Source organism: Streptomyces sp. NPDC005263, assembly GCF_042872365.1.
GTDB lineage: Bacteria > Actinomycetota > Actinomycetes > Streptomycetales > Streptomycetaceae > Streptomyces.
Genome location: NZ_JBIAKJ010000012.1, coordinates 1 through 57671, shown reverse-complemented (window position 1 = coordinate 57671; position 57671 = coordinate 1). Strand labels below are relative to the sequence as shown.

The window sequence follows — 57671 nt, the reverse complement described above, 5'->3', positions numbered from 1 at the left end:
TGCGGTTGCCGGCCGCGTCGTAGCCGAAGCTCGTGGTGATCGACGTGGTGGCGTCGACCGGCTGGATCTCCTGCGTGACGGTGCCGGCCGCGTCGTAGGTGAAGCGGCTGGTGTGACCGTTCGCGTCGGTGGCGGCGGTGAGGTTGCCGACGCCGTCGTAACTCTGCGAGGTCTCCCACAGCTTGTTGCCGAGCGCGTCGTAGCCGCGGGTGGCGGCCGGGTCGCCGGAGGCGTTGTAGTCGGTCTGCGTCGTGGTGCCGTCCGCCAGGGTGGTCTTCTGCGGGTTGCCCTCGAAGTCGTACGTGTAGCCGGTGGTGTTGCCCGCCCCGTCGATGACCGAGGTGACGTCGCCGGCCCTGTTGTAGCCGTACGTCGTCGTCACGCCGCCCGGCGAGGTGCTCGACGCGGCGTGCGCGCCGTACGGGTTGCCGGTGGTCACCGCGTAGGAGGTGGTCGACGTCAGCGTCCTCGTCGACGGGTAGCGCTCCAGGGTCGTCTGCGTCAGCTGGCGGCCCAGGTAGTCGTACGTCGCCTGCGCCTGCGCGCCGGTGGCGTCCGTGGAGGACAGTGTCTCGCCGTTGGCGTCGTAGACGGCGTGCGTCTTGGTGCCGTCGGGCGCGGTGATCTGGGCGACGTTGCCCATCTGGTCGTAGAGGTACGAGGTGGTCCTGCCGCCCGGCGTGGTGACCGAGGTCTGGTTGCCCTCGCTGTCGTACGTCCACACGGTGGTGCCCGCGTCGGGTGCCAAGGCGCCCGCCGGGGTGTACGGCGGCAGGGTCTCGGAGACCTTGTCGCCCTCGGCGTCGTACACCGTCGAGGTGACCAGGCCGTTGGGGTCCTGCTCCTCGACGGCCTCGCCGAAGGTGTTGAAGCCGCTGGTGGTGACCGGGCGCACGGTGGCGGCGGTCGTGCCGTCCGGTTCGGCCTGGACGGCGGGCGCGGTGGTGACCGCGAGGTTGCCCGCCTCGTCGTAGGCGTACTCGGTGGTGTGCTGCTCGGCGTCCGTCATGGACGTCGGCAGGCCGCGCTTGTCGTAGGTGTACTTCGTGGTCTGCTCGTCCGAGGAGCCGACCGTGCCGCCGCTGCGGCCCTTGCCGTACAACGAGGAGATCTCGGAGGTCGACAGGGCCCGCTGGTAGGTCTGGACGTTGCCGACCGACCCGTCGACGACGTTGCCGACCGTGCCGTCGGCCTGCTTCGCGCCGCCGATGGACAGCGGCCCGGAGCCCGTCCACGGCGTGGCGTTGGTGGCCGAGCCCGCCTGCGCGCCGTTGACGTACAGCTTCATCGCCCCGGTCGTGGAGTCGAAGACGCCGACCAGATGCGTCCAGGTGTTCAGTGTCGGCGCCGCGGACGCGGAGGCGGTGGCGTAGGTCGGGGAGGCGACGTCCCCGCTGGGAGAGATGAAGCGGTAGACGCCGGTGCTGGAGGCGTACTGCAGGTAGAACGACGATCTCGTGGTGCCGCCCTGCGCCACGAAGGTGCGGTAGGTGGAGGTGTCGGCGAGGTTCACCCACGCCGAGACGGTGTAGGAGGCGCTGGTGTCCAGGACCGGGCTGTCGGTGGCGACGACGTCACCGGTGCCGGTGGCGGAGCCGGCGAACTTGGCCGCGTCGTCCGTCCAGGTCACACCGGGGCCCGCGGTCGCGGTGCTGCCGGTGCCGGAGGAGTCCGTGACCGACCTGCCGGAGGACTGGTTCAGCTTCCACCAGCCCGCCGGGTGACCGGAGGCGTCCCCGTACAGCGTCTCGCTGAGCAGGTTGCCCATGTCGTCGTAGGTGTTGGTGGTGGTGCGGTCGTAGCCGGAGGTGTCGTGGTCGTTCTCGGAGGCGATCTGGTCGTCCGGGGTGTACGACACCGCGGTCACGCGGTCCACGCCGGTCGGGTCGAGTTCGGTGGAGGTGGTGCGGGAGGCCGCGTCGACCTTGTACTTGGTGACCGTCTCGCCGTTGTCGGTGGTGGACTGCTGCAGGTTGCCGGCCGCGTCGTAGGTGTCCGACTCCAGCACGTAGGTGCTCTTGCCGTCGGCGCTGGACCGCTTCACCGTCGCGGTCAGACCGTCGTCGGTGTAGGTGTACGACGTGGTGTTGCCCATGGCGTCGGTGACCGACGCCAGCCGCCCGGCCGGGTCGTAGGCCCGGGAGGACTCGGTCAGCAGGGCCGCCGTCTGCGGGTTGACCGGGTCACCGGTGTACATCAGGCCCTGCGTGAGCAGGTTGCCGTTGTCGTCGTAGGTGTACCGGGTCTCGTTGCCGGCGCTGGTGACCTCCTTGGTCTTGTTGCCGGAGGTGTCGTACGAGTACGTCGTCGTGTTGCCGGCCGGGGCGCCCTCGGCGGCGTTGGCGTCCGCCTCCGTCAGTACGCGGTCGTAGGGGTCGTAGCTCCACGTCTGGGTGCGGGCCTGGTCGCCGCCGCTCGCGTCGGACACGGTCTGCGAGGTGACGTTGCCGTCCTCGTCGTAGACCGAGGTGGTGACGGCGCCGTGCGTGGCGCCGGTGACGCGGTCGGTGAGCTGCGGGTCGTGCTCCTCGACGACCTGACCTGCGGCGTCGTAGGTGTACGACGTCACCAGGCCACCGGGGTAGGTGTCGGAGATCACCTTCTGGCTGAGGACCTGGCCAAGACCGTCGTAGGTGTACGAGGCCTTCAGCCCGACGGCGTCGGTGGTGGCGGCCACGTCGCCGTTCTTGAGGTACGACACCTGGTTGACCGCGCCGCCCGGGCTGACCGTCTTCACCGGCAGGCCCTTGGGCACCACGCCGCCGTCGGCGGACGGATAGGTGCTGGTGCCGTCGCTGTAGACGGTCGTGGTGGTGCGGCCGTCGGGGAAGCCGGGCACGGCCGGGCCGGTGATCGCCGTCTGGTTGCCCGCCGTGTCGTACGTGTACGACGTCAGGTAGGTGGTGTCGGTGGCCGAAGCCGACCGGCCGTCACGCTCGGTCAGCAGCTGGTCGTTGCGCGGGTCGGCGGTGGTCAGCTGGGCGGTGGTGTCGTCCGGGTAGTACGTGTAGTACTCGGTGTTGCACTTGTTCGCGGCCTGGTCCTGGCAGGACGTCGAGGAGACCACGTTGCCGCGCACGTCGTGACCGGTGACGGTCATCGCCCCGTTGGGATCGGTCACCGTGTGCTCGAAACCGGCGGAGTCGTAGCCGAAGCTGGTCTTGTAGCCGAGGCCGTCGGTCTGGGTCAGCGCGCGGTTGCCGTTGGTGACGTCATAGGTGTACGTCAGCGTCGAGTTGGTCGGCGAGGTGACCTTGACCGTCTCCACGGGCAGCAGGCCGGTGGAGTTCTTCGCGGCCTCGTACTGCTGGGCGACGTCCGCCGCGGACAGCTGGGAGCGGTAGAGGGCGACCTCGGCGATGGAGCCCTTGAAGTAGGTCGCGTAGCCGGTGCCGCTGGTCGAGCTGGTGTGGGACTCGTCCGGCCAGTTGCCGCCGTTGAACCCGGCGCCGACGTAGGTGTACGGCTGCCCCGACATCGCGGCGGTGCCGGTCTGCGTGCCGACCAGGGTGCCGTCGAGGTACAGCGTCTGGCTGGTGGCGCCGGCCGACAGCACCACGTGGTGCCACTGACCGTCGGTGACGGCCGCGGCGGAGACGAGGGGCTTGGTGGAGCCGCCGGAGAAGTAGTACTCGCCGTGCAGCTTGCCGCTGCTGCCCACGTACAGCACGGGTGTGTAACTCGTCGTGGTCGTGGCGCCCAGCGGGTCCTTGCTCGCGCCGAGCAGGACGCCGTTCGCGGTCGTGGTCTTGAACCACAGGCTCGTCGACTCCGGACCCGAGCTCGGCACCGAGCCGTTCGGCAGGGTCAGCGTGGAGCTGGTGCCGGAGAAGGTGGCGGCCTTCTGGTCGCTGAAGGGGCCGGCGGTACCGAGCGTCACCGCGCTGTAGGCGCCGTTGCCGCCGCGCACCTGGTCGACGGCCGTGGTCGCGCCCGCGGCCTCGTTCAGCCGGAAGTACTCGGAGGGCGCCCCGCCGAGAACCGCGCCGCGGTAGGTGTCGCTGGAGCCGGCGACGGACGGCGTGCCCATCTTCCACACGCCGCCGTTCTCGTCGGTGAGCTGCGTCAGCGCGGTGGTGTTGGCGTCGTACGACATGGTCGCGTACGTCTTGCCGGACGGCCGGGTGACGGAGGTGAGCAGGCTGGTGCTGTGGGTGCCGTAGGTGTAGAGGGCCTTGACGTCGGCGGCGACCAGCGGGCGGCTGTACCAGCCGGCGTTGGCGATGGAGCCGTTGAAGTAGGTGGCCTTGGCGTCCTTCCCGCTGTTCGGCTCGTCGGGCCAGCTGTCGCCGAGGAAGCCGGTGCCGAGGTAGTTGAAGGACTGGTTCTTGCCGAAGGCGACCGCGCTCTGGATGGAGATGGTGCCGGTGCGCGAGCCCACCTTGGCGCTGTCCAGGTACAGGGTCTGCGAGTTGCCGGCCGCGGACAGCACCACGTGGTGCCACTTGCCGTCGGCCACGGACGCCGAGGACACGATCGGGTTGACGCCGCCGCTGTACCAGAACTCGGCGTTCAGCTTGCCGTCGGTGCCGACGTAGACGGACGGCGTGTAGAAGCCGGCCGCCTGCCCGGAGCCGATCGGCTGGGAGGCGTAGGAGTAGAGCACGCCCGGGCCCGCCGAGGTCTTGAACCACAGCGAGATCGCGCCCGAGTCGGTGTCGTTGCCGAGGTCCTTCGGCAGCGCGATGTCGGAGGAGGTGCCGTTGAAGCCGGCCGCCTTCGCGGAGGAGCCGGTCAGCGGGCCGCTCTGGCCGAGGGTGACGTTCTCGTACGTCGCGTTGGTGGTGCCCTGGTTACCGAGGACCGCGTCCTTGGCGGTGGTGCCGGAGGTCTCCGACAGCGGCCAGAAGGTGTGCGGGTCGAGGTCGAGGGCCGCGTTCTGGTAGCCGGAGCCGGTGGTGTAGCCGTAGGTGGTGCACTTGGTGGCGGACAGCGGCGCGCACACCTTGGTCAGCTGGTCGCCGGTGTAGCCGTAGGTCCACGTCTGCACGGTCGCGGTGTCGCCCGGCGTGACCGGGTCGGTGGCCACGGTCGCCACGTGCGCGGCCAGCGCGCCGGAGGGGGTGTTCCAGGTCAGGTTCAGGGAGCGCCCGGAGACCGCGGAGGCCATCTTGGTGACGTGGCCGCCGGCCCAGGTGAGGTTCACCGAGCGGCCGTTGGCGTCGGTGACCGCGGTCAGGCCGTAGGCGCCGGAGCCCAGGGACTGGGTGAAGGTGTAGACGGTGTCGTCCTTGTCGGTCAGCGTGTAGCCGCCGGTGACCGTCTTGAAGGTGGCGAAGCGTCCGTTGCCGGAGGTGAAGGAGCCGTCGCCGTTCTTGCCGTAGCCGACCTGCGAACCGTCGGGGTAGGTGACCTGGACGCTGGCGACCGCGCCGGAGGCGGTGTACTGCTCGGTGGCCCTGGAGTCGAAGATGCTGGACCAGCCGGAGCCGAAGGCGCCCGTCCAGCGCGGGTCGCGGGAGTTGTAGTCACGGTCGACGTCCAGCGACGGGCCGACGGTGGAGATCGAGGCGTCGGTGTCGGAGGTCGTGTAGTTGCCGATGGCCGCGTCGAAGCCGTGGTCGCTGCTGTTCTGCGACAGGCCGGAGGTGATCACGGTCTGCGGCACCTGCACGGACAGCTCGTACGGCGTGGCCGGCGAGTACAGGTTGGTGGCGGAGTCGTACGCCTGGACGGTCCAGGAGTAGGTCTTGCCCCAGGCGAGCTTGCCGGCGGGCGTGATCCAGTCGCCGGTGGAGACCAGACCGGAGTCGGCGACCTTGGTGCCGCTCGCGTCGTAGACCCGGAACAGGTACTGGTTGGCGCTGCCGCTGGTGGAGTTGGCGCCGCCCGCCCAGGCCGTGAACTCCGGCGTGGTGGTGCCCACCACGGCGTTGTCGGCGGGGAACTGCTCGTACAGCTGCGGGGCGGTGTTGCCGGTGTAGGTGACCTCGATCCACGGGCCCTTGTTCGGGTCGTTGAAGGAGCCGAACTGCTTCCAGTGCAGGTTGTCGCTGGTCGAGGCGTACACCGCCAGGCCGTTGTCGGCGCTCGCGCCGCTGAACCAGCCCTGGATCGCGGACGTCGACAGCGGGACGTTCACCCAGTCGCCGACGCTGCGGTCGGCGCCGGTGTTGGCGCAGGCGTTGGGCACGCTCGGGGTGGCGTTGCCGATCGAGGAGCCCTTGGAGGGGCCCGGGTAGCTGGTGACGGACTCCGGAGTCCAGGCGCTGGTCACCAGGGCGACGTCGAACCGCTCGGGGGTGCAGGTGGCGGCCCAGGTGTCGAACAGGTGCAGGGACGCGGAGGTGACGGTGGCCTTGCTGCCGTCCCAGGCGGTGTCCCAGTGGTTGACGAAGCTGTTGGCCGCGTGGGTGCCGGAGTCGTAGGAGCCGACCTTGACGGTCTGCTCGTAGGAGTGGTCGATGTTGTTGCCGGACCCGGACTCCGCGTAGGTGGTGGTCCAGCCGTCCTGGACGGTCGGGTCGACGGTGACCGGGAAGATGCGCGCACCGCTGTGCAGCCAGGCGCTGTCCAGGGTCACCCGCAGCGCGTAGCCGTCCTCGGTGCGGACCAGTTCGGTGGTGACGTCGTGGGTGGTGGCCGGGTCACCGGAGCGGCGGTTCACCTTCGAGTCGTACGCGTACGCCGGAGGGATGCGCTCGACGGTCTTGCCGGCCGAGTCCCGCAGGTCGATCCAGCCGTTGTCGCGCTGGACGGGCGTGAGGCCCTTGAGGCTGAGGGGGAAGGTCCAGGTGTTGCCGGCGTCCGCGGAGTGCAGGACGACGGACTCCTTGACGCCGGTCGCGGTGGGGGCGACCGCGAGGTCGGTGTCGTCGAGGACGTTCGCGTACGTGACGGTCGAGCCGTCTGCGGTGCCCTGGACGGGGGCGGCGCCCTGCAGGGCGTAGGCGACGCGGTGGTTCTCGTCAGATGTGAGGGAAGCGAGGAGGGGATCGGTGGCGTCGGCGGCGAAGTCGACGGCGAGGGAGTTGGCCTTCTCGTGCCAGCGCCCGTCCGGACCGGCCCGCACGTCGACGTCGATCGGCGCCCATCTCCCCTTGCCGACCTGGTAGTTGACGGGGGTCGGGGATATTCGGCGGGTGACGGAGCCGTCGGCGTTGTCGAAGACGGTCTCATTGCGCGCGGACTTGGCGGCGCTGCGCTTGCTGGTCTTGGCGTTGAAGCGGGCGGCGACGGCGCTGCGTCCCTTGTGCACGGTGGCCTTGTGCGCGTGGTACCCGGGCAGTTCGCCCTTGCCCTTGCCGGGGGCGTGGCCCTTGCCGCGGTGGGCCGCGGTCGCCGAGGCGGGCACCTGGTGGCGGTGGCCGGCGGCCATGCCGGACTGCTGGTGGGGCAGCTTGCCCCAGTGCGGGTCGGTGAACCACGACGCCAGCGAGGCCAGGCTCATGCTCGGCAGCTCGACGCGGCCCAGCTCCCTTCCCTCGGCGACGGCCTGATCGGTCGTCAGCATCAGGACGAGGGTGGTGAGCACGAGCCCGGCGACACCGCGCAGCGCGCGGCGGGTGCGGTGGGGGCGGCGTACGGAGCGCGCGCGATTGGGCGGCCGGTGGGGCAGCACGGCTTGGTCTCCATGTGAAGAGAAATTGACAATAAGCCTGCCGATCTTGCCATATGTGAAGATCTCATGAATGCACGAGAGAGGTGATCTTGCGCAGTTCTTGACTGCACGTCACCGAATCCGACCGCTTTACCGGTGTCTGCACCTTTGCGATTTGGAAGATTCTTTGCCAGCGCCGGAGCGCGCTCGCTGCCCCCAGCCGACACCCGGCCCCGTTCGGCGTCACAAGGGATGCCGCATCCACACGTTCGGCTCGACGTACACGGCGTACCCCCGCTCCGGCTCGCACCGCACCGGCACCAGCGCCCCGGGCACCTCGATGTCGCCCGCCGTGTCGAAGGCCAGTCCGGTCCAGCGGCGCCACTCCTCCAGCGAGCCGGACACCGTCATGGAGGCCGGTGCCACGGACTCGACGGTGGCGCCGGCCCGGGCGTGGACGCGTAGCCACGGGTCGTGCGGGAGCCCGTCGGGGCGTACCCGGTGGGCGTACTCCTCGATCGGGGTGTGCGGTTCCAGGTGCTTGGCGTTGGGGCGGACCGGGGCGACGACCTCGTGGAAGCCCTGGGCCCGGGCGTTGTCGCGCATCGCCGACAGCATGCGTCCGGACAGTCCGCGGCCCTGGAGCCCGGGAGTGACGGTGATGGAGATCGCGCTGACCGTGTCGGGCCGCACGCCGCGGCGCAGGTCGGTGAAGGCCCACAGGAGCACCTGGTCCCAGCCCCGGGCGGGCAGTTCGCGGCGGCCCTCGACCTCGAGGGCGAACGGCACGCTGTGGGCCTGCGCCACGACCTCGCCGCGCGCGTCCTCCGCGAACAGCACGTGCTGCGGCAGTTCCGTGGCGATCCGCCCGAAGTGGGAGTCGGCCACGGCGTCCTGGCTCACGAACTCCGGCCAACTGCTGGCCATCGCGTTGACCCGCTCGTACATGTCCGGGCGTTCGGCGAGGCTCGACACCTTCAGTTCCATACGGTCACCGTAGGTCGGGTGCGGGACGGGGGCATCGGATTTCCCGCGCCCTGATCCCAACGGCCGCTTGTCTTGGGCTGGTTGGTGTCCGCAGATCGTGTCGGCGTAGGTTGGCGGCATGCTGGAGGGGGCGAGGACCACGGGGAAGACACCGGGCAGGACGACCGGGAACGCCACGACGGAGGCCGCATCTGACGCCACGTCGGGGACCACCACCGCGGCGGCGGCGTCGAAGTCGCCGGGACTGGCCCGGTCCTCGTTGCTCATGGCGGCGGGCACCGTCGTGTCGCGGGCGACGGGGCTGATCCGTACGGTGCTCCAGGCCGCGGCGCTCGGCACCGGACTGCTGGCGACCACGTACAACACCGCGAACACCGTGCCCACCAGCCTCTACACGCTGCTCATCGGCGGAGCGCTGAACGCGGTCCTGGTACCGCAGCTGGTCCGGGCCCGCGCCACGCACCCGGACGGCGGGCGGGCCTACGAACAGCGCCTGGTGACGCTCGTCCTGACCGTGCTGGGTGTCGGGACGGCGCTGGCGGTGTGGGCGGCGCCGCAGATCGTCAGCGTGTACGTCCGGGACACACCCGACACCCACCAGTCCTTCGCACTGACGGTGGTCTTCGCCCGGTTCCTGCTGCCGCAGATCTTCTTCTACGGCGTGTTCGCCATCGTCGGTCAAGTCCTCAACGCCCGGGAGAAGTTCGGGGCGATGATGTGGACGCCGGTCCTCAACAACGCCGTACTGATCGGCATGTTCGCCGCCTATCTGGGGCTGATGGGCGCGCCGGGCGGCGTGGGGGACATCACCGCGGGGCAGGTGCGGCTGCTCGGCATCGGGACCACCGCCGGCATCGCCGTGCAGGCCCTGGCGTTGGTTCCGTTCGCCCGGGCCGCCGGGTTCCGGTTCCGGCCGCGGTTCGACTGGCGTGGCACCGGCCTCGGCTCGGGCATCCACGCGGCCAAGTGGACGCTGTTGTTCGTGCTGGCCAACCAGGTCTCCCTGACGGTCGTGACCAACTTCGCCAACAGCGCCGACCAGGAGCTGCCGGATGCGAGCGTCGGCTACACCGCCTACACCTACGCGCAGACCATCTGGATGCTCCCCCAGTCCATCGTCACCGTCTCCCTGGTGACCGCGCTGCTGCCGCGGATGAGCCGGGCCGTGGCCGAGGGCCGGATCGGGGATCTACGGGCGGATCTGTCGCGGGCCCTGCGGGTCAGCGGTGTCGTCATCGTGCCCGCCGGTTTCCTCTTCGTCGCGCTCGGGCCGCAGCTCGCCGCGCTGCTGTTCGCGCACGGAGCCGCCGACCCCGAGCCGCTGGGGCAGATGTTGCAGGCGTTCGGGCTCGGTCTGATTCCGTTCTCCGCGCAGTATCTGCTGCTGCGGGGTTTCTACGCCTTCGAGGACACCCGTACTCCGTTCCTCATGGCCTGCTGGATCGCCGCGGTGAACATCGCTCTGGCCACGGTGTGCCAGGTGGTGCTGCCCGTGCGGTGGGCGGTGACCGGCATGGCCGGCGCCTACGCGCTGTCGTACCTGGCCGGACTCACCCTGACCGCACGGCTGCTGCGCCGCAAGGTCGGTGGCCGTCTCGACGACGGGGCCCTGCGTCGCAGCTACGCGAAGCTGCTGTGCGCCGCCGGTCTCGCCGCCGCGCTGGGCTGGGCCGCCGCGCACGCGTGTGCTGCCTCCACCGATCCGGGCACCTGGTCCACCGCGCTCGCCCTCGTGGCGGGGACGGTCACCATGGCACTGGCCTACCTCGGTCTGGCCCGCCTGCTGCGGGTCAGTGAGCTGCGGCGGCTGCCCGGCCTGCGGTGAGTGTCACCGGCCGACCGCCGAAGCCCGCGGCACCGCACCCGTGGTCGCGCGGTCGTCGTCTCACCCGTCGCACTGCTTCAGCATCATCTGCCGGTCCGGTGCGGTCACCGGCAGCTCGTACTTGACGGCGACCTGCGCGAAGCGGACGACGTAGGCGCACCGGATCTGCTTGCTCGGCGGGAGCCAGGACGCGGGGCCGGAGTCACCCTTGGACGAGTTCGCGCGGCCCTCGGCGGGGATGAGGTTGAGCGGGTCGTTGGCCAGTTGTTTGCGTTTCTCCTCCGACCAGCGCGAGGAGCCCATCTGCCAGCTGTAGGAGAGCGGCACCACGTGGTCTATCTGCACCTCGGTGGCCTTCTGCTTGCGCCACTGGATGGTCGTACCGGTGTACGGGTCGTGCAGGGTCATGGCGACGACCACGCAGTCGGAGCCGGAGCGGAAACGCAGACTCCGGCCGTCGCGTTTGAGGAGGTCGTTGCGGGTGTCGCAGCCGTTCCTCGCCAGGGGCACCCCGTCGGCCGTGTCCATCCAGGCGTAGCCGAACTCGTCCCGGTCGTAGCCCGTCTTGGGGCCGCGGCCCTTGGTGCGCAGGCTCTCGATGAGCTTGCGGGCGGTGGCCTCGTCGGTGTCGCCGGCGACGGGTGCCAGGCCCGGCTTCGTGCCGTCCGGATTCTTCAGTGGGCTGACGGATCGCCCGTCCGGCGCGGGTGCCGGCGCGCCGCTCTCCGGTGTGGGGCCACTCGTGTCGAGGCCTTCGCATCCGGCGACCAGCGTCACGGCGGCGCACGCGGCCAGTCCGGTCATGACGGCGGAACGCGGCCCGCCCCTCAGACGCATCATGATGCGCCCCTCCCCTGCCTTCCGGTTCCGCCTCCGCACGGGCGGTTCTCGGTGATTCACGGTAGCGGCCAAGAGGTCCAGACCATACCGGGCCTAAATGGGCATTCCTCAGGTGTCGGGCGTATCGTCGACTGCGAGTCGTCTCCGGAAGGAGCTCCGGATGGGCATCTTCGACAGATTCAAGAGCCAGGCGAAGGGCAGCAAGGGCAAGGACATGTCCGACGCCGCGGAACGCAAGACCAACGAGAAGACGGGCAACAAGTACGAGCGCCAGGTCGACGACGCGCAGCAGCGCATCGAGGACCAGGCAGGCATGGATCGCGACCGGCCCGAGCAGCCGTAGGGACGGGGAGACTCAACGGGCGCCATGGCGACTGTCCTCGCCGGAGACGGCGGCTGACCGGTCCACGCATCCACCACGGATGGGAGGCCGCCCGCGGAGGCTCACCTCCTGCGGGCGGCTTCGCCGTTCACGCCTTCCCGATTCCCAGCACGCGGCACCCGCCCACCCACGCTGTTCCGCGCCCTCTGACGTCCCTGAGCGGCCGCACTTGACCTTGACACCGGCGGCAGGGTTCGACCATCACCCCCATGAACACCAACACGCCGCCGAGCAACCCCGATGGCAGCCCCAACCCGCCTCGAACCGTCCTCGTCACCGGCGCCGGCACCGGAATCGGCCGGGCCACCGCCCGCGCCTTCGCCGCGCAGGGCGCGCACGTCGTCGCCGTGGGCCGACGCGAGGCGCCGCTCGCGGAGACCGCCGCGTACGACGAAGCCCGCATCACTCCGCTCGCCATGGACATCACGGCCGACAACGGCCCCGAGACGATCGTCCGTGCGGCGCGGGAGCGATACGGCCGTCTCGACGTCCTGGTCAACAACGCCGCGATCATTACCACCGAGTCCCTGCGCACGTACACGCGCGGGTCGGCGCACGCCCAGCTCGCGACGAACCTGGTCGCCCCCGTACTGCTCACCCAGGCCGCGCTCCCAGCGCTGGAGGAGTGCCGCGGTGTCATCGTGAACGTGACGACGTCGGTCGGCCAGCGCGGCTGGCCCGGCAACTCTCTGTACGCGGCGGGGAAGACGGCCCTGGAGACACTCACCCGCAGCTGGGGGGTGGAACTGGCCCCGCACGGCATCCGCGTCGCCGCCGTGGCCCCCGGCGCCATCGAGACCCCGATCGCGGACCACTCCGGCTACACGCCCGAGCAGCGTGCCGCGATCCGTAAGTGGCAGCTCGACCACACCCCACTCGGCCGGGTGGGCCGTCCCGAGGAAGTCGCCTGGTCGATCATCCAACTCGCCTCGCCCCAGGCCTCGTTCATCACCGGAGTGGTCCTGCCGGTGGACGGCGGAGCCGTCGTCACATGAGACTGGCCGTCATGTCACAGCCCCTCCCACAGCCCCGCATGCGGATGCGGATCGGTGAGCTGGCCGGGGAGACCGGCACGACACCGCGCGCCCTGCGCCACTACGAGCAGGCGGGGCTCATCACCTCCGAGCGTGCCGCGAACGGCTATCGGCTCTACGTTCCCGCCACGACCGTCCGCGTCCGCAACATCCGCCGCCTCCTGGACGCCGGCCTCACCCTCGACGACGTACAGGTGTTCCTGTCCTGCCTGGACGGCGATGTCACCGCCGGGCCGCCCTCCGACCAGGCCCTGCGCGTCGTCGCCGAGCGCCTCGCCGTGCTGGAGCAGCGCATCGCCGCCCAGACCGCCGTACGCGACAGGCTGACGGCGGCGCTGCGCCAGGCCACCGGCGCACGGGCACGTCCGGTGGCCTGATCTCCTTGCGAGGGATGCCTCCGCCCCAGGGCAGGAAACCTACGTCCCAGACCAGGAAACCTACGTCCCAGGCCAGGGAGTCCAGCCCTACGACCCCAGGATCGACGTCAGGAACTCCCCCACCCAGCCGAGCAGTTCCCGCCCGACCAGCGGCTTGCCGCCGACCTTCGCGGTCTTCGGGCGGGGGACCAGCACCTGGTGTGCGGCCGGTTTGATGACGGTGCCCGGGTACAGGCGCTTGAGCCTGAGTTCCTGGGACTCGCGCAACTCGACCGCCGCGAAGCGGATGTTGGTGCCCTGCAGGACGATCTCGCCGACGCCGCACGCACGGGCCAGCATCCGCAGGCCCGCCACCAGAAGCAGGTTCTCCACCGGTTCGGGCAGCTTGCCGTAGCGGTCGACGAGTTCCTCGCGTACGGCCTTGACGTCCTCCTCGGAGTTGACCGAGGCGATCGACCGGTACGCCTGGAGGCGCAGCCGCTCGCCGGGGGCGTAGTCGTGCGGGACGTGCGCGTCGACCGGGAGCTCGATCTTGACCTCCAGCGGCGGCTCCTCCTCCACACCGCCCTCCAGGGAGGCGCGGTAGTCCGCGACCGCCTCGCCGACCATGCGCACGTACAGGTCGAAGCCGACGCCCGCGATGTGGCCGGACTGTTCGCCGCCCAGCAGGTTGCCCGCGCCGCGGATCTCCAGGTCCTTCATCGCCACGTACATGCCCGCGCCCATCTCCGTGTGCTGGGCGATGGTCGCGAGCCGTTCGTGCGCGGTCTCGGTCAGCGGCTTCTCCGGCGGGTAGAGGAAGTACGCGTACCCCCGCTCGCGGCCTCGGCCGACGCGGCCCCGCAGCTGGTGCAGCTGGGAGAGGCCGAAGTTGTCGCCGCGCTCCACGATCAGGGTGTTCGCGTTGGAGATGTCGATCCCGGACTCGACGATCGTGGTCGAGACGAGGACATCGAACTTCTTCTCCCAGAAGTCGACCACCACCTGCTCCAGGGCCGTTTCCGACATCTGGCCGTGGGCGGTCGCGATGCGGGCCTCGGGGACGATCTCGCGCAGGCGGGCCGCGGCGCGGTCGATCGACTCCACCCGGTTGTGGATGTAGAAGACCTGGCCCTCGCGCAGCAGCTCACGCCGGATGGCCGCGCCGATCTGCCGCTCCTCGTACGGTCCGACGAAGGTCAGCACGGGGTGCCGCTCCTCCGGCGGGGTGGTGATGGTGGACATCTCGCGGATGCCGGTGACCGCCATCTCCAGGGTCCTGGGGATCGGGGTGGCGGACATGGTGAGGACGTCCACGTTGGCGCGGAGCTTCTTCAGCTGCTCCTTGTGCTCGACGCCGAAGCGCTGCTCCTCGTCGACGATGACCAGGCCGAGGTCCTTGAACTTGGTCTCCGAGGAGAACAGGCGGTGGGTGCCGATGACGATGTCCACCGAGCTGTCCTTGAGGCCCTCCAGGACAGCCTTCGCCTCCGTGTCGGTCTGGAAACGGGAAAGGGCCTTCACGTTCACGGGGAACTGCGAGTAGCGCTCGGAGAACGTCCCGAAGTGCTGCTGGACCAGCAGGGTCGTCGGGACCAGCACGGCGACCTGCTTGCCGTCCTGGACGGCCTTGAAGGCGGCCCTGACCGCGATCTCCGTCTTGCCGTAGCCGACGTCGCCGCAGATCAGGCGGTCCATCGGGACCGTCTTCTCCATGTCCTCCTTGACCTCGGCGATGGTGGTGAGCTGGTCGGGGGTCTCCGCGTACGGGAAGGCGTCCTCCAGCTCGCGCTGCCAGGGGGTGTCCGCCGCGAAGGCGTGCCCGGGGGCGGCCATCCGCGCGCTGTACAGCCTGATCAGGTCGGCCGCGATCTCCTTGACGGCCTTCTTCGCGCGGGCCTTCGTCTTCGTCCAGTCGGCGCCGCCCAGCCGGTGCAGGGTGGGGGCCTCGCCGCCGACGTACTTGGTGATCTGCTCCAGCTGGTCGGTGGGGATGTAGAGGCGGTCGCCGGGCTGCCCGCGCTTGGCGGGGGCGTACTCCACGACCAGGTACTCGCGGGTCGCGCCCTGCACGGTCCGCTGCACCATCTCGATGTAGCGGCCCACGCCGTGGTTCTCGTGGACGATGTAGTCGCCCGCTTCCAGGGTGAGCGGGTCGATGGTCTTGCGGCGGCGGGCGGGCATCCGGGCGCCGTCCTTGCCGGCCGCCTTCTGGCCGGACAGGTCGGTCTCAGTCAGGACGGCCAGCTTCAGCGCCGGGTCCACGAAGCCGTACTCGATCGAACCGCACGCCACGTGCACGACGGACGGCTCGATCTGCCCGAGTTCCGCGTCCAGGCGGGCCGCGATGCCCTCGCCGCCGAGCACCTCCACGGTGCGGGCGGCCGGGCCGTGCGCCTCGGTCACGAAGACCGTGCGCCAGCCGTCGGCCAGCCAGCCCTTGGTGTCGGCGAGAGCCTTGGCGGTGTCGCCGCGGTAGGTCTCCGGGGCGTGCATGCCCAGCTTCAGGGTGTCCCCGTCCGGGACGTCCAGTTCGAGGTCTGCCGCGAACGGCGACACCGACCACCACATCATGTCCAGCTCGCGCGCCCGGTCCCGGATGTCCGCGATGGACCACAGGGAGGCCGCGCCGACGTCGATGGGGGCCTCGCCGCCGCCGGCGGTGGCCGCCCAGGACGCCTGCAGGAACTCCTGGCTGGTGGCCACGAGGTCCGCGGCGCGGGTGCGGACCCGTTCCGGATCGCAGACGACGGCCATGGCGCCCTTGGGCAGCACGTCGAGGAGGAGTTCCATGTCGTCCACCAGGACGGGTGCCAGGGACTCCATGCCCTCGACCGCGATCCCCTCGGCGATCTTGCCGAGCAGTTCGCCGAGCTCCGGGTGCTGTTCGGCGAGGTCCCGCGCGCGGGCGCGGACGTCGTCGGTCAGCAGGAGTTCGCGGCAGGGCGGGGCCCACAGGCCGTGTTCGGCGATCTCCAGGGAGCGCTGGTCGGCGACCTTGAAGTAGCGGATCTCCTCCACCTCGTCGCCCCAGAACTCGATGCGCAGGGGGTGTTCCTCGGTGGGCGGGAACACATCGAGGATGCCTCCGCGGACGGCGAACTCGCCGCGCTTCTCGACCAGCTCCACGCGGGCGTACGCGGCGGCGGCGAGGGCCTCGACGACCTGGCCGAGGTCGGCGGTCCGACCGGTCCTCAAAGCGACCGGTTCCAGGTCACCGAGGCCCTTGACCTGCGGCTGGAGCACGGAGCGTACGGGCGCCACGACGACGGAGACCGGGCCGGTGTCGGGGTCGTCGGGGCGGGGGTGGGCGAGGCGGCGCAGCACGGCCAGGCGGCGGCCCACGGTGTCGCTGCGGGGGCTGAGGCGCTCGTGCGGGAGGGTCTCCCAGGACGGGAAGTCCACGACGCCCTCCGGGGGGAGCAGCGAGCGCAGGGCGGCGGCGAGGTCCTCCGCCTCACGGCCGGTCGCCGTCACCGCGAGGACCGGGCGGCCGGACTCGCGGGCCAGGGCGGCGACCGCGAGGGGGCGGGCCGCGGGGGGGCCTACCAGGTCGACGTGCATGCGGTTGCCGTCTGCGGCCGCGGTGATCGCTTCCGCGAGGGCGGTGTCCTTGACGACGGCGTCGAGCAGACCGTGCAGGCTCATTCGGGGGCGGCTTTCGTCCGGGGGTGGGCAACGCGAATCGCCCGACGCGAGTTAGGGGCCGGGGGGTATCCAGCGTACGACGGCGCCAGCGCGGGCGTCGGGGGCTGTGGACAACCTTCGGGGTGGGTGGGTTTCTCGCCCCCGCCGCCCCTGCCCGTCCCGTCCTCCAGGGGCGCTGCCCCTTCGACCCCGCCTGGGGCTGTGCCCCAGACCCCCTGCTGCCTGAACGGCCTTGTCCTCAAACGCCGGACGGGCTGAAATGCGGACCGGCTCGCCCCAGACCCCCTCGGTCTTAACGGCTTGTCCTCAAACGCCGGACGGGCTGAGAGGGTCGCACTCACGCCCAGTAACCTTCTGCCCACACCCCGCCCCGATTCATGAGGCCACTATGCCGGTTCCCGCACTGCCGTCCGTGTCCCCGCAGCCCCTCATAGCGGAGCCGGTCCCGCATCCCCCGCGTGACCGGCTTGTTGCTCCCTCCCGGCGGGATCCGTGGCTGTTGGCCGGGGTGCTCTTCCTCGGGTACGCGGCCGTGTCGCTGAGCCGGTACCGGCATATGACCAGCCGGTCCTGGGACCTGGGGATCTTCGAGCAGGCGGTCCGGGCGTACGCGCATCTGCGGGTGCCGGTCGCGGATCTCAAGGGGCCGGGGTCCGACATCCTGGGCGACCACTTCAGCCCGGTGACCGCGCTGCTCGCCCCGGTGTACCGGCTCTTCCCGTCCCCCGTGACCCTCCTTGTGGCGCAGGCCGCCCTGTTCGCGGTGTCCGCGGTGCCGGTCACCCGGGCCGCCGGGGCGCTGCTGGGGCGGCGGCGGGGGCTCGCGCTCGGGCTCGCGTACGGGCTGTCCTGGGGGCTTCAGCGGGCGGTCGACTTCGACTTCCACGAGATCTGCTTCGCGGTCCCGCTGATCGCCTGGTCCCTGGAGGCCGTGCTCGCCGGGCGGTGGTGGCGCGCCCTGTGCTGGGCCGTTCCGCTCGTCCTGGTGAAGGAGGACCTGGGGGTGACGCTGGCGGCGATCGCGGTGGTGGTCGCGATACGCGCCCGGCCTACGTCCTCGCGAACCGCGTGGTACGCGCTCGGGGTCGCCGTACTCGGGCTGGCCGCCAGCGTCCTCACGCTCACCCTGGTCATACCGGCCTTCAACACCACCGGGGCGTACGGCTACTGGGACAAGGTCGGCGGCTCGGGCGGCGGCGGTCCCTTCGACGGCCTCGACACGAAACTCCGTACGCTCGGCTGGCTGTTGATCCCCACCAGTGGACTGCTCGCCCTGCGTTCCCCGCTCCTCCTGGTCGCCGTGCCGACGCTGGGCTGGCGGTTCCTGTCCTCCGACTCGAACTACTGGGGCACGGACTGGCACTACAGCGCCGTCCTCATGCCGGTCGTCACCCTCGCGCTCGCCGACGCCCTGGCCGCCGTACGGTACAGCCCGCGTCCCCGGCTGCGGTCGTACGCCCATCACCTGCCCACCGCCGTCGTCGCGGCCGCGCTGGCGCTGACCACCAGCCTGCCGTTGTCCGCGTTGACCGAGTCGGACGCCTATCGCAAGCCGGCCGGGGTGAAGGCCGTCGAGCGGATGCTGGCGCGGATTCCGGACGGGGCGAGCGTGGAGGCGAACATCGGTCCGATCAGCCGGCTCACCTCGCGGTGCCGGGTGTTCTGGGTCGGCAACACCCGCGGGATCAACCCGGACTTCATCGCCGTGGACAACAACAGGAAGTGGCTGAAAGACGTCGACGACTACGCCCGGAAGCTGCACCCCCACGCGACCTACACCGTCGAGGACGCCACCCACGGGTACATCCTGATGAAGCGGGAGACCGCGGGCGGACCGTGACGTGCCGTCGGGCCCGGCGCCGGAGGCAGCAACCTCCCACACCGGGCCCGACATCCCCCGTTCCCCCGTTCCCCCGTCCCCGTCCGCGATGGCTATTCGGTCGCGATCGCGTTCAGGACGTTCATCCGGCCCGCCCGGAAGGCCGGGACCAGCGCGGCGAACAGGCCCACGAAGGCGGAGCCGATGAAGACGCCGATGATCGTCGGCCAGGGGATCTCAAGGACGTTCAGGCCCTCCAGGGCGAGCAGCTTCTGGGCCGTCGCGCCCCAGCCCATGCCCAGGCCGAGGCCCAGCAGGGCGCCGAAGAGGGCGATCACCACCGACTCCATGCGGATCATGCGGCGCAGCTGGCGGCGGGAGAGGCCGATGGCCCGCATCAGGCCGATCTCCCTGGTCCGCTCGACCACCGACAGCGCCAGGGTGTTCACCACTCCCAGGATCGCCACGATGATCGCCAGGGCGAGCAGGCCGTAGACCATGTTCAGGAGCTGGCCGATCTGGTCCTTCAGTTCCTGCTTGTAGTCGGTCTGGTCGCGGACCTGGTACTGCGGGTAGGCGTGCATCGACTTCTTCAGCGCCGCGTACGCCTGCTCCGCCTGACCGTCCTTGGCCTTGGCGAACATGATCATGTTGGGCGGGATCTGGCCCGCCGGGACGTACATCCGCATCGTGTCGATGCTGATGTAGCGCGCGCCCTGGTCGATGGCGGTGTCGTCGTCCGTGATGGCCGCGACCTTGAGCTTCGCCGTCCTGCCGCCCTTGAAGGCGACGGAGATGGTGTCGCCGACGTGCACACCGTGCTTGTCGGCGTAGTCGGAGCCGACCGCCATGGCGTTCTTGCCGTAGGCGGCGGACAGGTCACCGGCCGTGGTCGGGCGGCGCAGGTCCTGGGCGTACGTCGGGTCGGCGGCCGTCACTCCGGAGTCGTCGGTCTTGCCGTCGGGCGAGGTCAGGGTGGCCTCGAGGTCCTTGTAGCGGGTGACGTGGGCCAGGCCCGGGGTGTTCTGCATGGCCTTCTCGGCCTGCGGGACGATCCGCTGGTTGCCCTGGACGATGAAGTCCGCGCCGACCGACTTGTCGAGTTCGCTGGTGGCCGAGGCGACCATGGAGGAGCCGACCACCGACAGGCAGGCCACCAGGGCCAGGCCGATCATCAGGGCCGCGCCGGTGGCGCCGGTGCGGCGCGGGTTGCGCAGGGCGTTGCGCTCGGCCAGCCTTCCGACCGGGCCGAAGGCCCGCAGCAGCACCGCGCTGATCGCCCGGACGACACCGCCGGCCAGCAGCGGGCCGATGACGACGAAGCCGATCAGGGACAGCACCACACCGGCGCCGAGCATCAGCGCGCCGTCGCTCGCCTTGTCGGCGGCGGCCGCCATGAACAGGGCGGCGGCACCGGCGGCCGTCAGCACCAGCCCGATCACGCCGCGCACCAGGCCGGCCCTGCCGTCGGCCGGCGTGCCCGCGTCGCGCAGCGCGGCCATCGGGGAGACCTTGCCCGCCCGGCGGGCCGGCAGGTAGGCGGCGAGGACGGTGACCACGACGCCCAGGACCACACCGGCGACCGGGGTGGTCGCCTTCACGGTCAGGTCGTCGGTGGAGAGGTTCATGCCGGCCGCCGACATCAGCTTCATCAGGCCGATGGCGATGCCGACTCCGGCGCCCACGCCCAGGATCGAGCCGACGACACCGAGCAGCAGCGCCTCGACCAGGACCGAGCGGTTGACCTGCTTGCGGGAGGAGCCGATCGCCCGCATCAGGCCGATCTCCCGGGTGCGCTGGGCGACCAGCATGGAGAAGGTGTTGATGATCAGGAAGATGCCGACCAGGAACGCGATCCCGGCGAAGCCGAGCATGGCGTACTTGATGACGTTCATGAACTCGCCGACGTCCTTGCGGTTCTCGTCGGCGTTCTCCTTGGCCGTCTGGATCTTGTACGTGCCGTCCAGGGCCTGGGTGACGTGCTGCTTGAGCTGTGCGTCGGCGACTCCGGACTCGGCGTCCACGTAGATCTGGGTGAACCGGCCGGTGGCGCCGAGGAGTTCACGCTGGGCGGTGGCCGTGTCGAAGTAGAAGACGGAGGCACCGGGGTTGGTCACCTTGAAGGTGGCGATGCCGACGATCTTCGCCTTGAAGTCGCCGGTCTGCGCGATGGTGCGCAGTTCGTCGCCCATCTTCAGGTCGTGCTTGTCGGCGGTGTCGGCGTCGACCATCACCTCGGTCGGGCCCCGCGGGGCGTGTCCGGAGGTGATCTCCATGGACCGCAGGTCGCTCCTGGTCCAGTTTCCGGCGATCGTCGGGGCGCCGCTGGTGGACCCCATGTTGTCGTTGTCGCGGTCGACGACGGTCACGTTCATCGAACTGACCGCGCCCTCCGCCGACTTGACGCCGTCCGCCTTCTCGACCTGCGTCAGCAGGGAGGCCGGCAGGGACTCGGGCTTGCCGTTCTGCGGGGTGTCGTCGCTCTTGGCCTCCTTGGGGGAGACCGTGACGTCGGACGCGGTCGTCGCGAAGAGCTTGTCGAACGTCGTGTTCATGGTGTCGGTGAAGACGAGCGTGCCGCAGACGAAGGCGACCGACAGCAGGACCGCCACCGCCGACAGGGCCATGCGTCCCTTGTGCGCGAAGAAGTTGCGCATCGAGGTCTTCAGGACGGTCATGACGTGCGCCCCCGGGCGTCGAAGTCCTTCATGCGGTCCAGGACGGCGTCCGCGGTCGGCTTGTGCATCTCGTCGACGATCCGGCCGTCGGCGAGGTACAGCACCCGGTCCGCGTACGAGGCGGCCACCGGGTCGTGGGTGACCATCACGATGGTCTGGCCCAGTTCGTCCACCGACCGGCGCAGGAAGCCCAACACCTCTGATCCGGCACGGGAGTCGAGGTTTCCGGTGGGCTCGTCCCCGAAGATGATCTCGGGTCGGGCGGCCAGCGCCCGGGCCACCGCGACCCGCTGCTGCTGGCCTCCGGACAGCTGGGTGGGCCGGTGCTTGAGCCGGTCGGAGAGCCCGACGGTGTCGACGACCCGGCCCAGCCAGGCCTGGTCCGGCTTGCGGCCCGCGATGTCCATGGGAAGCGTGATGTTCTCCAGCGCGTTCAGCGTGGGCAGCAGGTTGAACGCCTGGAAGATGAACCCGATCCGGTCCCGGCGCAGTTGGGTGAGCTTCTTGTCCTTCAGGCCGGTGATCTCGGTGTCGTCCAGGTAGATCTGTCCGGACGTGACGGTGTCGAGACCGGCGAGGCAGTGCATCAGGGTGGACTTGCCGGACCCCGAGGGGCCCATGATCGCGGTGAACTGGCCGCGGGCGATGTCCACGTCGACGGTGTCGAGCGCGACGACACGGGTCTCGCCGGTGCCGTAGGCCTTCACGACCTGCCGCGCCCGCGCGGCAACGGCCGTACGCCCTCCAGTGCCCCCGTGCCTGGGAATGGTCACAGCCGATGTCACGGTATGTCTCCTAAGTCGGTCAGTGCGAGTCGGTGTTCAGCCACGGGTCGAGCGGTGGGTGAACGTGCGGTGCAGCAGGTGGAGCGCGGGATGAAGTGCTGACGTCGATGAGTCTGGCCCCCGGAGGGGGCCCGGCGCGCTGGTGCTCAGCGCAGTCTTTCCCTGAGGAAAACCCCACCCCCGCCGGTGTGGTGAACCGCCCCCCAGCGGCATAGAGCCAGGTTATGGACGCGCCCGTGCCGTCTCATCCTCCGGCGGTACGAACCCTCCCCGAGCCGTAGTACGGAGGTCCCCCTAGGGGGCCTCCACCGAGGGGTGGATGCGCTCTCGGGGTCGGCTCCACCCTCCGGCCCACCCAGGCTCCACCCTGCCGTGGCGTGAGGGTCAAGCCCTCCCGCGATCTCGGGCGGGATGGGAAGCTGTCCCGCGGCAGATAGATGCAGGGGGAAGGAATCCGCGTGGGCGATACGAGACCGGCGATACGCGAAGCCGGGCGGGACACCGCACCCGACCGGCGCGGCGCGGTCGTCGCCGCCCTGATGCTCGCGATGGCGCTGGCCGCCCTCGACGCCACCATCGTCTCCACGGCCGTACCGCAGATCGTCGGCGACCTCGGCGGCTTCTCGGTGTTCTCCTGGCTGTTCTCCGGCTACCTGCTCGCGGTGACGGTGACCCTGCCGGTGTACGGGAAGCTCTCCGACACTTTCGGCCGCAAACCGGTGCTGGTCGCGGGCGCGGTCCTGTTCCTGGTGGGCTCCCTGCTGTGCGCGCTGGCCTGGAACATGGGCGCGCTGATCGCGTTCCGGGTCGTGCAGGGCCTGGGCGGCGGCGCCCTCCAGGGCACGGTGCAGACCCTCGCCGCCGACCTGTACCCCCTCAAGGACCGCCCGAAGATCCAGTCCAAGCTGTCCACGGTGTGGGCGGTGTCGGCGGTCGCGGGGCCCGGGGTCGGCGGGCTGCTGGCGGCGTACGCGGACTGGCGCTGGATCTTCCTGGTGAACCTGCCGATCGGGGCGGTGGCCCTGTGGCTGATCGTCCGGTACCTGCACGAGCCGGAGCGGGAGACGCGGGCCCGCGCGCGGGTGGACTGGGCGGGCGCGCTGGCCGTGTTCGCGTGCGGCGGGGTGCTGCTGACCGCCCTGGTGCAGGGCGGGGTGGCGTGGCCGTGGCTGTCGGGGCCCTCGCTCGCCCTGTTCGGGGCGGGGCTCGCGCTGGCCGGGCTGGTCGTCGTCATCGAACGCCGGGCCGCCGAGCCGATCATCCCCGGGTGGGTGTGGCGCCGCCGGACGATCGCCGCGGTCAACCTCGCCCTCGGCGCGCTGGGCCTGCTGATGGTGGCGCCGAGCGTGTTCCTTCCGACGTACGCGCAGTCGGTGCTGGGACTGACGCCGGTGGCCGCCGGGTTCGTGCTGTCCGTGTGGACGCTGAGCTGGCCCGTCTCGGCCGCCCTCAGTCAGCACGTGTACCGGCGTATCGGCTTCCGCAACACGGCGATGCTGGGCATCGGCACGGCGACGCTGCTCCTGTTCGCCTTCCCCTTCCTGCCGTATCCCGGTGAGGCCTGGCAGCCGGCCCTGCTGATGCTGCTGCTCGGCGGCGCGCTCGGCCTCTTCCAGCTTCCGCTCCTGGTGGGCGTCCAGTCGACGGTCGGCTGGGCGGAACGCGGCACGACGACGGCGTCCGTGCTGTTCTGCCGGCAGACCGGCCAGACGGTGGGCGCTGCGCTGTTCGGGGCGGTCGCCAACGGTGTGCTCGCGTCGCGGCTCGGCGGCGCCGGCGACCTGGACTCGGTGACGCGCGCCCTGGACGGGGACCACGCGCCCGAGGCCACCCGCCGGGCCGTCGCGGACGCGGTGCACGCCGTCTACCTGGGCGCGTCCTGCGCGGCGGCGGTGGCGTTCCTGGTGCTGCTGTTCCTGGCGCCGCGCAGGTTCCCGGTACTCAAGGACTGACGTGCCAGAAGTGTCAGGGCAGCCGTACGGAGACCTCGGGGTTGTCCGGTGACGGTCCGTCCAGCAACGGCTGGGCGATGCCCTTCAGCTGCTGGTCGAAGAAGGCGGCGAGGTACGCGCGCGTGAGGGCCTCCCCGCGTTCGAAGGGAAGCGACGCGGTGTCGGGGATGCCGACCAGCTCGGCGAGCAGGGGTACGTCCGTGAAGGAGCCGTGGTCGGCTCCTTCCACCGTCAGCCAGCGTTTCCAGCCGTCCAGGTGGGCCCACCCCTCGTTCCAGGTCTTGTCGGTGGTCCTGTCCTTCGCGCCGAACATCAGGAAGGGGCGGCCGTCGAGGCCGTTGCCGGGAACGGGCGCGAACATGGTGCCGTCCATGTTCGCCCCGGCCCGCACGCGGGAGTCGGCGGCCATGGTGGCGACGGCGGAGGCGCCCCCGATGGAGTGCCCGGCCATGCCGATCCGCCGCGGGTCGATCATGCGGGCGTGCCGCCAGGCGGGGTGACGGCCGGTCAGCCGGTCGAGCACGAAGGACACGTCCACCGCCCGGCTCTCGGCGACGGCCCGGAGGCCGAGCTCGGGCAGCTTGTCGCATATCGCACAGGGCAGGGTGGTGCCGTCGGGCAGGGTCGTCCCGGCGTTCTCGTAGGGGTGGTCGACCAGCGCGACGACGTATCCCCGGCTCGCCAGGTCCTCGGCGAGGCCGGTGAGCGTGGCACGCGGGAAGGTGAACCCGGGTGAGAGCACCAGCAGGGGGAACCGGCCGCCCAGGGGGCGCGCGCCGGGGTGCGACCAGGTGCGGACGCCGCTGATCACCTCGGGCGGGACGGTGACGTCCGGAGCCCTCAGTTCCAGCAGGAGGCGGGCCTCCTCGGTGGTCATGTACGGCGCCGTCGGGCCGGCTGTGCCGCGCCGAGCGGGGTAGTACATCGACACCATCAGCTGCCGCGCGCCGGCGGCGGGCACCCAGGGGTCGGGACGGTCGGCGTCGACGAGGTGGAGCGAGTCGCGACCGACGGCGTACGGGCCGGTGGGACGGGGGAGCTGGGCCGACGCGGAGACGGACGCGGTGGAGGCCGTCGAGTTCGCTGTGGTCGCGGAGGCGGCACCGGCCAACGGCAGGGTCAGGGTGAGCGCGAGCACGGCGGTCGCGGCCGTGGCTAAGCGGCGTGATCTGGTCATACCGAGGACGCTAGGCCGCGGGACACGGGCCTGACATCACCCCTCGGTCTCGTCAGCACGTGGTCCCGTAGTCCTACGGGACCCCTTACCTCAGACCGACGGCCGAGCGTCCCGTCCACCCCCTCGGTCCACCCCCGGTCCGCCGCCCCCCCCGTCCGCAGCCTCCGCGCCCGCCCGCAAACACCCACGACACCCGCCCTCGCCGTGCGTACCCTGACCCCCATGCCGAACCTGGAACGCCTGCGGGCCGATCACGCGGACGCGCTGCTCGCCTTCGAGCGGGCCAACCGCGGCTACTTCGCACGGTCCATCCCGGATCGCGGGGACGCGTACTTCGAGGAGTTCGCCGCCCGGCACAAGGCCCTCCTCGCCGAACAGGACGCCGGGCTCTGCCACTTCCACGTCCTGGTGGACGAGGACGGCGAGTTGGTCGGCCGGGTCAACCTGGTGGACGTGGCCGCCGGATGCGCCGAACTCGGTTACCGCGTCGGCGAGTCGGCGGCGGGGCACGGGGTCGCGACGGCGGCCGTCCGGGACGTGTGCCGGCTGGCGGGGACGGCGTACGGCCTGGTCTCCCTCACCGCGCGGGCCACCCTCGACAACCCGGCGTCGCGCACCGTCCTGGAGCGCAACGGGTTCACCGAGACCGGGCCGATCACCCTCAACGGCCGCCCGGGCGTCCGCTACCTGCGCACCGGACTCACCGACTGACTCCCTCGGCCCCCTCACTCCAGCGCGGCCCGCCCCGTGAGCGCCGTCAGGCTGTTGCGTACGTGGTCCATCTCCGTCCGCAGCTCGTCCCACCGGTCGCCGTGGTCGCGCAGCACCTGTTCCGTCTCCCGGGCGATCCGCTCCTCCAGCACCCGGGCCTCCGCGATCACCTCGGTCGCCCGCGCCCGCGCCTCGTCCGGCAGCCGTCGCGCCAACAGCTCCGCGTCGGCGTACGCCTGCTTCGCCTCGGACAGCGCGGCCTCGGCCCGCGCCCCCCGCTCCACGGTCCGGGCCGCCAGCGCGGCCAACTGCTCCGCGGCCTCCCGCTCGGCGTCGGCCCACCGCCGGGCGTGCTCCTTCTCCTGTTCGCCGAGCAACCCGTCGGTGCGCTGCCGCAGCTCCCGCACCGCGGACAGCGCCTCCGCGCGCTCCTCCTTCACTTCACGCCGGGCGCCGGTCCAGATCTCCTCAGCCGCGGCGCGCGCCGCCAGCAGCCGTTGCCGGGCGCGTTCCTCGGCCTCGGCGCGTACGGAGTCGGCCTGCGCCTGCGCGGCCTCGCGCACGCCGTCCACCCGCGCCCGCGCCTCCTCCACCAGGCGCCGCGCCTCCTGCCGCGCGCCCTCCCGCAACGCCGCGGCCTGCTCCTGCCCGAGTTCGAAGAGCCGCCGCGCGTTCTCACCGAGCGTCTCGTAGGTCTGCGGGGCGAGCGCCGCCACGGTCTCCCGCAGCTCGGCCACCTGCGCCTCCATCTGCTTGGCGAGCACGGTCAGCCGGGCGGCGCGTTCCCAGGCCGCGTCCCGGTCCCGGGAGAGGGCATCGGCGTACGCGTCGACCTGCTCGGGACGGTAGCCGCGCCCTCGTCCGGCCACGAACCCCCGTGCCGAGACCGATGCGCTGCTCATCCTGGACCCCTCTCCGCCGAACGGATGCGACATGATGATTTCGCGCACATCTTGATATATCGGACGTAAGTGTTCATAACGCGACACTCCGAGGGCGGGTTACGGCCGCACACCGCACACATGAGCGACAGGTGCGCACACGGTCGGCAGGCGCGCACACAAAAGGGCCGGACCCGGTCACTCGACCGGGTCCGGCCCTCTCCCGACGCGGTGCGCGTCAGCGTCGTCGCGTCACAGCAGTCCGTCCCACATCTGCTCCAGCAGCACGGACCACCAGCTCTCCGGCGAACCGAGCGCCGCCGGATCGAGGGAGGCCAACTGGGCCTGGAAGTCCACGCTCCACCGGCCCGCCTGCTCCTGGTTCAGCCCGAACCTGAGCCGCCACATCCGCCCCAGCAGCGCCAGGCACCGCTGGAACTCCGGCAGCCCCGTGTTCACGAACTGCGGCGGTACGGGAGCGCCGCCCGGCCCCGCCTCCACGGGCACGGCCACGATGTTCGCCGTGCCGTACTGCACGCAGATCGCCTTGCCGAAGTCACTGCCCATGACGAGGTACGAGCCCGCGTCCGCGGACGGCTGCACCCCGCGCTCGGCCGCCAACTCCGCCAGCGTCGGCACCGGCCGGCCCGGCTGGGCCTGCGCCCAGAAGAACGGTCCCATGTCCGTCGGCAGGCCCGCCACCACCAGCGAGTGCGCCACCACCGGCGGCACACCCTGCCGGGACACCGCGCCCTGCTCGAACCGGAACAGCCCCGGCCCGAACGCCCCGGCCAGCTCCTGCGCCACGCCCTCCGGCGGAATCGGCGGCGCCGGCTGCACCTGCGGCAGCGCGGCGCGAACCGGAGCGGGACGGGCGGGACCGTCGGCCACCTGGTGCAACTCGCCCTGGTGCGCGATCAGTTGCCGCATGCCCTGCTGTCGGCTCGCGTGATCCGTGCCGTACGGGGCGATGCTCGCGAGCCGGGCCTGCGGCCACTGCTCCCGGATCATCCGCGCGCAGTACGCACCCGGCAGCTCGCACGACTCCAACTCCGTGTGCAGCTCCAGTACCTGGTCCGGCGGCACGTTCATGGCCCGCAGCTCGTGGAAGATCTGCCACTCCGGGTGCGGTGTCCCCGGCGCCGAACGCCGGATCAGCTGCTGCTCGGAACCGTCCTGCGCGCGGTAGCGCAGAACGGCCTGGTACCCGGGCCCGACCGTCGGCTGCCCCTGCGGCGGATAGCCGTACGCCTGCTGCCCGGCCCCCGGCGGGGGCGGCGGCATTGCGCCGGGCGGCGGAGGCGGCATGGCGCCCGGCGGGGGCGGCGGCGGCATCGCACCCGGCGGCGGCATGGCGCCCGGCGGCGGAGGCGGTGGCATCGCACCCGGCGGCGGCATCGCGCCGGGCGGCATCGGCTGGGGCGCGCCCGGCGGCATCGGCTGGGAGACGCCGGGCGGTGCCATGCCCGGGGCACCCGGGCCGCCGGGAGCACCGGGAGGCGGTGGCGGGGGTGCGCCGGGTGCGCCTGCCGGGGGCCCGGACAGCACGGTCTCCGCGTGGTGCACAGCCCCGCGCGGGCCTCCGGATGAGCCCTGGGCAGCGGGGGCACCCGGGTGCTGGGGCGCGCCGGGCGCCCCGGGAGGCTGCGGCGCGCCAGGGGCGCCCGGAGCACCGGGCGGGTGGGGCGCACCGGGCGGCGCGCCCGCGCCGGGGCCGGTCCGGCTCGGGTCGGCGAGCATCGTGGCGGCCTGGTGGACACCGCCGGGAGGCGTCCCGCCGGGCGCCCCCGGAGCACCGGGAGCCCCCGGCGCGCCCGGAGCGGGAGGTACCGGGGGAGCCCCCGGCCCTGCGGCGGGCGGCCCCTCGGGACCGTCGGGACCGTCAGGACCGAGCGCCGACACGAGTTGCGTAGGCACATACCCGCCCGCCGCCGGACCCGCCGGACCCGCAGGTCGCGCCCCCGGCGTACCTGGGGCGCCCGGCGGAGGCGGCGGGTTCGCGCCCGCACCGCGCGCCCGCCGCATCGGAGGCTCCGCCTTGCTCGTGGCGGCGTCGGCGATGTCCCCGGCGTTCGGAGCGAGCGGCCGTCCCGGCGCAACGGCGCCCGGGGCGGGAGGCTGCGGGGCGGGCGGCTGCGGGGCGGGAGGCTGCGGTGCCCCACCGTCGGCCCCCTGCGGATACCCGTACGCGGGCCCACCGGGAGCGACCGACGGCGGCGCGGGCGGCTGGGTACCGGCCATCCCGGCACCACCAGGCCCCTGCGGATACCCGTAGGAAGATCCATCCGGAACCCCGGGCGCACCCGATGTCCCCGCCCCCGACGCGTTCGGGTCGTCCACCGCCGGCGCTTCCGCCGTCCTCGGGAGTCCGCTGCCGCCCGACATCAGTGCCGTCTGGGCGTCCGGCGGCGCCGCGGGCGGCTGGGCCGCGTCGTCGGAACCGCTCAGCGGCGGCGCGAACACCGTCGCCGGCAGCGGTACCGAACGGTCCTCGCCGGCATCCGCGTTCGTGTCCGTCCCGGCCCACGGCGTCGCCCCGGGCGGCACAGCCGGCGCCTCGGCGGGCCCGCCGGAAGCCCCGGAGGCACCGGAACCCGCCGCGGCCGCGGCACCCACACCTCCGGGCCCGGCCTGCGTCCGGGCAAGCTCCCCCGCCCCACCGACCGAAGCTGAACCGGAAGCAGAACCCGGCTCCGCGCCCGCACCCGCCGACGCGGACCCAGACGCAGACGCAGACGCAGACCCAGACGCCCCCGCCCCCCGCTGATCCGGAATCCCCAGCTTGTCCGCCGCCTCCTGCAACCACTCCGGCGGACTCAGCAGGAAGGACGTCTGGTTCAGGTCCACCCGGGCCGCGGGCGCCGGCGCCTGCTGGTCCGCCGGGTCGGGACGGCCGTACTCCTCCTCGTAGCGACGGATCACCTCACCCACGGGCAGCGAGGGCCACAGCGTGGCCTCCCCGCTGTCCCGCGCGATCACCAGCCGTTGCCTGCCGCCGTCGCCGCGGGGCCCGTCCGCGCGGTCCTCGGCCCACACCACGAAGCCGCGCTCGAACTCCCGTACCCGCACCTCACGCTGCTGGTACGACGGCACATCCCCGTTGATCCACTCTTCCGCGCGCTCCTGCGCCTGCGCGAACGTCACCATCGCTGAGCTCACTCCCCCACGGAAGAGACGGGAACGGACCGCGCGAACCCGCCGTCCACCATCAGGTTCGCCACGGTCTCCAACTCGGGCGGGTTGCCCGCCAGTCGCGCCAGGAAGACGTCGAAGTCCTCACCGCACGGCAGCAACAGCCGCTCCACCCGCTCGGCCGGCGGCAGCCCCGGGTCCACGTCCCGCGCGTCGTCGTACGCGCAGAACCACACTGTGCCGATCCGGTCGCCCTTCACCTTCACGGCCAGCAGACCGCCCTGCACGAACCCGACGCCCAGGTAGTCCTTGGTCAGATGGTCCCGCAGGCACTTGTTGACGTACACGAGGTCATTGACCGCCGCCTCGTCGCGCACCGTGAAGAACGGCTGGTCCACCAGCAGTCCCAGTTCCGCGTCCAGCGCCGCGCCGACCGGCGCGCAGCCGCCCGCCGCCTTCAGGAACGCCCGGTACGCACCCGGCAGCCGGTAGCCGAGGTCCTCCTCGACGCCCTGCACCTGTGCCTCCGTCACCGCCACCCCCGACTTCGGCAGCCGGACGTGCGCGGGGCGCGTCTCCTGCAGCGGCCTGGTGCCGCGCTTGTCCTGGGCGACCGCCGCCGTGGCGATGCCACCGTGGTGCCGCAGCAGCGCCTTGACCTCGACCGGAACCAACTCCAGCCGCCGGCCGCCGACCACGTGGTGCCACGTCCAGCCGTGCGGCGTGGCCACCGCGGGCACCGTGTCCCACAGTTCGTGCCCGGTCGCCGACAGCGCGGCGTTCGCCGACACGTAGTCCGTCAGCCGCAGTTCGTCGACGCCGAAGCCGGCCGGCGGCTCGGCGATGTCCACCGCCGCCCGCGCGTAGGCGGAGAAGTCGGGGTAGCCGCGCTCGTCGATCCGTACCCCTCTGGGGTGACGGGCCGCCCGGACCGGATCCGGGAAGTGCACGACCTGCCCGGCGTAGGCCGCGTTCGGCGGCGCGGCTTGTCCCCCGGCCTGGCGGCCGGGAGGTGCCCCCAGCCCGAGCCGACCTGTCGTCATGGCGGTTGCCCCCTGCGGCATTCTGTACGACCCGTAGTGGTCGGCATTCCGCCACTACGCCCCGTATCGACTGTCTCGTCCGTCACGACGTCCGTCTCGACCCCTGTCTCGACGCCCGCCCCGACTCTCTCCACGTCCGTCCACGCGTTGACCGCGTGGATCGCGGTGCCGACAGCCTATGCGGTACGGCAAGACCGGTCACCGGGCACCGGCCAGGGCCCTCCACTTCCGTGACCAGCCGTCACCCTGCTGTGACGGCACGCCCGAACACGGGCGTGTCGCGCCGCCCCAGCTTCCGCACCAGCCACGCCATTTGGCAGTCTGTGTCAGCCGGGGCCTGCCCGGGAGGGGATGACGATCATGAACGCTACGCAGACGGGACCGCACCCAGGACCGCGACCAGGCACGTCCGCAGACCCACGGACCAGCACGCAAGCGGGCCAGCACCCGGGAGCCCCGACGGGGCCCCACACCGGATCCCAGACCGAATCACAGCCCGGGCCGCAGACCGGACAGCAGACCGGATCACCGGCCGTGCCGCAGCCGGGAGCGGAGCCCGGATCGCAGCCCAGACCGCACAACGGCCCGCACAACGGCCCGCCGTTCGGCCCGTCCGGAGACCCCAGAATCGGCTGGAGCAGCACCGAGACCCCGCACGCCCCCGCCCTGCGGCACCGTCGCGACGGCATACTCCCCACCGTCGCCGCCGCCCTCTCCGTCCGCGGCGTCACCCTGACCGGCACCGCCGCCCGCGGCGACCAGCCGCCCGCCCTGCACCCCCTGGTCCAGGACTTCCTCGACACCCTCCCGAGCGCACAGCGGGACCGCTTCACCGGCCGCTGCGCCGAGGCCATGCTGCTGTCCCGGCACATCGCCGCCGTCGACGCCGCCCGCAGCAAGCGAGCCGCCCGCAAGCCGATGACCAACGGCGAGGCCCGCAAGGCTCTCAAGCAGGCGAAACTCACCACCCGGCGCATCCGCGAGGACGGCGACCCGCTGCACGGCAGTTTCGCGGCCCCCTGCCGGGCCTGCACGGCGCTCAGCGCCCACTTCGGCATCCGTGTCGTGGACTCCACGCAGGCGGGTGACTGAGCCGCTCACCCACCCGTCACGTACATCCCCGTGCACCGCCACACGTACATCGGCACGTACTACGGCAAGGCGCCTTGACGAACGAAGGGCAGATGCACCCCGACCGCACCTCCACCACGCGCTTCGCCGTACCCGTCGACGCCACCCTGCGGGCCGCCGGCTGGCAGCCGGGGCGCTGGGACATAAAGCAGGCCGAGATCTGGGCCGACACCCTGCGTGAACACGCCTCGCCCGCCGGGCACCGGCACGCCGTCTTCCCCGCCGCCGTCGAGGCCTGGGCCGAGTTCGGCGGTCTGCACCTCGCCCCGACCGGCTCCGGCCGTCAGGTCGCCCCGGTCGCTCTCCACTTCGATCCCCTGCACGGCCTCCACCTGGCCCGTACCCTCGCCGACCTCGGGCGCGCGCTCGGCACCGAGGTCTGCCCCCTCGGCGCCGAGACCGACAGCCAGGCCCTCCTCGCCATCGACACCGAAGGCCGGGTCTACGCCCTCGACCACACCGGCGACTGGTACCTGGGGGCCGACCTCGACCACGCCCTCGCCACGCTCGTCTCGGGCATCGAACCGACCCGCCTCACCACGAGCTGACCAGCCGCGCCCCGGCTCCCGGCGTCAGGAAGCCGGAATCACCGCCGACACCCGGAAACCCCCCGCGTCCGTCGGACCGGACACGAACACCCCGCCCAGCGCGAGAACCCGCTCCCGCATGCCCACCAGCCCGTTGCCCCCCGACGGCAACCGCGCGGCGGCCGCGGCGGCCACCTCGTCCGGGGGGTCGTTCTCGACCTGCATCGCGATCTCCGCCACCCGGTGAGCCAGCCGTACGTGCGTCTTCGCCCCCGCCGCGTGCTTGTGGACGTTCGTCAACGCCTCCTGCACCACCCGGAACGCCGTCTGCTCGATCTCCGCCGCGTACTCCCGCGAGTCCCCGTCCACCGACAGCTCGACGACCATCCCCGCGGCCGCCGACTGCCCCACCAGCACATCCAGATCCGCCAGCCACGGCCCGTCCGCCGCGCTCTCGTCGTCCGCGGCCCGTGAGGCCGCCGCCGCGGCCGCCGCCCCCACCGCCGCCAACGGCACCCCCTCACGCGGCGTCGGCGCGCCGCTGCGCAGCACACCGAGCATCTCCCGCAGCTCGGTCAGCGCCTGGCGTCCCATGTCGCCCACGAGCGCCGCGTTCTTCACGGCCTTCTCGGGGTCCTTGCGGGCGACCGCCTGGAGCGCGGCCGCGTGCACCACCATCAGGCTCACCCGGTGCGCGACGACGTCATGCATCTCCCGCGCGATCCGGGTCCGCTCCTCGCCCCGCGCCCACTCGGCCCGCTCCTCGGCCCGCTCCGCGAGCAACTGGAGCTCCCGCTCCAGACTGTCCGCGCGCTCCCGCAAGCTCTCCATCAACCGGCGCCGGGCCCCCACGTACAGGCCAAGCAGCAGCGGCGGCGCGGTCAGCCCCAGCGAGGTCGTGATCGACGCGAAGGGGACGAACCAGTCCCCTATCGTCAGGTCACCCCGGGCCATGTCCTGCCGCACTCGCACGAACGTCACGATCAGCGTGCCCAGCAGCGACATGCCCGCAAGCGAGCCGATGATCCGGCGCGGCAGCTCCGACGCGGCCAGCGTGTACAGGCCGACGATGCCCATCAGGAAGCCCATCTGGGCGGGAGTGATCGCGATCGACACCAGCACGACCGCGATCGGCCACCGGCGCCGCAGCACCAGCACCGAGCCGGCCAGCAGCCCGAACACGATCCCCACCGGCAACGGGATCCCCGCGTCCCGCGCGAACGGAATGCCCTCCACGGCACACTCCACCGCGGACACCAGTGCCAGACCCACGTCCAGCACCGCGCTGCGCCACCTCACCCACCACCACGGCGGCCCTTTCTCGGCCGCCGCGTGCAGTTCCCCCGTCGTGGTCATGCCCTCCAGCCTACGGTCGCCGGGCGCCCCTTTTCCGGTGAGTTTCCGTGACTGACCCGCACCACACTCCGTGACCGACCGGCGACGAATCCGCCCGCTATCCCTCGAACTGCTGATTCGATCACCGTTCGACCCTGGAAGATCGGATTCCGCTACCCGGCGCATCGACGCGTATCGACATGGAGCGTCGCGTGGAGGGTGCACCGTCGCACGGAAGGCTCTCGGTACGGCATAGTGTTGGGTGCCGACTCGACGATCTCGCCGGTGCGCGGTTCGGTCGAGCGTCATTCCCCCGTGGTGTAATTGGCAGCACTGTGGCTTTTGGTGCCATCTGTCCGGGTTCGAGTCCTGGCGGGGGAGCAACGGCCGGTCCGGGCCCTGACAGCGTCAGGGCCCTTCCTCATATCTTCTACGAAACGCCCCGGTATCCTGCGGATGACCAACCCCACCCCAGAAGCCGAAGGGCAACCCCGTGAGCGCCATTCGCCCGGCAGCCGTCGTCGTTCTCGCAGCGGGTGAGGGCACCCGTATGAAGTCGGCCACACCGAAGGTCCTGCACGACATCTGTGGCCGTTCCCTCGTGGGCCATGTGCTGGCCGCCGCCCGCGAGTTGCAGCCGGAGAACCTGGTCGTGGTCGTGGGCCACGCCCGCGAGAAGGTCACCGCGCACCTCGCCGAGGTCGACACCGAGGTCCGTACGGCCGTACAGGCGCAGCAGAACGGCACCGGGCACGCCGTGCGGATGGCCCTCGACGAGCTGGGCGGCTCGGTGGACGGGACCGTGGTCGTCGTCTGTGGAGACACCCCCCTGCTGACCGGCGAGACGCTCCAGCGGCTCGCCGCGACCCACTCCGCCGACGGCAACGCCGTCACCGTGCTGACGGCCGAGGTGCCGGACGCCACCGGGTACGGCCGGATCGTGCGGGAGGGGGCGTCGGGGCCGGTCACCGCGATCGTCGAACACAAGGACGCGTCCGAGGAGCAGCGCGCGATCCGGGAGATCAACTCGGGTGTGTTCGCGTTCGACGGGCCGTTGCTCGCCGACGCGCTCGGGAAGGTGCGTACGGACAACTCGCAGGGCGAGGAGTACCTGACGGACGTCCTGGGGATTCTGCGCGAGGCCGGTCACCGGGTCGGCGCCTCGGTGGCCGCCGACCACCGTGAGATCGCCGGGATCAACAACCGCGTACAGCTGTCCGAGGCGCGGCGGATCCTGAACGACCGGTTGCTGACCCGTGCGATGCTCGCCGGCGTCACCGTCGTCGACCCCGCGACGACGTGGGTCGACGTCACCGTCACCTTCGAGCAGGACGCCACCGTCCAGCCGGGGACGCAGCTGCACGGGTCCACGCATCTCGGCGAGGGCGCCGTGGTCGGCCCCAACAGCCGGCTCACCGACACCCGGGTGGGGGCCGGTGCCCGGGTCGACAACACCGTGGCGGACAGCGCGGAGGTCGGTCCGCAGGCGACCGTGGGGCCGTTCGCCTACCTGCGTCCCGGCACCCGGCTCGGACCGAAGTCCAAGGTCGGCACGTACGTGGAGACCAAGAACGCCTCGATCGGCGAGGGGACGAAGGTCCCGCACCTGTCCTACGTCGGTGACGCGACGATCGGTGAGCACACCAACATCGGTGCGGCGAGCGTGTTCGTGAACTACGACGGCCAGGACAAGCACCACACGACGGTCGGCTCGCACTGCCGTACCGGTTCGGACAACATGTTTGTGGCTCCCGTCACGGTCGGGGACGGTGCCTACACCGCCGCCGGGTCCGTGATCACGAAGGACGTGCCGCCCGGTTCGCTGGCCGTGGCCCGCGGTCAGCAGCGGAATATCGAGGGCTGGGTGGCCCGTAAGCGTCCGGGAAGCGCGGCGGCGAAGGCGGCCGAGGCCACATCCCGTCAGGAAGAAAGCGAAGACTGACCGGAAACGGACGCGCCGGGCACGGCGTACCGTGATAGGTGCACACCCGCACCCCACCACCGGAGACGGTCTCTCGCAGCCAGCTGAGACGGCCGTCCGGTACCCGCTGAGAAACCTCTGAGGAGACAGTGCTGTGACCGGGATCAAGACGACCGGCGAGAAGAAGATGATGTTCTTCTCCGGCCGCGCCCACCCCGAGCTTGCCGAGGAGGTCGCCCAGCAGCTGGGTGTCGGGGTCGTCCCGACCAAGGCCTTCGACTTCGCGAACGGTGAGATCTACGTTCGTTACCAGGAGTCGGCTCGTGGTGCGGACTGCTTTGTGATCCAGAGCCACACGGCTCCGATCAACCAGTGGATCATGGAGCAGTTGATCATGATCGACGCGCTGAAGCGGGCCTCGGCCCGCTCCATCACCGTCATCGTGCCGTTCTACGGTTACGCGCGGCAGGACAAGAAGCACCGCGGGCGTGAACCGATCTCGGCGCGTCTGGTCGCGGATCTGATGAAGACGGCCGGGGCCGACCGGATCCTGACCGTGGACCTGCACACCGACCAGATCCAGGGGTTCTTCGACGGGCCCGTCGACCACCTCTTCGCTCTGCCGCTCCTCGCGGACTACGTGGGCACGAAGGTGGACCGGGACAAGCTGACCGTCGTGTCCCCGGACGCCGGACGGGTGCGGGTCGCCGACCGCTGGTGCGACCGGCTGGGCGCGCCGCTCGCCATCGTGCACAAGCGGCGCGACAAGGACGTGGCGAACCAGGTGACCGTCCACGAGGTCGTGGGTGAGGTCAAGGGCCGGGTGTGTGTGCTGGTCGACGACATGATCGACACCGGCGGCACGATCTGCGCCGCCGCGGACGCCCTGTTCGCGCACGGTGCCGAGGACGTCATAGTGACGGCCACCCACGGTGTGCTCTCCGGTCCGGCCGCGGACCGGCTGAAGAACTCCCGGGTGAGTGAGTTCGTCTTCACCAACACGCTGCCCACTCCGGGCGAGTTGAGCAGTGACCTGGACAAGATCACGGTGCTGTCGATCGCGCCGACGATCGCGAGCGCGGTGCGTGAGGTGTTCGAGGACGGCTCGGTGACGAGCCTGTTCGACGAGCAGTAGAGACCGCGGCGGTACCGCGGCGAAGATCCTTTTGGGTACGGCCTCCCCCTCCGAGTAGACTGCCGAAGTTGCTCGGCGAGGGAGGCCGTACCTGTTCGCGCAGGTGGTGGCTGTCCGTTATCGACGCGCTCTTCGTAGCAGGCCGTTCGTGGCCGGGTGACCACGTCCGTCCTAGTTTCACGAGGAGTGATCCACATGTCCGAGGTCAAGATCGCCGCCGCGACCCGCACCGAGTTCGGCAAGGGTGCCGCCCGCCGCATCCGTCGCGACAGCAAGGTTCCCGGCGTTCTGTACGGTCACGGTTCCGACCCGATCCACCTCACGCTTCCCGGCCACGACCTGCTGCTCGCGCTGCGTACGCCGAACGTCCTGATCGCCCTGGACATCGACGGCAAGACCAACGAGCTGGCGATCCCGAAGTCCGTGCAGCGTGACCCGATCAAGGGCTTCCTGGAGCACGTCGACCTGCAGCTGGTCACGCGTGGCGAGAAGGTCAACGTCGAGATCTACGTGCACACCGAGGGCGAGCTGGCCCCGGGCGGCAACCTGCTGGAGCACGTCCTGAACGCGCTTCCGGTCGAGGCCGAGGCCACCCACATCCCCGAGTCGGTCACGGTCTCCATCGAGGGCCTGACCGCCGGTGACTCCATCCTCGCCAAGGACATCCCGCTGCCCTCGGGCACCAAGCTGGGCGTCGACGACGACACCGTCGTCCTGCAGGTCCTGGCCGCGCAGGCCGAGGAGGTCACCGAGGACGAGGCCGAGGGCGACGAGGCCGCCGAGGCCTGATCCTCACCTTCGTCGTTTCGTCAGCCGCTGTTCCCGACGGGGACGGCGGCTGGCGCGTATCAAGGGAGACATGGACGTGACGACCGATGCCAACGCGCCCTGGCTGATCGTGGGGCTGGGCAATCCGGGGCCGGAGTACGCGGCGAACCGGCACAACGTCGGTTTCATGGTCGCCGATCTGCTCGCGGAGCGGATGGGGGGCCGGTTCAAGCGGGCCGGCAAGGCACAGGCACAGGTCGTCGAGGGGCGGATCGGGCCGCCCGGACCGGCGAACCGGCGGGTGGTGCTGGCGAAGCCCATGTCGTTCATGAACCTGTCGGGCGGGCCGGTGAACGCGCTGAAGGACTTCTACAAGGTGCCGGTGGCCAACATCGTGGCCGTGCACGACGAACTGGACATCGACTACGGCACGCTGCGGCTGAAGCTGGGCGGCGGGGACAACGGGCACAACGGGCTGAAGTCGATGACGAAGGTGATGGGCGCGGAGTACCACCGGGTGCGCTTCGGGATCGGCCGGCCTCCGGGTCGTATGCAGGTCGCGGACTTCGTGCTGAAGGACTTCTCGGGGGCGGAGCGCAAGGAGCTGGACTACTTCGTGGACCGGGCCTCGGACGCCGTGGAGGCGCTGGTGATCGAGGGGTTGGAGCGGGCGCAAAGCACGTACAACTCCTGACTTGTCCGCCCACCGGGCCCCGCTGGAGTTGACCGGGCGCAGGACCATGGCCAATGATCCCGGCCATGTCGTCGCGTGCCTCAGCCACCCCGTCCCGCCGGGCCTCGGGCGTCGCGCTGCGGTTCGGGCGGCTCGCGGCGATGGGTACGGTCGCCGCACTGATCCTGATCGCGGGGGTGTGGGCGTCCTGGGGCTCCGCCCAGCACGTGATGCTCACCAAGGGGCGGGAGCGGGGCACGATCCAGGTGACGCGCTGCGGTGCGGACACCTGCACCGGCCCGTACACGCCGGTGTCGGTCGGTTCGACGGCCCGCAAGAGCGTGGTCATCGAGCACACGGTCGCCGTGCGGAAGGGCCGGACGTACGACGTGGTGGTCAAGCCCGGCAGTGACGACGTGGTGCGTTCCGGTCCCGCCGGGATCCTTTACGCGTGGGTGCCGATGGGCGGGGCGCTGCTGCTGGCGTCGGTGGTGGTCGCGGGCGGGTTGCGACGGACGCGGATGGCCTGGGTGATGGCGGGGTCGGGGGTCGCGCTGCTCACGGCTACTTTTGTGGTGGTCTGAGACGCTTCGGGGGTCTCGACCTCGGTGGCCGAACCATTCGTTCCCGCTTCGTGATTGACCTGTGGTCAGTCCCGGCCGGAAGCTGAGCGACACCCTCCACATCTTCCCTTTCGCATCTCGAAGATGGAACTGCCCCATGCGTATCCTCAGCCGCGTCGGCCTCCTGTCCGCCGCAGCGACGGCGGCCCTCCTGGCCGCCCCCCTCGCGCACGCCACACCTCTTTCCGCCGTCCCCGGCGACAACGGCACCGTGAAGATCCACGACGCCACCACCGGCGAGGAGCTCCCCAGGAACGAGCCCCACGTCTGCACCTTCTACCTCGACGCCTTCGGCTTCGACGCGGTCCAGGAGGTCGACTGGCACATCGAGGCCTGGGCCCCGACGGCCGACGTCAAGGGCGAGACCGTGAAGTCCGGCGAGATCGCGCTGGACCCCGACGGCCACGGCCGCACCGACGACATGGCACTGCCCGACGGGCACTACAAGCTGTTCTGGAACTTCGACGGCGAGAACGGCGCCGCCAAGCACAAGGTGTTCTGGACGGACTGCGAGGGCGACGACGGGGGCGGCGGTTCGACGCCGTCCGAGTCGGCCTCGCCGAGCTCGTCGGCGAGCACCTCCCCGAGCTCCTCACCGAGTTCCTCCCCGAGCTCCTCGGCGAGCGAGTCGGCGAACCCGTCCGCGTCGCCGAGCCCGAGCTCGTCCGCCGGTGAGTCGACAGACCCGTCGGCCTCCTCCTCCCCGTCCGCCCAGGGCCCCGGCGGCGGCCTCGCCGAGACCGGCAACGGGGCCCCGGTGGGCCTGCTGTCGGGGGCCGCGGCCGCGCTGGTCGCCGCGGGCGGGTACCTGGCGTTCCGTCGCCGCAGGAGCTGATCGCGCGAAACGGCGGTGCCCCCGGGCCTTACGAGGCTCGGGGGCACCGCCGTTCGTACGAGGACGTCAGCCGGTGTTGCGCAGGCCCGCGGCCACGCCGTTGACGGTGAGCAGCAGGGCGCGGGAGAGCAGCGGGTCGGCTTCCTCGCCCGCGGCGGCCGCGTCGCGCTGCCGCTTGAGCAGGGCGACCTGGAGGTAGGAGATCGGGTCCAGGTAGGCGTCGCGGATGGAGACGGTCTGCTTGAGGACGGGGGTGGCGTCCAGCAGTTCCGTCTCGCCCGTCACCCTGAGCACCTCGCGCACGGTGAGTTCGTGCTCGGCCCTGATCGTGTCGAAGACGTGCTTGAGCTCGTCGGGGACCAGGGTGTCGACGTAGTGCTGGGCGATCCGCAGGTCCGTCTTGGCGAGGGTCATCTCGACGTTGGAGATGAAGTTGCGGAAGAAGTGCCACTGCTCGTGCATCTCCTCCAGCACGGCATCCCCTTCTTGCCGCAGTCCCGCCTCGCGCAGTGCCTTCAGTCCGGAGCCGACCCCGAACCAGCCGGGGACGATCTGCCGGGACTGGGTCCAGCCGAACACCCACGGGATGGCACGCAGCCCGTCGAGCGAGACGCCCGAGCCGGGGCGGCGGGAGGGCCGCGAGCCCAGGTGCAGGTCGGCGAGCTGGTCGACCGGCGTGGAGGCGAGGAAGTACGTCGGCAGGTCGGGGTCCTCGACGAGCTTGCGGTAGGCGTCGTGGGCGGCGTCGCTGACCACGTCCATCGCGGCGTCCCAGCGGGCCAGCGCCTCGACCGACTGGCGCGGGGCGGTGTGCAGGGCGGACGCCTGGAGCGTGGCCGCGACGGTCAGCTCCAGGTTCTCCCTGGCCAGGGACGGCACGAGGTACTTGTCGGAGATGACCTCGCCCTGCTCGGTCACCTTGATCTCGCCCTCCAGGGTTCCCCAGGGCTGGGCGAGGATCGCGTCGTGGGAGGGGCCGCCGCCGCGGCCGACGGTGCCGCCGCGGCCGTGGAAGAGGCGCAGCCGGACGCCGTAGCGGTGGGCGACGTCACGCAGGCGGCGCTGGGCGCGGTGGATCTCCCACTGGCTGGTGGTGATGCCGCCGAACTTGGAGGAGTCGGAGTAGCCGAGCATGACCTCCTGGACGTCGCCCCGCAGCGCGACCAGGCGCCGGTAGGACGGGTCGGAGAGCATGTCCTCCAGGATCGTGTCGGCGGCCTTGAGCTCGTCGGTGGTCTCCAGCAGCGGCACGATGCCGACCTTCGCCCAGCCGGCGTGCAGGTCGACGAGGCCCGCCTCGCGGGCGAGGACGGCGGCGGCGAACACGTCGTCGGCGCCCTGACACATCGAAATGATGTACGACTCTATGACCTCGGGTCCGAACACCTCCAGGGCCCGCTTCACGGTCTGGAACACGCCGAGCGTCTTCTCACCGGCCGCGTCCACAGGCGCCGGGCTGGGCGCGAGCGGGCGGCGTGAGCGCAGCTCCTTGGCGAGCAGCTTGGACCGGTACTCGCGGGGCATGTCGGCGTACCGCCAGGACTCCTCGCCGAGGCGGTCGAAGAGCTGGCCGAGGGCGTGGTGGTGGGCGTCCGCGTGTTCCCGTACGTCCATGGTGGCGAGCTGGAGGCCGAACGCGGCGAGGGTGCGGATCGTACGGTCCATGCGGCCGTCGGCGAAGAGGCCGCCGCGGTGCTCGCGCAGCGAGGTCTGGATCAGGGTGAGGTCGTGGATCAGCTCGGCGGTGCCGAGGTAGTCGCGGCCCTGCTCGTGCGGGATGCCCTTGGCCAGGCGCAGCTTGGTGTTCTCCAGCTTCTGCCGGATGCAGGTGGCCTTGAGGCGGTAGGGCTCCTCGGCGTTGAGGCGCTTGTAGCGGGGGCTGATCTCCGGGAGGCGCTCCAGGTCGGTGCCGAGGGAGTCCAGGAGCTCGTCGGTGGCGCCGGTGTAGCGGATCGAGTTCGACAGGAAGCCGCGCAGCTCGTCGACCGTCTCCAGGGCGTCGTTGATGCCGTGCTCGTGCTGGAGGATGAGAACGTCCCAGGTGACCTGGGGGGTGACGTTCGGGTTGCCGTCGCGGTCGCCGCCGATCCAGGTGCCGAAGGTGAGCGGCCGGGACTCGTCGGGGAGCGTGACGCCGACGCGCTCGAGTTCCGCCGTCAGGTCCTCCAGGACGTCTCCGACGGCGCCCGCGTGCAGCTCGTCCAGGTAGTAGATGGCGTTGCGGGCCTCGTCGGCGGGCTCGGGGCGTACCACGCGCAGCTCGTCGGTCTGCCAGACGAGGTCGATGTTCTCGGCCAGCCGGGTGTCGTGACGCCGGCGGTCGGACTCGATGACCGGGGTCTCCAGGAGCGTGGCGATGCGGCGGAGCTTGTTGAGGACGGAGCGGCGGGCGGCCTCGGTGGGGTGGGCCGTGAACACCGGGCGGACGTTCAGGTTGGCGACCGTCTGGCGCAGGTGTTCGGGGTCGGCGTCCTTGAGCCGGTCGGCGGTGCGGGCGAGGAGGCCGCCCTCGGCGGCGCGCCGGGCGCGCAGCTCGCGGCCGCGGTGGACCTGCTCGGTGACATTGGCCAGGTGGAAGTAGGTGGAGAAGGCGCGGACCAGCTTGGCGGCGGTCTGCAGTTCGGTGCCGCGCAGCAGCTCGGCGGCGGCCTCACCGTCCTCGCGGGTGAGGCGGCGGACCTTCTCGACCAGTTCGAGCAGCTCGGGGCCCTCCTGCCGGACGAGGGTCTCACCGAGAAGGTCACCCAGTCGCCTGATGTCGGCACGCAGCTCGCTGCTCGTCGGGGTGGTCGGAGTTGTCAGGTCGTCGGCACTGCTCACAGGTGCGGCTCCTTGCAGTGTTGAAGCTCGTCTGGGAGGGAACCCGGACGGCGGCCTCGGGCGGCACTGCCGCATACGAGGCTGGACAGCCGGGAAGAATTCAGAGCGGACCGCGCTGTCCGACCGACACAAGGATAGGTGTCCGTGTGGACGCGCAGACTGTCGGGCTCTTGCCGCCGGGCAGCGCACTGCCATACTTACGATGCCGTAGGTTACGGAACCGTAGGGAGCCCTCCACGATTCCGGTGACCTGGCATCTACCTCATTCCACGACCCCACAGGGGACGCGCATGACCTCAAGCTCCGACGTGATCGACGATCCTTCGAAGGCGACTGACGACTCTCCGACGCCCATCGGCACCCTGGGCGGCGAACAGAAGCGTTCGATCGAGCAGATCGCGCTGCTGCTCTTCATCACCGTCCCCTTTCTCGCTCTGCTGGCGGCCGTGCCGCTGGCATGGGGGTGGGGCGTGAGCTGGCTGGATCTCGGCCTGCTGGTGTTCTTCTACTACCTGGGCTGTCACGGCATCACGATCGGTTTCCACCGCTACTTCACCCACGGGTCCTTCAAGGCCAAGCGGCCGCTGCGGATCGCGCTGGCGATCGCCGGGTCGATGGCGGTCGAGGGACCGCTGGTGCGCTGGGTGGCCGACCACCGCAAGCACCACAAGTTCTCGGACGCCGAGGGCGACCCGCATTCGCCCTGGCGCTTCGGGGAGACGCTCCCCGCGCTGATGAAGGGCCTGTGGTGGGCCCACATCGCCTGGATGTTCGACGAGGAGCAGACCTCCCAGGAGAAGTACGCCCCGGATCTGATCAAGGACCGCGCGATCCGGGCGATCTCCCGCCAGTTCGTGCTGTGGACGGTCATCTCGCTGGCGCTGCCCGCGCTGATCGGCGGGCTGGTGACGATGTCCTGGTGGGGCGCGTTCACCGGGTTCTTCTGGGGGTCGCTGGTCCGGGTGGCGTTGCTGCACCACGTGACCTGGTCGATCAACTCGATCTGTCACGCGGTGGGCAAGCGTCCGTTCAAGTCACGGGACCGCTCCGGCAACGTGTGGTGGCTGGCGGTCCTGTCCTGCGGTGAGTCCTGGCACAACCTGCACCACGCCGACCCCACCTCGGCGCGGCACGGAGTGGAGCGGGGGCAGGTGGACTCCTCGGCACGCTTCATCCGCTGGTTCGAGATGCTGGGGTGGGCCTACGACGTGCGCTGGCCGTCACGCTCGCGTATCGATTCCCGCCGCAACACCCCGGAGGACGGCTCCCGGCAGAAAAGGCAGACCGCCGAGGCGGCATGATTGACGCCGTGGCGACCGACTCCAGCAGCACCCCGAGCAATGACAAGCCGCGGCGTGCGCGTCGCACCCGGATGACCGGTGCCGAGCGCCGCGAACAATTGCTGGAGATCGGTCGCACCCTTTTCTCGGCGAAAGGTTTCGAGGGCACGTCGGTGGAGGAGATCGCGGCGAAGGCCGGGGTGTCCAAGCCGGTGGTCTACGAGCACTTCGGCGGCAAGGAGGGGCTGTACGCGGTGGTGGTGGACCGTGAGATGCGCCGCCTGCTGGACATGGTGACCAGCTCACTGACGGCCGGCCACCCCCGCGAGCTCTGCGAGCAGGCCGCCTTCGCGCTCCTCGACTACATCGAGGAGTACACGGACGGTTTCCGCATCCTGGTCCGCGACTCCCCCATCCCGCAGTCGACGGGCACCTTCGCCTCGCTGATCTCGGACATCGCCACCCAGGTGGAGGACATCCTGGGCCGCGAGTTCAAGAGCCGCGGCTTCGACCCCAAGCTGGCCCCCGTGTACGCCCAGGCCCTGGTCGGCATGGTCGCCCTGACCGGCCAGTGGTGGCTGGACGTCCGCCGCCCGAAGAAGGCGGAGGTGGCCGCCCACCTGGTCAACCTGGCCTGGCACGGGCTGGACGGGCTGGAGGCGAAGCCACGGCTGATAGGGCGCCGGAAGAACTGAATCGCCCGACGGTCATCACGCTCCCCTGCGGGCGACCGCGAACACCCGGCGGAACGGGAACGGCGTGCCGTGCGGGCCGGCCGGATACGCCTCGCGCAGAGCCGCCCGGTACGCGTCCACGAACGCCTCCCGCGCCTCCGGATCGTCCGCGAGGGCGGTGAGGACGGGGCGCAGGCCGGTCCCCTTGACCCAGTCCAGCACCGGGTCCTCGCCCCGCAGCAGATGGACGTACGTCGTCTCCCACGCGTCCACCTCGCAGCCGAGGTCGGCCAGCCTCTCCAGGTAGAACCCCGGGGTGTGGACGGCGTCGTCGTGCCGGAGGGTGTCGGCGAGGCGGTCCTTCCAGCGGGCGGAGTGGGCGAGCTCGCGCATCAGCCGGTGGCTCGGCGAGTCGAAGTTCCCGGGCACCTGGAAGGCGAGGGTGCCACCGGGCGCCAGCCCCGCCACCCAGTCCGCGAACCGCTCCACGTGCCCGGGGACCCACTGCAGCGTGGCGTTGCTGATGATCAGGTCGTACGGCCTGGTGGGCGCCCAGGTCCGCACGTCGGCGTGGGCGAAGTCGAGCCGGCCGCCCCCCGGGGTCGAGCCCTCGTACTCCACATGGGCCCGGTCGAGCATCTCGGGCGAGTTGTCGTACCCGGTGACGTGGGCGGTGGGCCAACGGGCGGCGAGCAGGGTCGTCACGTTGCCGGGGCCGCAGCCCAGGTCGGCGATGCGGGGTGGCCCTGCGGGCGGTTCTGTGGGCAGGTCCGGGACGCGGGCCAGGAGGTCCGTGAAGGGGCGGGCCCGGTGGTCGGCGTGACGCAGGTACTGAGCGGGGTCCCAGGTGGTGGCGGCGGACATGTGGCCTCCTCAGTGTGACCGTGATCGACGGTTTCAGGATCCCCGCCGATTTACCTTGATGTCAAGAGACTTGATGTCAAGAGACTTCACATCGACACAACCACTACACTGATCGTCATGGAGGACGAGGTCGATCGGCTGGTCGCAGCGTGGCGCCGGGAGCGCCCGGACCTCGACGTGGAGCCGCTTGAGGTACTCAGCCGGGTGAGCAGACTGGCCCGGCACCTCGACCGGGCACGTCGGCTGGCCTTCGCCGAGCACGCCCTGGAGCCCTGGGAGTTCGACGTGCTGACCGCGCTCAGGCGGGCGGGCACGCCGTACCAGCTCTCGCCGGGGCAGCTGCTCACGCAGACCCTGGTCACCTCGGGCACGATGACCAACCGCATCGACCGGCTGGCGAAGAAGGGCCTGGTGGAACGGCAGCCCGACCCCAGCGACCGCCGCGGTGTGCTGGTCCGCCTCACCGAGGAGGGCCAGGACCGCGCGGACCAGGCCCTGGCCGGTCTGCTGTACCAGGAGCGCGCGATCCTCGCGGAACTCTCCCGCGCCCAGCGGGTCGAGCTGGCGGACCTGCTACGCCAGCTGACCGCCCCGTTCGACAACATCCCCGGCTAGGGCCTGTCCGGCGGATCAAGCCGGAGACGCGGGTCTTGGCGCGCCCATCTGCGCTTATCAGGCACTGTCACTTTCCTCCGGCCTGATCCGCCGAACAGGCCCTAGGTCCACGGGGCCGACACCGGCCCGGCGGGCGAGCGCGACGGCGGCCAGCGTGGAGTGCACGCCGAGCTTGCCGAGCACGTTCTGCATATGGGTGCGGACGGTGTGCGGGGAGAGGAACAGCCGCTCGGCGACCGCCTTGCGGCCGAGACCCGCGACCATGCAGCGCAGCACCTCCCGCTCGCGCGGGGTGAGCGACTCCACCAGGCGCTCGCTCTCGGTGCGGTGCTTGCGGGCGGCCGTCAGCTCCCGCAGCACCCCGGTGAGCAGCGCGGGCGGCAGATGGGTCTCGTCGCGCAGCACACCGCGGATGACCGTGAGCAACCGGGACAGCGAGCAGTCCTTGGCGACCCATCCGGAAGCGCCGGCCTGCAGGGCCAGCGCGGCCCGCCGGGGGTCGTCCTTCTCGGCCAGCACCACGATCCGTACCGCGGGCTGCGCGGCACGCACCCCGACGACCAGCGAGATGCCGTCGACGAGGCCGTCCTCGCCCACCTCCTGGACGGGCACCGCGGGCCGTATGCCCGGCATGCCGCCGCCCAGGTCTGCGTCGACGAGCAGCACGTCGTAGCGGCGCCCCTCGGCGGCCGCGCGCTCCAGGCTGCGCAGCGCGGCCGGGCCGCTGCCCGCCGCGGAGACTTCCACGTCGGGCTCGGCGGCCAGGGCGGCGGCGAGCGACTCGGCGAAGATGCGATGGTCGTCGACGACCAGCACTCGGATGCGAACCACGAAACCCCCTTCCCCAAGCTCCTGAAGAGCAGGGGATACCCCAAGGTCCGGCGAACGGTGACGGAGCGCGGGTACGACGCCTGGGGATGACGTCACCGCACGGCCGCCGCCGTGAAGAGACCGCTACCCCCCATCGGGCGTCGTACCCGACTGTCTCGCCCCCTGATCAGCTCCGGCCCCCACCGGTGCTGTTCATCAGAGTACGGGCGAGGGCCGAGAGCGGAAGGTAATTTGCAGAACTGACTGTCCGACGCGTTTATGGTGAGCCGCATGTTTCGTATCGAGACAGAAGTCGACAAGGAACGGCGTGATCTGCTCCGGAATCGGCTGCGGGAGACGAACACCGCCGCCTCCCCCGTCCTACGCGCCCTGCGCGCCACACCCGGCGCACGCGAGGTCCCGCTCCACATCTGGGCGCTGGACGAGACCGATGCCCTGGCGGGCGGCCTCGTCGGCCACACCTGGGCGGGCTGGCTGCATGTGACGTACCTGTGGGTCGACGAACGCCACCGGGGTTCCGGCATCGGCTCCCGGCTGCTCGCCAGGGCGGAGCGAGCCGCCCGCGACCAGCGGGGCTGCTCGGCCGTACGCCTGGAGACCTGGGACTTCCAGGCGCCGCGGTTCTATCAGAAGCAGGGCTACGAGGTGGTGTCCGTGATCCCCGACTATCCGCCGGGGATCACCGAGTACACGCTGGTCAAGCGGTGGGCATGAGTCAGTGGCCGACGCCTTTGCGCCCGTTCTCGGCGACGACCGCCGCCATCAGTTCGGCGTCGAGTCCGGAGAGATCGGCCAGCCGTGTGGCGGCCGCGTAGGAGTTGAGCAGTGTTTTGGTGACCCGCAGTGCGGCGGGCGGGCGTCTGGTGATGGGCTTGGCCCATGCTGTGACAGCCGCGTCGAGCCCCTCGGCGGGAACGGCCTTGTGCAGGATCGAGAGGGACAGGGCTTCTTGAGCGTCGAAGGCACGGCCCGTGAGGACCAGTTCACGGGCGCGGGCGGCGCCGACCTCGTTGAGCAGCCGGGGCAGCAGACCGCCCCAGGCCATGGGCAGACCGAAGGCGAGTTCGGGCAGCCGGAAGCTCGCGTCCTCGGCGCCGACGCGCAGGTCGCAGGCGAGCGCCAGGGCGAACCCGGCGCCTATCACTTTGCCGTGGACGCGGGCGACGGTGACCGCCGGGTTGGACGTGAGCGCCTCGCTCACGCGCCGGGCCTTGACCCCCGAGATCCGGACGCCGCCGCCCGTGGGGTCCTCCCCCAGGTGCTCGGCGAACTCGGTGCGGTCGCCGCCGACGCAGAAGTCGTCCCCGGCACCGGACAGGACGAGCACCCGCACGTCCGGTTCCTGGTGCGCGAGGACGGCCCACAGGTCGTCCAGCATCGCGTCCGTGACGACGTTGCCGGGCTCAGGGGTGCTGAGTTCGATGAACAGGACACTGTCCTGCCGATGGACTCGCAAGGTCTTCAGCGAGAGGCGGGGGCGCAGGACCGGCGGGGTCGTCATCTGTGGTCACTTTCAGGGAAGTCACGCGGCGGAACACCATCCGGGGCGCGTACGCCGGGGCGGATACCGGGCGCAAAGTCTGGAAACGTTTCAGCAGCTCGGTCAGGAGCGTACGGCCTTCGAGGCGGGCCAGAGCCGCTCCCAGGCAGTAGTGGATGCCTCCGCCGAAGGTCATGTGGCTGCCGGCGCGCAGGACGTCGAAGCGTTCCGGGTGCTCGTTGCGCCGTGGGTCGTGGGCGGCCGCGCCGTACATCACGTGGACCATCTGGTCCTTGGCGATCGGGGTGCCGGCCAGGACGGTGTCGTCGGCGGCGACACGGGTGTTGATGTGCACCGGGGGGTCGTAGCGCAACGCCTCCTCGACCGCGTCGTCGACATGTTCGGGGTGTTGGCGCAGCCACTCCCACTGGCTGCTGTCCCGGGTCAGTAACCAGACGGCGGTGGCCATCAGGGTCGCCGAGGTCTCCAGCGAGGCGATGGTGATGAACATGACCAGGTCGTAGACGGTCCGGTCGGCGGCGGCCGGGTCGTCGGGCAGCTGCTCGTCCCAGTGTCTGATCCAGTCGGAGATCACGTCGTCGCCGGGGCGGGCGCGGCGTTCGGCGATGAGTGCGGTGAAGAACTCCCGCATCTCCGCGGTCGCCTGGGTGGAGACGGCCAACTCGCTCTTGGTGGGCAGGAGTTCCTGGGAGTGGACCTGGCGGTGGGTGAAGTCGAGGATGTGCGCGTGGTGTCGCGCGGGGATGTCGAGCCATTCTCCGACGGTGAGGACCGGCAACTGGTCACCGACAACGGTGACGAAGTCGGCCTCACCGCCGTCGCGTATTCGCTCGGCCAGTTCGTCCACGATCCGCCGGGCGTGGTCCGCGACGCGGGGTGCCAGCGAGTCGAGGGTGTGGCGGTCGAAGAGGTTGCCCAGGCTGCGGCGTTGACTGGTGTGGCTCGGCGCGTTGAGCCGGAACAGGGCCCGGCTCATCGCCTGGACGGCGGAATCCTGCCAGCGTTCGGGGTGGGGCTGACGTTCCTGCCAGGCGAGGTCCGGCACCAGCCAGTTCCTGCCGCGCAGGACCTGGTTGCAGGCGTCGTATCCGGTGACCAGGTAACCACCCCAGGGAGCGGGAACGACGTCGCCGAGGGCGCGAAGTCGGTCCCACACGGGCAGCGGGTTGCTCTGGCCTTCGGGGGAACGCAGGCGCCGGAGAAGGGAGATGACGGCTCGACGGTCAGTGGTGGTTCCGCTTATGTCGCCGACGGCGGTCACGCGGAGCTCCTTTATAGCTGGGCGTTTCCGTTACTTGCGGAACCTACCCTTCCCCTAACCCCCCTCATGCGCCGCTCCGTGTTGCTCCCGTCACATGCGGTGCACCGGACTTATGGGTCCTTCCGGTGCACCGCCGTCAGTTGGTGATCTGTCAGACCCGGAACAGGTCGACCAGGGTGCTCCAGAAGCCCCTCTTCTGCGCCGGCTGCGCCTGCGGTACGGGCTCGGCACCGGTCGGTGCCACCGGCTGCTCGGGCGGGGGCATCGGCGCCGAGGTCTGCAGGGCCGAGACCATGCGGGTGGCCGGGGTCGGGCTGAACCGCACCGGCAGGGCGGCCAGCGCGTGCTGGAACGGCCCCGGCCGGTACTGCAGGGACTCGTCCGGAACCGCCAGGGTGAGGTCGGGCAGCGCGTTGAGGATCCGCTCGATCGCGGCGATGGCGATCACCAGGGCCGGGTCCTTGGCCGGGCAGGAGTGCGGGCCCGCCCCCCACGCCAGGTGCGCGCCCTTGTTGTGGGACTCCCGGGCCTCCTTGAGGGCCGGGTCGCTGTTGGCGCCGGCGAAGCTGATGACGACCGGCGAGTTCGCCTCGACGACCACCCCGCCGAGGTCGACGTTCTGCACCGGGAAGTGCGCGGCGTAGTTGGCGATGGGCGGGTTGTTCCACAGGACGTGGTCGATGGCCTCCTCGACCAGCATGCCGGAGCCCGCGCCCTGCTTGGACAGCAGCAGGTGCAGGGCGTGGCCGATGAGGTTGCGCTGCGGTTCGAAGCCGGCGCCCATCAGCATGACGAGCTGGTCCTTGAGCTCCTCGTCGGTCAGGCCCGCGGGGTGCTGGATGAGCCAGGAGGTGACGTCCTCGGCGGGCCGCCGGCGCTTGAGGGAGATCAGCTGCATCAGACCGGCGGTCAGTTCCTCGTTGGCGCGCTGCACGTCGATGCCGTCGAAGAGGGCGCCCAGCGAGCTGGTGAGGGTGTCGCCGATGTCGGCGGGGCAGCCGAAGAGCTTGTTGAACAGCAGCAGCGGCAGCATCTTGGCGTACTCGTTGATCAGGTCGGCGCGGCCGCGTTCGCTGAACTGGTCGATGAGGAAGTCGGCGATCGGCTCGACGTCCCGGCGCAGCCGCGTCATGTTCAGCCGGTCGAAGCTCGCCGTGACCGCCTGGCGCAGCCTGAGGTGCACGGCCCCGTCGGTGAACAGGCAGTTGGGCCGGTAGGCCATCATCGCCAGGATGGGGCTGTCGAGGGGGACGCGACCCTCGTTCAGCGCCTTCCAGCGGCGGGAGTCACGGGCGAACAGCGAGGGGTTCTGCAGCACCCTGAGGGCCATCTCGTGCTCGACGACCAGGGTGGCGTCCACGCCGGGCGCGAGTTCCACGGGGCCCGCGGGACCGTGGGCGCGGACCCGGTCGTAGACCTGCTGCGGGTCGGCGGTGAAGGTGCCGTCGAACATGGGGCATCTGGCGCCGGGGGCGCCCGGCGAGTGGTGAGTGTCCACGGGGGATGTCCTTTGCGGGCCTGGGCCTGGCGGCCCGGCCGGGGAGGGAGTGGATCAGGCCGCGCGATCGAGCAGATGGCGGACCAGGGCGATCAACGCGTTCGCGGACGACCGCTGGTCGCGGGCGTCGCAGTAGACGACAGGGGTGTCCGGCAGCAGGTCGAGGGCCTCGCGGATCTCCGTCTCGTCGAAGAACCGGGAGTCGAAGCTGTTGACGGCGATGGCGTACTCGAGCCCGTACTCGTCGATCAGGTCGATGACGGGGAACGTCTCCTCCAGCCGCGCGGGGTCGACCAGCAGCAGCGCACCGAGCGCGCCGCGGGCCATGTCCTCCCACAGCTGCATGAAGCGCTGCTGTCCGGGGGTGCCGAACAGGTAGAGCACGAGTTCCTCGGTCAGGGTCAGACGTCCGAAGTCCAGGGCCACGGTGGTGGTCTTTTTGTCCGGTACGCCCCGCAGGTCGTCCACATGCAGGGACGCCTGCGTCATCTTCTCCTCGGTGCGCAGCGGCGTGATCTCCGACAGCGAGCCGATGAAGGTCGTCTTGCCCACCGCGAAATGCCCCACGACCAGGATCTTCGCGGCGGTGGTGACCGCGTCGGAGACATAGATCGTCCCGTTCGCGGCCGTCTCAGACGATGAGGGTTTCGAGTCCATGCAGAACCTTCTCGAGGGTCTCTCGGTCAGCGAGCTGGGCGCGGGTGGGTTCGGAGCGGCGCAGAAGGTGGCCCTGTTCGAATAAATCGGTGAGCAGCAGCCGGGCCACCCCTACCGGCAGCGACAGATGGCCGGCCACCTCCGCCACGGACAGGTAGCCGCCCCCGCACAGCTCCCAGATGGCACGGACCTCGGGACCGGCGCCCAGGGGCAGTTCACGGTCGGGGGCCAGGGTGACCAGGGTGTGCAGGGCGAGGTCGTCCGCCGACGGCAGCCGCCGTCCGCCGGTGATGACGTAGGAACGGACGAAGTCGCTGGTTACCGGAGCTTCCTCGCCGGGACCGGTCATGCGTCCGCACCGGCGTTCAGTCGCGGCGCGGCGCTCATCGCCTCGCGCAGCGCACTCACGGTCTTCTGCATCCGGAAGGACATGGCTTCCATGTCGACGTCCAGGGCCGCCGACACGGCCAGGTAGGCGCCGCTGCCCGCGGCCACCAGGAAGATCCATCCGCCGTCGAACTCGACGAGCGTCTGCTTCCAGGTCCCCTGTCCCCCGCCCACGAACCCGGAGACGGCCCGGCACAGGGACTGGATGGAGCTCATCGCCGCCGCGTTCTTCTCCGCTTCGTCACGGCTGATGTCGTCGGATCGCTGCATCAGCAGGCCATCGGCGGAGACCAGGATCGCATGGCGTGCCCCACGCACCTCGAGCACGCCGTTCAGCACCCAGGAGAGGTCGGGATTCACTGGTTCTGGGATCCTTCCGTGTTGTTCGAGACCCGGCCGAGGTGCGTGCCGCGGGCGAACGCGCCGATACGTGACGCCGTCACTTCGCTGGCGTTCTCCCCGTCGGAGCCCGAGCCGGCGGGTGCCGCCTGGTCGGGCTGGGGAACCATGGAGACGGGCCTGTTGCGCCTCCTGCGCCGCGGCAGTCCGCCCTGCGTGGTGCCGACGACGAGCGTCGGACCGGGGGCGGGCACCGTGGCCCGGGGCCGCTCGCGCCGCTCGGCCTGCTGGTCCTCCCCCTCACGGTCCTCGTGCGAAACGGCGGGCTGGGGAGCGTCAGTGGTCAAGAGGCCCTCCGGCACACGGATCACGGCGCGCACTCCGCCATAGGGGGAGACCGAGTCGACGGACACCGAGAAGCCGTAGCGGGCGGCGAGCATCCCGCACACGGCGAAGCCGAACTTGGGCGGGTCACCGAGGCCGGTGATGTCGACGGTGCTGTCGGGTGACAGCAGGGTCGCGGCCCGGGCCTTGGTCTCCTGGCTCATGCCCACACCGGCGTCGTCGACCACCAGACACACCCCGGTGGGCACGGCCTGGATGTTGATCTCCACCGGCGACTGGGGCGCGCTGTACTTGGTCGCGTTGTCCAGGAGTTCGGCGAGGACGACGGCGACCGGCTCGACGGCCTTGCCGGTGATGGAGATGCTGACCTGGGCGTTGACCCGGACCCGGGAGAAGTCCTTGATCCGGCCCTGGGCGCTGCGGGCCACGTCGAACACCGAGGCGCTCTCGTCGCGCCGCCCGAGCCAGCCGCCGCACAGCACGGAGATGCCCTTGGTACGGCGGCTGAACTGGCTGCTGGTGTGGTCGACCAGCATCAGGTCGGCCAGCACGCCGGAGTCGTCGCCGTACTCCTTCTGCAGGTTGTCCAGGAGGACCTGCTGCTCCTCGGCGAGGGACTGGAGCGTGCCCATCGCCGACTTGAGGACGGCCTTGGTGTCCGACTCCGCGTCCTTGCGGACCTCCGAGAGGTCCTCCACATGCCGTGCGGTGAGGGTTTCGTAGCCCGTCTGCACCTGGCGCAGTTGCCCTTGGACGGCCACCAGGTTGCTTTGAAGGTTGTCGTTGTTGCGGCGGAGAGCCATGTTGGTTCTCCGCGCGCGCATCACCGCGAAGACCGCGGCGATGATCACGATGAGCAGGATCCACACCATCGGATCCTGGAAAAATGACGTCATGAGACTCTCTTCAAGTCGCCTCGCGACGGGGGCCAGAGCAACAGCCTCTCCTTCGCGATGGGGCCCTAGAGACTGTCCCCCCGTACGCGTTCATGACGCGCCGTCAGCCTACTGAAAAGTACATTGATCGTATCAGTAGCAACATGGTCAACAGGCGTACCAGTCCTCGCATTTGAGGACCTTCACAAACACCACCCGCTGGGTCTATCTTCCGTTGTTCGTCTTGAACAAGCGTCAGCCCCGCGCTCGTTGAGGAGCACGGGGCTGACGTGTGGAAACGGGGCTCAGCGCAGGCGACGCGCTCCCGCCGAGGGCACCGCCTCGAACACCCGCGGCGCGGTGAAGCCGGCCGCCGCGAAGGCCTCCTGGACCGACTTGGTGATCGTGTCGACCTCGGCGGCCTCGGCCAGCACGATCGCCGAGCCGCCGAACCCGCCGCCCGTCATCCGCGCGCCGAGCGCTCCGGAGGCCAGGGCGGTGTCGACGACCAGGTCCAGCTCCGGGCAGGAGATACGGAAGTCGTCGCGCAGGGAGGCATGGCCCGCGATGAGGACCGGCCCGATCGCACGGGTGTCGCCGGACTCCAGCAGCGACACGACCCGCTCGACCCGCTCGTCCTCGGTGACGACATGCCGCACCAGACGGCGCACCTCCTCCTCGTCCCCGAGCCGCTCCAGCGCCGCGTCCAGGTCCGCGTAGGGGATGTCCCGCAGCGCGTCGACGCCCAGCAGGGCCGCGCCCTTCTCGCAGCCGGCCCGGCGCTTGCCGTACTCACCGTCGCTGTGCGCGTGCTTGACCTGGGTGTCGACGACCAGCAGGCGCATGCCCTCGGCGGCCAGGTCGAAGGGGATCTGCTTCTGGGACAGGTCGCGGGTGTCGAGGAACAGGGCGTGGCCCGACTCGCAGCAGGCGGACGCGGTCTGGTCCATGATCCCGGTCGGGGCGCCGACGTACACGTTCTCGGCGCGTTGGCACAGCCGGGCCAACTGCCAGCGCTTGAGCCCCAGTTCGTACAGGTCGTTCAGGGCGAGCGCGACCACGACCTCCAGCGCCGCCGACGAGGACAGGCCCGCGCCGGACGGCACCGTGGAGACCAGGTGGATGTCCGCGCCGGTGACCGGGTGCCCCGCCTCACGCAGCGCCCAGAGCACACCCGCCGGGTACGCCGTCCAGTTCCGGTCCGACTCCGGGACCAGGTCGTCCAGCCGCAGTTCGGCCACGGGGGCGTCGATGTCCGCCGAGTGCAGCCGCAGTACGCCGTCGGTGCGCCGCGAAACGGCCGCTACGGCGATGTGCGGAAGGGCGAACGGCATCACGAAGCCGTCGTTGTAGTCGGTGTGTTCGCCGATGAGGTTGACCCGGCCCGGCGCCGCCCACACCCCCTCGGGACCCGCCCCGTACAGCTCCTCGAACCGCTCGGCGACAGCCCCTGCGACAGCCTCGCTCATTGCCCTGACCCTGACCTTCCGTTCGTACCGCTCACTGATTGCCGCGCCGCTGCGCGAAGTCCCACGCGTCCGTGACGATCCCCGCGAGGTCCGCGCGGGACGGGTTCCAGCCCAGCTTCTCGCGCGCGCGGTCGGCCGACGCCACCAGGACCGCCGGGTCGCCGCCCCGACGCGGGGCCACGACCTCCGGGATCGGGTGCCCGGTGACCCGGCGGACCGTCTCGATGACCTCGCGGACGGAGAAGCCGTTGCCGTTGCCGAGGTTGCAGATCAGGTGCTCGCCGGGGGTGGCGGCCTCGACGGCCAGCAGGTGCGCCTCGGCCAGGTCGGCGACGTGGATGTAGTCCCGGACACAGGTGCCGTCCGGCGTCGGATAGTCGTCACCGAACACGGAGATCGCCTCGCGCCGGCCCTGGGCGACCTGAAGGACCAGCGGAATCAGATGCGACTCGGGATCATGCCGCTCACCCTGGGCCCCGTAGGCACCCGCCACATTGAAGTACCGCAGCGACACCGCGCCCAGCCCGTGCGCCGCGGCCTCACCGGTGATCATGTGGTCGACGGCGAGCTTGGTGGCCCCGTACGGGTTGGTGGGCTGGGTCGGCGCCGACTCGACGATCGGGGTCTCGGCCGGCTCGCCGTAGGTGGCGGCCGTGGAGGAGAAGACGAGCCGGCGTACGCCCGCGTCCCGCATGGCCCCGAGCAGCGCCATGGTGCCGCCGACGTTGTTGTCCCAGTACTTCTCGGGCTTCACGACCGACTCGCCGACCTGCGAGGAGGCGGCGAAGTGCAGGACGGCGTCGAAAGAGGAGTCCAGCCACTTGGCGGCATCACGGATGTCGCCCTCGACGAAGGAGGCGCCCGCCGGCACCCCTTCGCGGAAGCCGGTGGAGAGGTTGTCGAGGACGACGACCTCGTGGCCCGCCTCCAGCAGATGCTGGGCGACCACCCCGCCGACGTACCCTGCACCGCCCGTGACCAGGTACTTTCCGCTCATGAACTCGCTACCTCCCGCAGTCGCTGTGCCGCAGCCTCCGGCCGGATGTCGTTGATGAACACGTTCATGCCGGATTCGGAGCCCGCGAGGAACTTCAGCTTGCCGGACGTACGACGGATCGTGAAAAGCTCGAGGTGCAGCGCGAAGTCGTCACGACTGACGCCCTCGAACTCCTCCAGCGCGCCGAACGGCGCCTGGTGCCAGGCGGCGATGTACGGCGTCGCAGACTCCCCCGCCCCTTCCTCCTGCCCACTGTCGAAGATCCGGTCGAAGCGCCGCAAGAGTTCCAGATAGACCTTGGGAAACTCTGTGCGCGCCTCCTCGTCGAGGCCGAGCAGATCGGGCACCCGGCGCTTCGGGTACAGGTGCACCTCGTACGGCCAGTGCGCCGCGTACGGCACGAAGGCGACCCAGTGCTCGCTCTCCAGGACGACCCGCTCCTCGGCGAGTTCACGCTCCAGGACGGCGTCGAAGAGGTTCTCCCCGCCGGTCGCCTCCTTGTGGGCCGCGACCGACCGCAGCATCAGCGCGGTGCGCGGGGTGGTGAACGGATAGGCGTAGATCTGCCCGTGCGGGTGCCCCAGGGTCACGCCGATCTCGGCGCCCCGGTTCTCGAAGCAGAAGACCTGCTCGACAGACGGCAGATGGGACAGCTCCGACGTCCGGTCGGTCCACGCCTCCAGGACCAGCCGCGCCTGCTCCTCGGTGAGGTCGGCGAAGGACGCGTTGTGGTCGGAGGTGAAGCAGACGACCTCACAGCGACCGGAGTCGCCGGCCAGCGAGGGGAAACGGTTCTCGAAGACCACGACGTCGTACGACGAGTCCGGGATCTCGCTCAGCCGCTCCCCCTGCGAGGGGCACAGCGGACACTCGTCGGCCGGCGGGTGATACGTCCGGCCCTGCCGGTGGGAGGCGATGGCCACGGCATCTCCGAGCAGCGGATCCCGCCGCACCTCGGACGTGGTGACGGTCCGCTCCAGCGGCCGCCGGTCGACCGCGTCCCGGACGACGTCGTCCCGCAGGTCGTAGTAGATGAGCTCGCGACCGTCCGCCAGCCGGGTCGAGGTCTTCTTCACTGCGGACTCCCTATTCGAGCCACTCAATCACCAAACAGAACCAAACACATCGAAACACAACTCCCCACAGCCGTCAACATCACAATCAAACAAAGAGCGTCAAAAAAGGTGTCGTCCTGGGCATCGGCTTCGCGTTCGTCGCCGCCAACCTGGGTGCCACCGAGATCCTCGGTACGGCGGCCAACGGCGCGCAGTACGGCGTCTACACCACGCACTGGTACTGGGTCGGAGCCATCCCGCCGCGATCGCCAAGGCCCAGGGCGTCACGCCCGACAACGGACCTGCCGACCGTGTCCTCGCCCGCCGTCACCGGACGGGCGGAACGCGTCGCCGCACCCGCGCACGGCGCGAAGGGGACGGGTCGGGGGTGTCCGCCCGCAGCGGTTGTCGCGTCAACACCGCCCACCCCCCAACAAACCGATTCCGCGACGTTCCGAGGACGGA

Annotated in this window: 44 protein-coding genes and 1 tRNA gene (1 of these 45 running past the window's edge); 20 read left to right on the top strand and 25 right to left on the bottom strand. The window is 70.9% G+C overall.

Annotated elements, in window-relative coordinates; genetic code table 11:
• On the bottom strand, positions 1-7561 hold the 5' portion of the coding sequence (locus ACFYRY_RS37780; protein ID WP_389156381.1) for a LamG-like jellyroll fold domain-containing protein. The gene continues 3332 nt to the left of window position 1, outside the view; the window shows 7561 of its 10893 coding nt (coding positions 1-7561); the start codon lies at positions 7559-7561; its stop codon lies off the left edge, out of view.
• A gap of 222 nt (positions 7562-7783) precedes the next feature.
• Positions 7784-8527 carry an N-acetyltransferase gene (locus ACFYRY_RS37775; protein ID WP_389156708.1) on the bottom strand — a complete coding sequence of 248 codons (744 nt, stop codon included), beginning with the start codon at positions 8525-8527 and terminating at the stop codon, positions 7784-7786.
• 265 nt (positions 8528-8792) lie between these two features.
• On the opposite strand from ACFYRY_RS37775, the gene murJ reads away from it, so the two are divergent.
• The gene (murJ, locus tag ACFYRY_RS37770) at positions 8793-10352 is read left to right on the top strand and encodes a murein biosynthesis integral membrane protein MurJ (RefSeq protein WP_389156378.1); all 1560 of its coding nucleotides are present in this window, start codon (positions 8793-8795) and stop codon (positions 10350-10352) included.
• A 60-nt stretch (positions 10353-10412) separates the two neighbouring features.
• Here the strand turns inward: murJ and ACFYRY_RS37765 are convergent, their stop codons facing one another.
• Complete coding sequence (locus tag ACFYRY_RS37765; RefSeq protein ID WP_389156705.1) at positions 10413-11189, bottom strand: HNH endonuclease family protein; 777 nt, start codon at positions 11187-11189, stop codon at positions 10413-10415.
• Between the two features lie 163 nt (positions 11190-11352).
• Between ACFYRY_RS37765 and ACFYRY_RS37760 the strand changes: the two genes are divergently transcribed.
• The 3 genes from ACFYRY_RS37760 (at position 11353) to ACFYRY_RS37750 (ending at position 12985) form a co-directional block, all read left to right on the top strand.
• Positions 11353-11535, top strand: a complete 183-nt coding sequence (locus ACFYRY_RS37760; RefSeq protein ID WP_389156375.1) for an antitoxin — start codon at positions 11353-11355, stop codon at positions 11533-11535.
• 248 nt (positions 11536-11783) lie between these two features.
• Positions 11784-12569: an SDR family NAD(P)-dependent oxidoreductase gene (locus ACFYRY_RS37755; RefSeq protein WP_389156372.1), complete on the top strand. Its 786-nt coding sequence runs from the start codon at positions 11784-11786 to the stop codon at positions 12567-12569.
• A 44-nt stretch (positions 12570-12613) separates the two neighbouring features.
• The gene (locus tag ACFYRY_RS37750; RefSeq protein ID WP_389156702.1) at positions 12614-12985 is read left to right on the top strand and encodes a MerR family transcriptional regulator; all 372 of its coding nucleotides are present in this window, start codon (positions 12614-12616) and stop codon (positions 12983-12985) included.
• Between the two features lie 87 nt (positions 12986-13072).
• Here the strand turns inward: ACFYRY_RS37750 and mfd are convergent, their stop codons facing one another.
• Complete coding sequence (mfd, locus tag ACFYRY_RS37745) at positions 13073-16612, bottom strand: transcription-repair coupling factor (RefSeq protein WP_389156369.1); 3540 nt, start codon at positions 16610-16612, stop codon at positions 13073-13075.
• A 388-nt stretch (positions 16613-17000) separates the two neighbouring features.
• Here mfd and ACFYRY_RS37740 point away from each other — a divergent pair, with 388 nt between their 5' ends.
• Entirely contained in the window at positions 17001-18452 is a 1452-nt protein-coding gene (locus tag ACFYRY_RS37740; RefSeq protein ID WP_389156367.1) for a DUF2079 domain-containing protein, read from the top strand.
• A 92-nt stretch (positions 18453-18544) separates the two neighbouring features.
• Here the strand turns inward: ACFYRY_RS37740 and ACFYRY_RS37735 are convergent, their stop codons facing one another.
• Both ACFYRY_RS37735 and ACFYRY_RS37730 read right to left on the bottom strand, forming a co-directional pair.
• Complete coding sequence (locus tag ACFYRY_RS37735) at positions 18545-21109, bottom strand: ABC transporter permease (RefSeq protein ID WP_389156364.1); 2565 nt, start codon at positions 21107-21109, stop codon at positions 18545-18547.
• Positions 21106-21894 (bottom strand): ABC transporter ATP-binding protein, encoded by a 789-nt coding sequence (locus tag ACFYRY_RS37730; protein ID WP_389156362.1) that lies wholly within the window; start codon positions 21892-21894, stop codon positions 21106-21108. The genes ACFYRY_RS37735 and ACFYRY_RS37730 overlap by 4 nt, the downstream gene beginning before the upstream one ends.
• Before the next feature lie 458 nt (positions 21895-22352).
• Here ACFYRY_RS37730 and ACFYRY_RS37725 point away from each other — a divergent pair, with 458 nt between their 5' ends.
• Positions 22353-23846 (top strand): MFS transporter, encoded by a 1494-nt coding sequence (locus tag ACFYRY_RS37725; protein ID WP_389156360.1) that lies wholly within the window; start codon positions 22353-22355, stop codon positions 23844-23846.
• Between the two features lie 13 nt (positions 23847-23859).
• Here ACFYRY_RS37725 and ACFYRY_RS37720 read toward each other — a convergent pair whose 3' ends face one another.
• Entirely contained in the window at positions 23860-25023 is a 1164-nt protein-coding gene (locus tag ACFYRY_RS37720) for an alpha/beta hydrolase family protein (protein ID WP_389156358.1), read from the bottom strand.
• 222 nt (positions 25024-25245) lie between these two features.
• Here ACFYRY_RS37720 and ACFYRY_RS37715 point away from each other — a divergent pair, with 222 nt between their 5' ends.
• Positions 25246-25734: a GNAT family N-acetyltransferase gene (locus ACFYRY_RS37715; RefSeq protein ID WP_389156355.1), complete on the top strand. Its 489-nt coding sequence runs from the start codon at positions 25246-25248 to the stop codon at positions 25732-25734.
• 14 nt (positions 25735-25748) lie between these two features.
• On the opposite strand, the gene ACFYRY_RS37710 is transcribed toward ACFYRY_RS37715, so the two are convergent.
• The 3 genes from ACFYRY_RS37710 to ACFYRY_RS37700 all read right to left on the bottom strand — a co-directional run bounded on the left by ACFYRY_RS37710 (position 25749) and on the right by ACFYRY_RS37700 (position 30790).
• Positions 25749-26636 carry a DivIVA domain-containing protein gene (locus ACFYRY_RS37710; RefSeq protein ID WP_389156352.1) on the bottom strand — a complete coding sequence of 296 codons (888 nt, stop codon included), beginning with the start codon at positions 26634-26636 and terminating at the stop codon, positions 25749-25751.
• A 231-nt stretch (positions 26637-26867) separates the two neighbouring features.
• On the bottom strand, positions 26868-29762 hold the full coding sequence (locus ACFYRY_RS37705; protein WP_389156349.1) for an SUKH-4 family immunity protein: 2895 nt from the start codon (positions 29760-29762) through the stop codon (positions 26868-26870).
• 8 nt (positions 29763-29770) lie between these two features.
• On the bottom strand, positions 29771-30790 hold the full coding sequence (locus tag ACFYRY_RS37700; protein WP_389156346.1) for an SMI1/KNR4 family protein: 1020 nt from the start codon (positions 30788-30790) through the stop codon (positions 29771-29773).
• A 627-nt stretch (positions 30791-31417) separates the two neighbouring features.
• On the opposite strand from ACFYRY_RS37700, the gene ACFYRY_RS37695 reads away from it, so the two are divergent.
• Both ACFYRY_RS37695 and ACFYRY_RS37690 read left to right on the top strand, forming a co-directional pair.
• A complete protein-coding gene (locus tag ACFYRY_RS37695) occupies positions 31418-31882 on the top strand; it encodes a YwqJ-related putative deaminase (protein WP_389156699.1) in 465 nt (154 codons plus the stop codon).
• 92 nt (positions 31883-31974) lie between these two features.
• Complete coding sequence (locus ACFYRY_RS37690) at positions 31975-32469, top strand: SUKH-3 domain-containing protein (RefSeq protein ID WP_389156696.1); 495 nt, start codon at positions 31975-31977, stop codon at positions 32467-32469.
• Between the two features lie 24 nt (positions 32470-32493).
• Here the strand turns inward: ACFYRY_RS37690 and ACFYRY_RS37685 are convergent, their stop codons facing one another.
• The gene (locus tag ACFYRY_RS37685) at positions 32494-33804 is read right to left on the bottom strand and encodes a sensor histidine kinase (RefSeq protein WP_389156343.1); all 1311 of its coding nucleotides are present in this window, start codon (positions 33802-33804) and stop codon (positions 32494-32496) included.
• A gap of 288 nt (positions 33805-34092) precedes the next feature.
• Between ACFYRY_RS37685 and ACFYRY_RS37680 the strand changes: the two genes are divergently transcribed.
• From ACFYRY_RS37680 to ACFYRY_RS37650, 7 genes are all read left to right on the top strand, one after another.
• Positions 34093-34164: transfer RNA gene (locus ACFYRY_RS37680), tRNA-Gln, on the top strand.
• 112 nt (positions 34165-34276) lie between these two features.
• A complete protein-coding gene (glmU, locus tag ACFYRY_RS37675) occupies positions 34277-35725 on the top strand; it encodes a bifunctional UDP-N-acetylglucosamine diphosphorylase/glucosamine-1-phosphate N-acetyltransferase GlmU (RefSeq protein ID WP_389156341.1) in 1449 nt (482 codons plus the stop codon).
• 133 nt (positions 35726-35858) lie between these two features.
• Entirely contained in the window at positions 35859-36839 is a 981-nt protein-coding gene (locus ACFYRY_RS37670; RefSeq protein WP_389156338.1) for a ribose-phosphate diphosphokinase, read from the top strand.
• A 195-nt stretch (positions 36840-37034) separates the two neighbouring features.
• Positions 37035-37628 carry a 50S ribosomal protein L25/general stress protein Ctc gene (locus ACFYRY_RS37665; RefSeq protein ID WP_389156334.1) on the top strand — a complete coding sequence of 198 codons (594 nt, stop codon included), beginning with the start codon at positions 37035-37037 and terminating at the stop codon, positions 37626-37628.
• A gap of 70 nt (positions 37629-37698) precedes the next feature.
• Complete coding sequence (gene pth / locus ACFYRY_RS37660; RefSeq protein ID WP_389156331.1) at positions 37699-38301, top strand: aminoacyl-tRNA hydrolase; 603 nt, start codon at positions 37699-37701, stop codon at positions 38299-38301.
• Positions 38302-38354: 53 nt separating this feature from the next.
• Positions 38355-38864, top strand: a complete 510-nt coding sequence (locus tag ACFYRY_RS37655) for a hypothetical protein (RefSeq protein WP_389156328.1) — start codon at positions 38355-38357, stop codon at positions 38862-38864.
• A gap of 136 nt (positions 38865-39000) precedes the next feature.
• Positions 39001-39738: an LPXTG cell wall anchor domain-containing protein gene (locus tag ACFYRY_RS37650; protein WP_389156325.1), complete on the top strand. Its 738-nt coding sequence runs from the start codon at positions 39001-39003 to the stop codon at positions 39736-39738.
• A gap of 66 nt (positions 39739-39804) precedes the next feature.
• Here ACFYRY_RS37650 and ppc read toward each other — a convergent pair whose 3' ends face one another.
• Positions 39805-42558, bottom strand: a complete 2754-nt coding sequence (gene ppc, locus ACFYRY_RS37645; RefSeq protein WP_389156322.1) for a phosphoenolpyruvate carboxylase — start codon at positions 42556-42558, stop codon at positions 39805-39807.
• Positions 42559-42848: 290 nt separating this feature from the next.
• Between ppc and ACFYRY_RS37640 the strand changes: the two genes are divergently transcribed.
• Both ACFYRY_RS37640 and ACFYRY_RS37635 read left to right on the top strand, forming a co-directional pair.
• A complete protein-coding gene (locus ACFYRY_RS37640) occupies positions 42849-43859 on the top strand; it encodes an acyl-CoA desaturase (protein ID WP_389156319.1) in 1011 nt (336 codons plus the stop codon).
• Positions 43856-44533 carry a TetR family transcriptional regulator gene (locus tag ACFYRY_RS37635; protein WP_389156316.1) on the top strand — a complete coding sequence of 226 codons (678 nt, stop codon included), beginning with the start codon at positions 43856-43858 and terminating at the stop codon, positions 44531-44533. The genes ACFYRY_RS37640 and ACFYRY_RS37635 overlap by 4 nt, the downstream gene beginning before the upstream one ends.
• Before the next feature lie 15 nt (positions 44534-44548).
• Here ACFYRY_RS37635 and ACFYRY_RS37630 read toward each other — a convergent pair whose 3' ends face one another.
• The gene (locus tag ACFYRY_RS37630; RefSeq protein ID WP_389156313.1) at positions 44549-45376 is read right to left on the bottom strand and encodes a trans-aconitate 2-methyltransferase; all 828 of its coding nucleotides are present in this window, start codon (positions 45374-45376) and stop codon (positions 44549-44551) included.
• Between the two features lie 117 nt (positions 45377-45493).
• Here ACFYRY_RS37630 and ACFYRY_RS37625 point away from each other — a divergent pair, with 117 nt between their 5' ends.
• Positions 45494-45991, top strand: a complete 498-nt coding sequence (locus ACFYRY_RS37625; RefSeq protein ID WP_389156310.1) for a MarR family winged helix-turn-helix transcriptional regulator — start codon at positions 45494-45496, stop codon at positions 45989-45991.
• A 57-nt stretch (positions 45992-46048) separates the two neighbouring features.
• Here the strand turns inward: ACFYRY_RS37625 and ACFYRY_RS37620 are convergent, their stop codons facing one another.
• Positions 46049-46822 (bottom strand): LuxR C-terminal-related transcriptional regulator, encoded by a 774-nt coding sequence (locus ACFYRY_RS37620; protein ID WP_389156308.1) that lies wholly within the window; start codon positions 46820-46822, stop codon positions 46049-46051.
• Between the two features lie 258 nt (positions 46823-47080).
• Here ACFYRY_RS37620 and ACFYRY_RS37615 point away from each other — a divergent pair, with 258 nt between their 5' ends.
• Positions 47081-47536, top strand: coding sequence for a GNAT family N-acetyltransferase (locus tag ACFYRY_RS37615; RefSeq protein ID WP_389156305.1), 456 nt, complete (start codon positions 47081-47083; stop codon positions 47534-47536).
• Position 47537: 1 nt separating this feature from the next.
• On the opposite strand, the gene ACFYRY_RS37610 is transcribed toward ACFYRY_RS37615, so the two are convergent.
• The 11 genes from ACFYRY_RS37610 to ACFYRY_RS37560 all read right to left on the bottom strand — a co-directional run bounded on the left by ACFYRY_RS37610 (position 47538) and on the right by ACFYRY_RS37560 (position 57442).
• On the bottom strand, positions 47538-48323 hold the full coding sequence (locus tag ACFYRY_RS37610; protein WP_389156302.1) for an enoyl-CoA hydratase/isomerase family protein: 786 nt from the start codon (positions 48321-48323) through the stop codon (positions 47538-47540).
• Positions 48226-49584 carry a cytochrome P450 gene (locus tag ACFYRY_RS37605; RefSeq protein WP_389156300.1) on the bottom strand — a complete coding sequence of 453 codons (1359 nt, stop codon included), beginning with the start codon at positions 49582-49584 and terminating at the stop codon, positions 48226-48228. The genes ACFYRY_RS37610 and ACFYRY_RS37605 overlap by 98 nt, the downstream gene beginning before the upstream one ends.
• 151 nt (positions 49585-49735) lie before the next feature.
• Positions 49736-51037 carry a cytochrome P450 gene (locus ACFYRY_RS37600; protein WP_389156694.1) on the bottom strand — a complete coding sequence of 434 codons (1302 nt, stop codon included), beginning with the start codon at positions 51035-51037 and terminating at the stop codon, positions 49736-49738.
• 99 nt (positions 51038-51136) lie between these two features.
• Positions 51137-51739 (bottom strand): ATP/GTP-binding protein, encoded by a 603-nt coding sequence (locus ACFYRY_RS37595; protein WP_389156297.1) that lies wholly within the window; start codon positions 51737-51739, stop codon positions 51137-51139.
• The gene (locus ACFYRY_RS37590) at positions 51714-52088 is read right to left on the bottom strand and encodes a DUF742 domain-containing protein (protein WP_389156294.1); all 375 of its coding nucleotides are present in this window, start codon (positions 52086-52088) and stop codon (positions 51714-51716) included. The genes ACFYRY_RS37595 and ACFYRY_RS37590 overlap by 26 nt, the downstream gene beginning before the upstream one ends.
• A complete protein-coding gene (locus tag ACFYRY_RS37585; protein ID WP_389156292.1) occupies positions 52085-52486 on the bottom strand; it encodes a roadblock/LC7 domain-containing protein in 402 nt (133 codons plus the stop codon). Before ACFYRY_RS37585 ends, ACFYRY_RS37590 begins: the two co-directional genes overlap by 4 nt.
• Entirely contained in the window at positions 52483-53706 is a 1224-nt protein-coding gene (locus ACFYRY_RS37580) for an ATP-binding protein (protein ID WP_389156290.1), read from the bottom strand. The genes ACFYRY_RS37585 and ACFYRY_RS37580 overlap by 4 nt, the downstream gene beginning before the upstream one ends.
• Before the next feature lie 284 nt (positions 53707-53990).
• Positions 53991-55154: a galactokinase gene (gene galK, locus ACFYRY_RS37575; protein ID WP_389156287.1), complete on the bottom strand. Its 1164-nt coding sequence runs from the start codon at positions 55152-55154 to the stop codon at positions 53991-53993.
• A 31-nt stretch (positions 55155-55185) separates the two neighbouring features.
• Positions 55186-56151 (bottom strand): UDP-glucose 4-epimerase GalE, encoded by a 966-nt coding sequence (galE, locus tag ACFYRY_RS37570; RefSeq protein ID WP_389156284.1) that lies wholly within the window; start codon positions 56149-56151, stop codon positions 55186-55188.
• Entirely contained in the window at positions 56148-57227 is a 1080-nt protein-coding gene (galT, locus tag ACFYRY_RS37565) for a galactose-1-phosphate uridylyltransferase (RefSeq protein ID WP_389156281.1), read from the bottom strand. Before galT ends, galE begins: the two co-directional genes overlap by 4 nt.
• Positions 57228-57250: 23 nt before the next feature.
• Entirely contained in the window at positions 57251-57442 is a 192-nt protein-coding gene (locus tag ACFYRY_RS37560) for a hypothetical protein (protein WP_389156278.1), read from the bottom strand.
• Between the last annotated feature and the right edge of the window lie 229 nt (positions 57443-57671).

Excerpts from the sequence above, each read along its gene's own strand:
- ACFYRY_RS37775 (WP_389156708.1), bottom strand. The coding sequence starts at position 8,527 with ATGGAACTGAAGGTGTCGAGCCTCGCCGAACGCCCGGACATGTACGAG.
- murJ (WP_389156378.1), top strand. The coding sequence starts at position 8,793 with ATGGCGGCGGGCACCGTCGTGTCGCGGGCGACGGGGCTGATCCGTACG.
- ACFYRY_RS37765 (WP_389156705.1), bottom strand. The coding sequence starts at position 11,189 with ATGCGTCTGAGGGGCGGGCCGCGTTCCGCCGTCATGACCGGACTGGCC.
- ACFYRY_RS37760 (WP_389156375.1), top strand. The coding sequence starts at position 11,353 with ATGGGCATCTTCGACAGATTCAAGAGCCAGGCGAAGGGCAGCAAGGGC.
- ACFYRY_RS37755 (WP_389156372.1), top strand. The coding sequence starts at position 11,784 with ATGAACACCAACACGCCGCCGAGCAACCCCGATGGCAGCCCCAACCCG.
- ACFYRY_RS37750 (WP_389156702.1), top strand. The coding sequence starts at position 12,614 with ATGCGGATCGGTGAGCTGGCCGGGGAGACCGGCACGACACCGCGCGCC.
- mfd (WP_389156369.1), bottom strand. The coding sequence starts at position 16,612 with ATGAGCCTGCACGGTCTGCTCGACGCCGTCGTCAAGGACACCGCCCTC.
- ACFYRY_RS37740 (WP_389156367.1), top strand. The coding sequence starts at position 17,001 with ATGCCGGTTCCCGCACTGCCGTCCGTGTCCCCGCAGCCCCTCATAGCG.
- ACFYRY_RS37735 (WP_389156364.1), bottom strand. The coding sequence starts at position 21,109 with ATGACCGTCCTGAAGACCTCGATGCGCAACTTCTTCGCGCACAAGGGA.
- ACFYRY_RS37720 (WP_389156358.1), bottom strand. The coding sequence starts at position 25,023 with ATGACCAGATCACGCCGCTTAGCCACGGCCGCGACCGCCGTGCTCGCG.
- ACFYRY_RS37715 (WP_389156355.1), top strand. The coding sequence starts at position 25,246 with ATGCCGAACCTGGAACGCCTGCGGGCCGATCACGCGGACGCGCTGCTC.
- ACFYRY_RS37710 (WP_389156352.1), bottom strand. The coding sequence starts at position 26,636 with ATGAGCAGCGCATCGGTCTCGGCACGGGGGTTCGTGGCCGGACGAGGG.
- ACFYRY_RS37705 (WP_389156349.1), bottom strand. The coding sequence starts at position 29,762 with ATGGTGACGTTCGCGCAGGCGCAGGAGCGCGCGGAAGAGTGGATCAAC.
- ACFYRY_RS37700 (WP_389156346.1), bottom strand. The coding sequence starts at position 30,790 with ATGACGACAGGTCGGCTCGGGCTGGGGGCACCTCCCGGCCGCCAGGCC.
- ACFYRY_RS37690 (WP_389156696.1), top strand. The coding sequence starts at position 31,975 with ATGCACCCCGACCGCACCTCCACCACGCGCTTCGCCGTACCCGTCGAC.
- ACFYRY_RS37685 (WP_389156343.1), bottom strand. The coding sequence starts at position 33,804 with ATGACCACGACGGGGGAACTGCACGCGGCGGCCGAGAAAGGGCCGCCG.
- ACFYRY_RS37665 (WP_389156334.1), top strand. The coding sequence starts at position 37,035 with ATGTCCGAGGTCAAGATCGCCGCCGCGACCCGCACCGAGTTCGGCAAG.
- pth (WP_389156331.1), top strand. The coding sequence starts at position 37,699 with ATGGACGTGACGACCGATGCCAACGCGCCCTGGCTGATCGTGGGGCTG.
- ACFYRY_RS37655 (WP_389156328.1), top strand. The coding sequence starts at position 38,355 with ATGATCCCGGCCATGTCGTCGCGTGCCTCAGCCACCCCGTCCCGCCGG.
- ACFYRY_RS37650 (WP_389156325.1), top strand. The coding sequence starts at position 39,001 with ATGCGTATCCTCAGCCGCGTCGGCCTCCTGTCCGCCGCAGCGACGGCG.
- ACFYRY_RS37640 (WP_389156319.1), top strand. The coding sequence starts at position 42,849 with ATGACCTCAAGCTCCGACGTGATCGACGATCCTTCGAAGGCGACTGAC.
- ACFYRY_RS37635 (WP_389156316.1), top strand. The coding sequence starts at position 43,856 with ATGATTGACGCCGTGGCGACCGACTCCAGCAGCACCCCGAGCAATGAC.
- ACFYRY_RS37630 (WP_389156313.1), bottom strand. The coding sequence starts at position 45,376 with ATGTCCGCCGCCACCACCTGGGACCCCGCTCAGTACCTGCGTCACGCC.
- ACFYRY_RS37625 (WP_389156310.1), top strand. The coding sequence starts at position 45,494 with ATGGAGGACGAGGTCGATCGGCTGGTCGCAGCGTGGCGCCGGGAGCGC.
- ACFYRY_RS37615 (WP_389156305.1), top strand. The coding sequence starts at position 47,081 with ATGGTGAGCCGCATGTTTCGTATCGAGACAGAAGTCGACAAGGAACGG.
- ACFYRY_RS37610 (WP_389156302.1), bottom strand. The coding sequence starts at position 48,323 with ATGACGACCCCGCCGGTCCTGCGCCCCCGCCTCTCGCTGAAGACCTTG.
- ACFYRY_RS37600 (WP_389156694.1), bottom strand. The coding sequence starts at position 51,037 with ATGTTCGACGGCACCTTCACCGCCGACCCGCAGCAGGTCTACGACCGG.
- ACFYRY_RS37595 (WP_389156297.1), bottom strand. The coding sequence starts at position 51,739 with ATGGACTCGAAACCCTCATCGTCTGAGACGGCCGCGAACGGGACGATC.
- ACFYRY_RS37590 (WP_389156294.1), bottom strand. The coding sequence starts at position 52,088 with ATGACCGGTCCCGGCGAGGAAGCTCCGGTAACCAGCGACTTCGTCCGT.
- ACFYRY_RS37580 (WP_389156290.1), bottom strand. The coding sequence starts at position 53,706 with ATGACGTCATTTTTCCAGGATCCGATGGTGTGGATCCTGCTCATCGTG.
- galK (WP_389156287.1), bottom strand. The coding sequence starts at position 55,154 with ATGAGCGAGGCTGTCGCAGGGGCTGTCGCCGAGCGGTTCGAGGAGCTG.
- galE (WP_389156284.1), bottom strand. The coding sequence starts at position 56,151 with ATGAGCGGAAAGTACCTGGTCACGGGCGGTGCAGGGTACGTCGGCGGG.